We start from the raw sequence: 56,720 nt of genomic DNA on the forward strand, positions 1-56,720 counted from the left end.
ACGGCGGCATCGCGACCGAGGTGATCCCGGACGTCGCCGAGGCTTTCGCCGACTTCGACGTGCTCGGGGAACTCAGGACATACCCGGGTCCGACCTGGCTCATCAACGGCTCACGCGACCACTTCCGCCGCCACGAACGCCGCTTTCTCGACGCCTGCGCCGACGGCAGGCTGGTCAACGTCCCGAAGGCCGGGCACTACCTGCCGATGGTGCGCGGCGAGGAGTTCGCTCAGCTGGTGCTCGACGCGGCTCGCAGCCTGTCGATCTCGGGCACCCGATAAATCGGAGGTGTCCGGCGGAGCTTCCGGCTAAGGTGATCCGCATGTGTTCCGTCATCCACACTTGGCAGGCCATTCGCATCCGGCCGGCGCGCTGACCTGATGCCGCCCGTCGTCGGCGTCGAGGTCCACGTCCACTGTTCGCCAAAGGATGACAAGGATCTTGATCATGAGCGCACCTTCGCGCCCCTTTTTCGTTTTCGTTCACGGAGGCTCCAGTAACGCACGGGCCTGGGGTCCGCTGCAGAACGAACTGGCTCTGCTCGGATACCGTTCGCACGCCGTCGACCTGCCCGGCCACGGCGACCTCGCGGACAGCCCCGCCGCCTACTACCGGCAACCGCAGGACCTCGCGGCACTGGCGGCCGCTCCCTCCCCGCTGCGCGGAGTCACGTTGCAGGACAACGTGCGGCAGGTGGTGGACACCCTCCGGCGGCTCGACGGCCAAGGACCGCTCGTCCTGGTCGGCAACAGCCTCGGCGGGCTGACGATCAGCGCGGTCGCCAACGCCGCGCCGGAACTGCTCGATCGCGTCGTCTATCTCTCCGCCCTCTGTCTCAGCGACCCGGCCATGCTCACCGAACCGTGGGATGTGGTCGACGAGAACCTGCTGGACGCGCTGTCGGCGCGGATCGCCGTGCCGGAGGTGAACGAACCCGGGGTGGCCCGGTTGAACTGGCGCAGTGCCCACGGCGACCCGGCCTTGTTCGCCGAATTGAAGGCCGCCATCATGGCCGACTCCACCGACCACCAGTTCCGGTTGTTGCTCGACTCCCTGGATCCGGACGAGAGCTACGCGGTTCTCGAGCCGGGCGCGCTGGTTCAGGCGGACGGGTGGGGGCGTGTCCCGCACACCTACGTCCGGCTCGCCGAGGACCTCAGCATCACTCCGGCGGTGCAGGATTACATGATCCGCAAGGCCGACGAGCTGACTCCGCACAACCCCTTCGAGGTGCACACCCTGGCCTCGTCGCACGTCGGCTACTTCAGCCGGCCGGAGATCTTCGCCGAACTGCTGGTCGATCTGGTCTGAGAAAGCGCCCTCGCCGCCGGCGTCGGCGGCGGGGGCGCTCAGGCTCGCAGCCTGTCGATCTCCGCGGTCAGCTCGGAACGGAGCGAGCCGTGCTGAGGTCCCAGCGAAGAGGCCCAGTTGTCCACCGGATACAGCCAGACCGGCCGTCCGACCTTGTCGGCCGGTTCCCAGTCGTAACGCGGCCAGACGTGTGCGTGCAGGAACGGATCCGTGTTGCCGAGGATCTCCAGGTTCACCCTTCGGAAGCCGGAATCCCTTCGCGCGCAGACATTTTCGACGGCTTCGCCGAGCAACTCCATGTCCGCCAGGAACTCCAGCCTTCGTGGCCGCGGAAGATCGGTCAGCCTGCCGACAGCGGGGGAATCGGTCAGGAGGACGCAGTAACCGGGAGGAACTGCGTATCGCCGATCACCGCGAAGCCCGCGTTCAGCCGTCGCAGCACCGTCGGGTTCTCCCCGCGCAGCGCCGAACCGATCCGATCCGATCCCGCTTCCAGTCGCCGGTCATGCGGCCAAGCTAACCGACCGGCAGCAGCGAACCCTCCCCGTTGGACGGGAACTGAGCGGCCAGCCGGACCGGCGCCGCGTGGGGCGCGAGGACGATCGACGCGAACTGGGTCGACGTGTCTCCCGCGCGGCCCGTGTAGTTGGTATGCAGGTGCACGCTGACGTGCACATTCCGGTCGGCGGGGATTTCGAACATGACGGCGCCCCATGAGACCACGTACTGCCTGCCGTCGATGCTCGCGAGAGGCGCGAAGATCTGGGCATGGCGGACGAGCGGAATGTCGATGGTGAGCAGCCGCCGCGGGCCGTCGTGGTTGTCGACGTAGGCGATCACGCCGGGCTGTGCGGCCAGGTCGGTCATGCTCGGGGCTCCCTCAGAACTGGTAGTAGAGGAACGGGCTGAACGTGCCGGTCGCGATCAGGATGGCCGCGTACACCAGTCCCACGGTCATCACCCCGATCCGCAGCGCGGTGGCCGGACGGCTTCGCGACGACTCCAGCAGCGGCCCGGTCACCGGATGCGCCGGCAGGAACACGATCGCCAGCGCGCACAGCAGGATCAGCAGCCGCTGGTTGGTCACCGCGCTCTCGACGACGTCGGTGAGGCCCGTGAAGTCCGGCAGCACCATGTGCCCGATCATGCCGAGCGCGTGCGGCAGGTCCTTGGCGCGGAAGAACACCCAGCCGAAGACCACGAGCACGAGCGTCAGCGCGCGGCGGCCGATGCGGGCGGCCTGGGTCTTCGGGGTGACGTCGTAGCCGAAAGCGCGTTCCACGATCAGCAGCGCGCCGTGGTAGATGCCCCAGATCAGGAACGTCCACTGCGCGCCGTGCCAGAAGCCGGTCAGCACGAAGACGATGCACAGGTTCCGGTACGTATGCCCGGCGCCGGTGCGGTTGCCGCCCAGCGGGATGTAGACGTAGTCGCGGAACCAGCGCGACAGCGACATGTGCCAGCGCCGCCAGAACTCCGTGATGGTCACCGACGAATACGGTCTCGCGAAGTTCTCCGGGAGCCGGAAGCCGAGCATGCGGCCGAGCCCGATCGCCATGTCGGAGTACCCGGAGAAGTCGAAGAACAGCTGAAGCGTGTAGCCGATCGCGCCGAGCCAGGCGATCGCGAAGGTCATCTGATCCGGTGGCGTGTTGAAACAGGCGTCGACCATCGGGCTGAGCGAGTCCGCGATGATCGTCTTCTTGCACAGCCCGAGCGCGAAACGCGGGAAGCCGGCGGCGATGTCGTCGAGGCGGTGCGACCGCTGTTGCGGCAGCTGGTCGGCGATCTCGCGGTACCGCACGATCGGCCCGGCCACCAGCTGCGGGAACATCGCGATGTACGCGGCGAACGACACCGGGTTGCGCAGCGCGCGGCGTTCACCGCGGTAGATGTCCACCACATAGGAGATGTGGTGGAACGTGTAGAACGAGATGCCGATCGGGATCACGAGGTCGGCCACCGGGAAACCGCCGCCGAACCAGTGCGTCACGGCCGCGATCTGCTGCGTCGCGAAACCCGCGTACTTCCAGATCAGCAGCATGCCGACGTTGAGGCCGATGACCCCGAGCAGCAGCCGCTTACGCCGTTTGTTCTGCAGATCCCACGCGTTCGGCTCCAGCGCGGGCCCGGCCAGGAAGTTGACCACCATGCAGCCGATCAGCACCAGCGTGTACGGCCCGGCGCCGGTGGCGTAGAAGATCAGGCTGCCGACCGCGACGATGCCGTTCCGCCAGCTGCGCGGGCACAGCAGCACGGCGAGCAGGACCGCCGGCATGAAGTACCACAGGAACAGCGGTGAAATGAACGACATCGGTGCGGGGTCCCCCAGGGCGGTTACGCGTTATCCGCTGGTGACCTTAGCCTGAGCACCCCGCACCGTGTGACGAAGTGCGGGGTCAGACACGTCCCACGATACGACGGCGGCGCGCCACCTCGGCCAGCAGCACGCCGGCCGCGACCGACGCGTTGAGCGACTCGACACCGGCGGCCATCGGGATCGACACGGTCGCGTCACAGGTCTCGCGCACCAGCCGGGAAAGGCCGCGGCCTTCCGAACCGAGCACGATGACCAGCGGGTCCGAGGCGACGTCCAGCTCGTCGATGTCGACCGAGCCGTCCGCGTCGAGGCCGACGACCATCAGGCCGTCGTCCTTCCACGCCTTCAGCTGACGGGTCAGGTTGGTCGCGACGGCGATCGGCAGCTTGGCGGCGGTGCCGGCGGAGGTCCGCCACGCGACCGCGGTCATCCCCGCGCTGCGCCGCTCCGGCAGGAGGACGCCCTGCGCGCCGAACGCGGCGGCCGAGCGGATCACCGCGCCGAGGTTGCGCGGGTCGGTGACGCCGTCGAGCGCGACGAACAGCGGGGTCTGACCCGAGTCCTTCGCCACCGCCATCAGGTCACGCGGGTCGGCGTACACGAACGGCGGGACCTGCAGGCCGAGGCCCTGGTGCATGGCCCGGTTCGTCTTGCGGTCGAGTTCCTCGCGCGGGATCTCCAGGATCGAGATGCCCTTGTCGCCGGCGAGCCGGACGGCCTCGTTGACGCGGTCGTCGATCTCGATGTTGATCGCGACGTACAGCGCGGTGGCGGGCACGTCGGCGCGCAACGCCTCGACGACCGGGTTGCGGCCGGCGATCAGTTCCGGCTTGTCGGCCTTCTTCTGCCGGGCCTGCTCCTTGCGGTCACGCGCGTTCGACATGCGATACGCCTTGTGCCCCGGACGGTCCTCGGCCTTGGGCGTCGGGCCCTTGCCTTCGAGGCCCTTCCGGCGCTGGCCGCCGGAGCCGACGACCTGACCCTTCTTCGTGCCGGGCTTGCGAATAGCGCCCTGGCGCCGGGAGTTGCCTGCCATCAGTGAGAATCCTTGAGCTAGAGACCGAGTAAGTGTCAGACGTCCTTGACGGTCCACTGTGGACCGTTCGGGGTGTCTTCCACCACGATGCCCGCCTGCTGGAGGCGGTCACGCGCGGCGTCCGCACGGGCGAAGTCCTTCTCGGCGCGGGCCTGCTGCCGTTCGGCGAGCAACCCTTCCACGAGTTCGGACAGCGCCTGCCGGGTGGGCGTTTCGTTGCCGCCCGCCTCGGACCAGCGCGCGGAGAGCGGGTCGAGGCCGAGCACGTCGGTCATCGCGGGCACGGCGGCGGCGATTTCGAGTGCCTTGGAATTGTCGGCCGCGTCGAGTGCTGCGTTACCGTCGCGGACCGTGTTGTGCAGCACTGCGAAGGCCTGCGGAGTGGCCAGGTCGTCGTCGAGCGCGGCGGCGAAGTCCTTCGGGACCTCGCCGAGGTGGACCGCGCCGACGATGCCCGCGGTACGCCGGAGGAACTGCTCGATCCTCCGGTAGCCCTGAGCGGCTTCGGCGACGGCTCCGTCGGAGTACTCGACTGTCGACCGGTAGTGCGGCTGGACCAGGTAATACCGCAGTTCGGGCGCCCGGTAGTTCTCGAGCATCGCCGGGATCGAGACCGTGTTGCCCAGCGATTTGGCCATCTTCTCGCCGGACATGGTCACCCAGGCGTTGTGCAGCCAGAACCGCGCGAACGGGTCGCCTGCCGCGTTGGACTGGGCGCGTTCGTTCTCGTGGTGGGGGAAGACCAGGTCGATACCGCCGCCGTGGATGTCGAACTCGGGACCGAGGTAGGTCGTCGCCATCGCCGAGCACTCGAGGTGCCAGCCGGGGCGGCCTTCACCCCACGGCGTCGGCCACGACGGCTCACCCGGCTTCGCGCTCTTCCACAGCGTGAAGTCGCGCGGGTCGCGTTTGCCCTCGCCGAGGGTCTCGCCCTGCTGGACCTCGTCGAGCTTCTGGCCGGACAGGTCGCCGTAGCCGTCGAACGCCTTGACCGAGAAGTACACGTCGCCGCCCGAGGCGTAGGCGTGCCCGCCGTCGATCAGCCGCTGCATCAACTCGACCATCTGCGTGACGTGCCCGGTCGCCCGCGGTGAGATCGAAGCGGGCAGGCAGCCCAGCGACTCGTACGCCGATTCGAAGGCGCGCTCGTGCGTGGCCGCCCACTCCCACCAGGGACGATCCGCGTCCGCGGCCTTGGTGAGGATCTTGTCGTCGATGTCGGTGACGTTGCGGACCATCAGCACATCGAGTCCACTGTGGACGAGCCAGCGGCGCAGGACGTCGTAGTTCAGCGCGCCACGGATGTGGCCGATGTGGGGGATGCCCTGCACGGTGGCACCACACACGTACATGGACGCCGTTCCGCTACGGGCGGGGTGGAATTCCCGCACGCTCCGGGTCGCGGTGTCATAGAGGTGTAGTGCCACCCTAAAAGGGTACGGGGTCGGCGTGAGCGGTGTCGCAGTGACCGTATTACAGCAGGTTATGGGTGCGCATGACGCTGAGCAGGGCGTCCGGCCGCTCGGTCGTCGGCAGGGGCTCCACCAGCGCGAACGCGCAGCCGATCTCACGCGCGGCGCCGTCCGCCTCCTCGCTGTCGCCGACCATGAGCGTTTCCGCCGGGTCGACGCCGAGCCGCTCGACGGCCGTGCGGAAGATCTCCGGCTCCGGCTTCACCGCTCCGACCTCGAACGACAGGATGAACTCGTCGACGAACGAGTCCCAGCCGCGGCGGCTGAACGCCGGCCGGATGTCGAAGGCGATGTTGCTCAGCACCCCGAGCTTCACGCCCTTGCCGGAGACACCCTTGAGAACGGCTTCGGTGTCCGGGTACGGCGTCCACTGGCTGGGATCGATCAGCCGGGTGTAGAGCGCGACGGCCTGGTCGGCGTGCGGCACCCCGGACTGCTTGAGGACCTCGAGGTACACCTTCCGGTGCAGCACCGGGTCGCGGTCGCGGTGGTTCCAGGCGTGCAGATGCTCCTCGTCGAGATCGACGACCTGGCCGACCGGCGCGGTCATCCGGCGCATCAGCTCGGTCTGGGCCTCGATGTCGAGGTTTTCCCCCTCGTGATCGGTGAGGTCGGCGAGCCAGGTCTCGTCCTGTTCGAGGCGGAAGACCGTGCCGGAGAAGTCGAACAACACAGCGCGAAAGGTCACGAGCCCCACATTAGCCACGATCGTGGGGTGTTCGCCGCTCCCCGCGCGTGAGAGGAACGGTCCGTTCCTTGCAAATTTTGCAAGGAACGGACCGTTCATGGCGCGCTTCAGGCGGCGTTGCCGGTGATCCGGGTCGGCGTGATCCGGACCAGCACGCGGACGACGTCCGCCGGCTCCTCCGGGTAGTCCTTGCCGAGGTACTTGTGCGAGAGCTCGTTGATCAGCTCGCGCCCGCCTTCGTCGGTCATCTCCACGGTCCCGCGGATCTCGACGTAGTCGTACGGGTTCTCCTGGTCGAAGACCGAGACGGACACCCGCGGGTCCCTGGCCATGTTCCGCTCCTTGAGACGGCCGCGGACGGTCGCGAAGAGCACCGTGTCGCCGTCCCGCTTCGCCCACAGCACGGACGTCTGCGCGGAGCCGTCGGCGTTGATGGTCGCCAGCACCGGGAAGTTGTTGCCGTCGAGGAGTTTCTTGGTCGCGTCGTTGAAGGTCACACCCATGATCGCGAGCCTAAGCCACGTTCCCGGCGACCCTGTCCACCCGCAGGCGGACGATCACCCGCTCGACCTCCGGGCCCTCCGGCGGCGGGTCCTGGCCGAGGTACTTGTGGCTGAGCGCCTTCGGGAGCACCTTTTCGGGGTCCGGGGTGATCGTGACCGTGCCGCGCAGTTGCGTGTGCCGGTACGGGTTCTCGGCGTCGGTGATCGACACGCTCGCGCGAGGGTCGCGACGGAGGTTTCGCACCTTCAGCCTGTCTTCGGTGGCGCTGAAGACCAGATCGCCGTCGTCGAGGCCCACCCAGATGACCGAGGTCTGCGGGCCGCCGTCGGCGTCCAGCGTGGCCACGGTCGCGAAGTTCTTGCCGTCCACCAGTTCGCGGACCGGTTCGGGAAGTGTGACTGCCATGACAGCCCGAACCGGCTTCCGGCGGCGGCTATTCCTGCGAGGGCAGGAGCAGTGCCGTCGCGAACGCCGCGATGCCCTCGCCGCGTCCGGTCAGGCCGAGCCCGTCGGTCGTCGTCGCGGAGACGCTCACCGGCCCGCCGACGGCCTCGCTCAACACCTTCTGGGCCTCTTCGCGGCGCTTCCCGACGCGCGGCGCGTTGCCCACGATCTGGACGGTCGCGTTCCCGACGGTCCAGCCGCCCGCCTCGACCAGCCGCCGCGCCTCCGTGAGGAACTCGACACCGTGCTTGCCCGCCCACCGCGGATCGCCGGTGCCGAACACCGCGCCGAGATCACCGAGCCCGGCCGCGGACAGCAGCGCGTCGCACAACGCGTGCGCCGCGACGTCGCCGTCGGAATGTCCCGCGCAGCCGTCGACGCCGGGCCAGAGGAGCCCGGCGATCCAGCATTCACGGCCCGCCTCGACGGGGTGGACGTCGACGCCGTTCCCGATCCTCACAGGGTTTCCTTTTCTTCGCTGTTTGCGCGCGACCGCGATCGCGTCGCCAGGCCGCACGTTAGCGACTTACCTCGGGGAATGGGGGAAGGCGCCCCGCCGCCGCGATAGCGGGGCCTCGCGGCCGCCCGCGCGCTCTTCGGGCCGCTTCGGGTGCCGCGGCGCGAGCTCCTCACAGCACTTCCTCTTTCCCGGCCACCGCGATCGCTTCGGCCAGTTGCAGTTCGAACGCGTTGGTGACGCGCATCGCATCGGGATGCCCGGCGATGGTGTGCGCGCCGTCGAGAGACGGCTTGTCGACATAAGAGAGAAAAGTCTCACGGGTGAAGCCGAGCGGGGTTTGGGCCGTGCGCAGATATGCGCGGTCCTCGGTACCGGTGATCACCTTTGCCGCGTCGGTCACCTTCACGGTGTCCGCCATCGGAAGTACGGGAACCACGAAAGGCGAGCCCGCACGGACCGCGTCCGCGACGGCACGGACCGTGTCCGCGGGAGTGAACGCACGCAAAGCGTCGTGCACGAGAAAGACGGGGTTTCCGGCGATTTCGTTTTCGACGGTGTCGAAAACGTGCTTGAGCGACGAGCCGGGTACTATCCGGCAACGGTTCCCGAAGCCACTCAAAGCGGCCGAAAACAAATCAGCACACCGCTCGGGGGCCGCTACGACCACCAGATCGAGATCCGGCAGCGCGAGCAGCCCCCGCACAGTGTGCGTGAGTAACGCTTCACCATTGACCGGCGCGAGAGCGAGCTCCGCGTCGGAGGCATGGTGTCTGACGACAGTGACGAACACGATCGTGCTCATATGGACGATGCTCATATGTGCACGATCGTAGAGGTATCCCCCGCAGCCTCACCTGGCGTGGGACACCCGCCGGTTCAGACTGCCGCGGTTTCCAGAACTTCGTCGAGGAGGACTTCAGCCTTGTCCTCGTCGGTGCCCTCCGCGAGCGCCAGCTCGCTGACCAGAATTTGCCGCGCCTTCGCCAGCATGCGCTTCTCACCGGCTGAAAGTCCGCGGTCCTTCTCTCGCCGCCAGAGGTCGCGCACCACTTCGGCCACCTTGTTCACATCGCCGGAGGCGAGCTTCTCGAGGTTGGCCTTGTACCGACGAGACCAGTTCGTGGGCTCTTCGGTGTGCGGAGCACGCAGAACGTCGAAAACCTTGTCCAGTCCTTCTTGCCCGACGACATCACGAACACCGACGATCTCGGCGTTGTCAGCGGGCACGCGAACCGTAAGATCCCCTTGCGCGACTTTGAGGACGAGGTACTTCTTCTCCTCGCCCTTGATCACGCGGGTCTCGATGGCTTCGATGAGTGCGGCACCGTGGTGCGGGTAGACGACGGTCTCTCCGACCTTGAAAACCATGTGTCCTCTGCCCCTTTCGCTGAATTCATCTTAGCACGTGCCGACGAGGCCCACCTAGCGGCCCGCGATCGTCGTCGCAGGTCAGCGGCCTGATGGTGGTCCGCCCGGGGGTTGACAAACCCAATTCGCCCATGCTCACGCTGGTGAGAAGCGAACGATTTCCAAATCCTTTGTGGACGGTTGATCTTGGGCACGTCACCGCATTGGTGGCGTGTCAACACGCACCGGGTTCTCCGGTCGCGAAGGCGCCCGGCTAGTCTTCGCGGTGAAGAGGCCGTGAGATGGAAGGACTCCGACGTGAGGCTGCAGAATCGTCGCGTGTTCGGCGCAGGTGTGCTGGCGCTCGGCGCCGCGCTCGTGCTCGCCGGCTGCGGTGCTGGTCAGATCACCCAGACCGACTCGCAGCAGCCCGCGGTCAACGGGACGTACGCGCAGGCGAAGGACCTGGTGCTGCGGAACGCCGCGCTCCAGTTCCCCACCGAGGGGCAGGCGTACCCGGCCGGTGCCGCCGTGCCGCTGACGCTGACCATCGTGAACCAGGGCAAGCAGGACGACGAGCTCGTCTCGGTGTCCTCCGAGGCCGCCACGGGCGACGCCAAGATCAGCGGGGCCAAGGTCATCGTCTCGAGCCACGCGCTCGTGATCGGCCCGTCCGACGCGGTCGAGTCGACCAAGGAGGTCGCTCCGACGAGTGCCCCGTCCTCCGCGCCGGCTTCGTCCTCGGGCGCGCCGTCGTCTTCGGGCGCCCCGTCGTCGAGTGTCGCCGGGACGGTCACGCCGTCCGCGGGCCCGGAGGCGTCCAACGCGCCGGATCAGGTGGGCAAGGCCACGGTCGTGCTGCAGGGGCTGAAGCAGCCGGTGTGGGCGGGCCAGACGATCAAGGTCACCTTCGTCTTCAAGAACTCCGGCTCGATTACGCTTGACCTGCCGGTCGCGGCGCCGTCGCACCCGGGCAGCCGGGCGCCCGCGCCCGAGAAGGAAGCCAAGGGCGGCGGACACTAAGTCTCCGTAGCCAGCCGAAGGGGCCCTTCACCGCATCTCATGCGGTGAAGGGCCCCTTCGCTGCGTCACATGCGGTGAAAGTCCCCTTCAGCCCGTCGTTGCCCGGGTTTGTCGGTGGTGGCCGCTAGCCTCGCGGAGTGGTCAAGAAAGGCAGTACCTACCGCTGCGGCGAATGCGGGTACGAGGCGCCGAAGTGGGTCGGGCGCTGCCCGGAATGTCAGGCGTGGGGAACGCTCGAGGAGCGCGGCGACGCCCGTCCCGCGATAGCCAGGGTCGCGGCGGGCGCGCCCAGTGCCCCGGCGCGCCCGATCGGCGAGGTCGACGTCGAGACGGCGCGGGCCAAGCCCACCGGCGTCTCCGAACTGGACCGGGTGCTCGGCGGCGGATTCGTGCCGGGCGCGGTGATCCTGCTCGCCGGTGAGCCCGGGGTCGGCAAGTCGACCCTCCTGCTGGAGGTCGCCTATCAATGGGCGTCCACGGCGGGCCGCGCGCTGTACGTCACCGGTGAGGAGTCGGCGGGGCAGGTGCGCCTGCGCGCCGAGCGCACCGGCAACGTCCACGACGAGATGTTCCTCGCGGCCGAGAGTGATCTCTCCGCGATCCTCGGCCACGTCGACGCGGTCAAGCCGGGAGTGCTGATCGTCGACTCGGTCCAGACCATGGCCTCGCCGCAGGTGGAGGGCGCGCCGGGCGGGGTCACGCAGGTCCGCGCGGTCACCGCCGGGCTGGTCGCGCTCGCCAAGGAGCGCGGCCTGCCGATCGTGCTGGTCGGTCACGTCACGAAGGACGGTTCGGTCGCCGGGCCGCGCGTGCTGGAGCACCTGGTCGACGTCGTCCTGCAGTTCGAGGGCGACAAGCATTCGACGCTGCGGATGCTGCGCGGGATCAAGAACCGGTTCGGCGCCGCCGACGAGATCGGCTGCTTCGAACTGGTCGAAGAGGGCATCGTCGGCGTGCCCGACCCGTCGGGGTTGTTCCTCAGCCACACGGCGGAGCCGGTCGCGGGCACCGCGGTCACGGTGACCATGGAGGGCAAGCGGCCACTGCTCGGCGAGGTTCAGGCGCTGGTGTCGGCGACCCAGTCGCCGCAGCCGCGGCGCGCGGTGAGCGGTCTCGATTCGGCGCGTGTCGCGATGGTGCTGGCCGTGGTCGAGAAGCGGGCGAACATCAAGGTCGGCGACAAGGACGTCTACGTGGCGACGGTCGGCGGCATGAAGATCACCGAACCCGGCATCGACCTCGCGGTGGTGCTCGCCCTGATCTCCTCGGCGAGGGACACGCCGCTCTCGCCCAAACTCGTCGCGATGGGCGAGGTCGGGCTGTCGGGCGAGGTCCGGCGGGTGCCGAGCGTCGGGCGGCGGCTCGCGGAGGCCGCCCGGCTCGGCTTCACCTACGCGCTGGTGCCGCCGGATTCCGGCAAGATCCCGCCGGGGATCCGGGTGCTGGAGGTGCCGGACGTCGGAAGCGCGCTCAACGCCGCCAAACACGCGCGCTAGTGTCCTGCGCCGGAAATCCGTGCGCCTTATCGGCGGGTCCAGGTTTCTGCTGGGCGTGTGGCCGGAAGCGGCTTGTACTTGGTTGTACCTGCGCTTTCGGCCGCGCGTCCAGCGGGAAGCTGGGCCGTCGAAAAGGCCACGGCTTTCCGGCGCAGGACACTAGCCAGGCGCGGGGCCGCCGTCGTCGGTGATCACCACCGAGATCGTCGTGTCGAACAAGGTCAGCCCCGGCCAGCCCTCGTCCTGGCCGTTGGACCGGACGGCGCGGTTCCCGGTGACGGCCGCCGTGGCCCGGTCGACGACGAACGTGCGCGTCTGGTCCGGCAACGCGACCGTGAAGGACACCGCGGGCCGTCCGCCGGGACCGGCCACGCTTTCCACGGCGATGCCGGGCATCCTCGCGAGCGCTTTGCACAGTGCCACCCGCAGCGCGCCGAAGCCCTGGGAAGACCGGAGGACGTTGAAGGCCATCTCGAACATCTCGGGCGCCGAGTTCGGTTGCTCCGGTGAGCGGCCGTCCGGCCAGAGGCCGTCGCGACGGAGCCGCTCGGACAGCTTCGCCGGATCGGCGGGCAGTTCGGCTAGAAACTCCGGGGTGGGGTCGGTCCACCCGCTTTTCGACGGCAGCCGATCCCGGGGCGGGACGGGCGGCCGTGCCTCGGAGGTCTTCAACGGCGGAGGCACCGGTGACGTGGTGGTGGTCCGCGGCGGCTTCGCCTCGTCCACGGTGACGTGGGACGACGGGCCCGGAAGCGCTTCGCCGTAGGACATGGCCGTCTGGTAGTCACCCTTGACCCACCGGATCTCGCCGGTTCCGGTGAAGCGCGTCTTGCTCGGCTTCCGGCTGTGCGGCGGCAGCCATCGTTCGAGGATCTCGTGGGTTTGGTAGACGAGCCCGGTCTTGGTGACGTGCGTGGTCCAAGTGGATTCGGTGACGAGCCGGTACTGGTCGTCCCGGATCGGGAAGTCGTCGCCGTGGAGGGCTTCGAGCGCGTCTTCGCCCCGGGTGAGGGCGGAGTGGGCCGCGGGGTCCGGGCCGTCGTCGGCGGTGAGGACGTTCGTCGCCACGATCCCGCCGCCGGACACCAGCGCCGCGGCGGCCGCTGCCGCGATCCACCGCCACGAGCCCGGCCGCTTCTTCACCGGGGGCACGGTCACGGGGAGGAGTTCGTCCTCGACATCGCCGGCGGCCCGCAGGAGCGACGCCCTGGCGCGGGACAGTTCGTCCTGCCGGGTTTCCGGTTCCGCGTGGAGGCCGGCCAGCGCCTCGTCGAGTTCGGCCTCGGACCACACCTTCCTGATGCTACCGCCGTGCACTTTCGCCCTCCTCCTCGTGACTCGAGTTGTCCTTTGTGGACTCCGGTGCGTTGGCGCGCAGCCATCTCCGGATCCGGTGCAGCCGCGATCTCACCGTCCCGGCGGGAATCCCCAGCGCCTCGGCGACCTCGCCGGGTTCCAGCCCCGCCCAGGAGACCAGCAGCAGGGTGTCCCGGTCCGCGACGCTCAATTCGGCCAGCGCGCCCGCCAGCTGGGCCGCGCGGGACTGCGCGGCGACCCGCTCGGCGACCCGGCCGTCGTGCCCGGCCGAGACCGTCTGGCCGGCGGCCGCGAGCCGGGCCGTCGCGGTGAGCGCCCGGGTCTCCGTGCGGACGTGGTGCCGCAGCAGATTCGTCGCGATGCCGTACAGCCACGCCCGCGCCGTCCCGGCCTCCGGGCGGTACGTCTCCCGCCTCCGAAGCGCCACGAGGAACGTCTCGGCGACGAGGTCGTGCGCGGTCTCGGTGCCGACGCGGCGCGCGAGGTAGCGCTGCAGCGGGGCCGCGTGGGCGTCGAAGAGCATGCCGAAGACGGGCGCGGGGTCGGGACCACCGAGATCCGGCCTGTCCAGTCCACGCGTGCCGGCCTGCTCGTGATCGTCTTTCATCACCTGCACGATCGCTATTGCCCGATGGGCCCATGAGCGTTCATTCGTTCCTACTTTCGTCGTGGGCCGATCGGGGGCGGCGCAGGTGAGGCGGCAGACAAAAGCCTCGGCACGGGCGATCCTGTTCACTATTCACCGATCCGAAGTGAAACTGGGGAAGGATTACCATGCGCCGACTCAGGACCGCGGTCGTCGCCGCGCTCGCGGTGTCCGCACTGATCACCGCCCCGGCGGTGGCCGTCGCTCAAGGTGAGAACGTCGTAGCCGCGCCCGGCTTCGTGAATTCGATGGCGCCGCCCGCCAAGGTCGAAGGGGTCAGGGCGGCCGCGGAGCTCAACATCCAGTACCAGATCCAGGAGACCGGGTACTGGTGCGGCCCGGCCGCCACCCGCATCGCCATCTCGGCGAAGAACGGCAACCCGCCGAGCCAGCAGCAGCTCGCGAACGAGCTCCCGACCAGCACGAACGGCACCGACTGGATCGGGCAGGTCACCCGCGTCCTCAACAACCACGTCGCCGGTGGCTGGTACGAGACCAAGGAGATGCCGAACGACCCGCCGACCCAGGCGCAGCGCGACCTCCTGTGGCGCGACATCGTGCTGGACGTCGACAAGGGCTACGCGATCGTCGCGAACATCGTCGCCCCGGCGAACAACCACCCGCCGGGCTATCCGAACTACACGATCTACCACTACTTCACGATCATCGGCTACAACAGCGACAACATGACGGTGAAGATCGCCGACCCGGCCAACTTCGGCGGCAACCAGATCTACTGGCTCACCTTCAACCAGCTCGCCACCCTGATCCCGCCGAAGGGCTACTCGGCCTGACCCCTTCGCCATTCGGCATCTGCTCGCGGCATTTCGCGCCGCAAGCGGGTGCCGAATGGCCGGGTTGTACGAATCTTGTACGGGCGGGCTCGAAGCTGGTGATCATGCGCATCAAGACGCTCGGTCTGGTGGCCGCCTCGTTGCTGGCCCTCATCGCCGCACCGGCCCACGCCGCCGACGGCAACCCCCTTGAGAAGACCAACGGCTTCTACGTCGACCCGAACTCCAACCCCGCGGCCTGGGTGAAGAACAACCCGGGCAGCACCGCCGACAAGATCAAGGCCGCCATCTCCACGAAGGCGGGCGCGCGCTGGTTCGGCAACTGGAGCGGGAACATCAAGACGGCCGTCGACGGCTACACCTACGCCGCCGACGTCGCGGACAAGCTGCCGATCCTGGTCGCCTACAACATCCCCGGCCGCGACTGCGGCGGTCACTCCGGTGGCGGCGCGGGCAGCCCGGAGGCGTACCGCACCTGGATCTCGAACTTCGCCGACGGCATCGGCGGCAAGCCCGCGGTCGTCGTCATCGAGCCGGACGCGCTCGCGCAGGTCGACTGCCTGCCTGCCGGTGAGCGCCAGACCCGCCTCGACCTGCTCAAGTACGCCGCGGAGCAGTTCGCCGCGAAGGCCCCGAACACCTGGGCGTACATGGACGGCGGCAACTCGACCTGGATCCCGGCCGCGACCATGGCCGACCGGCTCAACGCCGTCGGCGTGAAGTCGATCCGCGGCCTCGCGATCAACGTGTCGAACTACAAGACCACCACCGACTCGGCGAACTACGGCAAGGCCGTCAGCGCGGCGCTGTCGAGCAAGTACGGCTACACCAAGCCGTTCGTGATCGACACGAGCCGCAACGGCAACGGCCCGCTGGGCTCCGAGTGGTGCAACCCGGCCGGGCGCAAGCTCGGGGCGACCTCGCAGACCGGCGGCGGCGCCGAGATGCTGCTGTGGGTCAAGGTGCCGGGTGACTCCGACGGCAAATGCGGCATCGCGCCGAACGTCGAAGCCGGTCAGTTCAGCCCCGATCTGGCCCTGCGCCTGATCAGCGGGACCTGACCGCTTCCTCAAGACCCGTCGCGCCGGCTGTTCGTCTGTGACTTTCGTTCTCCCGAGAAGGCGAAGGCCACGACCCCTTGGACAGCAGCCGGCGCGACGCCTCCAACTTCCCGTGAAGGCCCCCTTCCCTCGGCTCAGCCGAGGGAAGGGGGCCTTCACGCGCTCCCGGTAGTACGGTGCGAGGTGACCTGAGTCACAGTACCGACCGAGGAGGCGGCGTGGTGGAGTTCCAGCTGGGGATCGGCACCAGGAAGGGTCTTTTCCTCGCCCGCAGTGAGGACGGGGAGAGCTGGGAACTGTCCACACCGAAGTTCCCGATGGAGGCCGTGCGGGCCCTGGCGCTGACGCCGTCCAAGGTCTACGCCGCCGCGGTCAACGAACACTTCGGTCCCACGATCGCGACGTCCGGCGACTTCGGCGAGACCTGGTCCGAACCCGATCACGCCCCGGTGGCCTTCCCCGAGGACACGGAGACGGCGCTCGAAGGCATCTGGCAGATCGTCATCGCCGGTGACGTCGTCTACGCGGGTGTCGAACCGTCGGCGCTGTTCCGGTCCGAAGACGGCGGCGGGACCTTCGGGCTCGTCCGCGGCCTGTGGGACCACGAACACCGTCCACATTGGACTCCCGGCGGAGGCGGGCAGATGATCCACACGATCCTGCCGCATCCCGCGGATCCCGGCCGGATCACCGTCGCCATGTCGACGGGCGGGGTCTACCGCACCGAGGACGGCGGCAAGAGCTGGACGGCGGCCAACCGCGGGATCAGCGCGGGTTTCCTGCCCGGCGAAGAGCCCGAATTCGGGCAGTGCGTGCACAAGGTCGCGATGCATCCGTCGCGTCCCGAGCGGTTCTTCCTGCAGAACCACGGCGGTGTCTACCGCAGCGACGACGACGCGAAGACGTGGAAGTCCATCGCCGACGGGCTGCCGAACGACTTCGGGTTCGCGATGGTCGTCCATCCGTCCGAACCGGACACCGTCTACAACTTCCCTTTGGTGGCCGACGCACTCCGCTTCCCGCCGGAGGGACGCTGCCGCGTCTACCGCAGCGAGGACGCGGGCGAGACCTGGACAGGGCTCGGGAACGGCTTGCCGGACAAGGGTTTCTACGCGGGCGTCCTGCGGGACGGGATGTGCGTCGACGCGCGGGGCGGCGTCTACTTCGGCACCCGGTCCGGTGAAGTGTGGGCCAGCCCCGACGAAGGCGACACCTGGCATCAGGTGGCCGCGCATCTGCCGGACGTGCTGTGCGTGCGGGCTCAGGTGGTCTAGGTGGTCCGGGTCCTGCTGCCCGCGATGCTGCGGCCGCTCGCGGGCGACGAGGGTGCGCTGGAGGTCGTCGCCCCGACGCTCGACGCGGTCCTGGACTCGCTCGGCGTCGAGTATCCGGCGCTGGAACGCCGTCTGCGCGACGAAACCGGCGTGCTGCGGCGCTACGTGAACTTTTATGTGGACGGTGAGGAATGCCGCCGTCTCGACGGCGCCAAGACCTCCCTCGCCGACGCGAAGGAGGTCCAGATCATCCCGTCCGTCGCCGGGGGCTGAAGGGGACTTGCGCGCGGTGCCTGAGTTCCGGAGGCGACGCGTGCTTCGGTCCAGACCACGTCACCGAACGTCAGGAAAGGGTCGTTCAGGACGAAAAGTGTCCTGAACGACCCTTTCCTGACACTTGAGCGGGCTACCGGGAAAGCAGGTTCGCGCAGCGGATCAGCCCGATGTGCGAGTACGCCTGCGGGTGGTTGCCCAGCGAGCGTTCCGCGATCGGGTCGAACTGCTCGGGCAGCAGACCGGTCGGGCCCGCGGCGTCGACGATCTGCGTGAACAGTTCCTCGGCCTCGGTGCGCCGCCCGGTCAGCAGGTACGCCTCGATGAGCCAGGCCGCGCAGATGTGGAAGCCACCCTCGCCGCCGGGAAGGCCGTCGTCGCGGCGGTAACGGTACACAGTGGAGCCACTGCGCAGTTCCGCCTCGATCGCGGTCACCGTGGACTGGAAGCGCGGGTCGGTCGGGTCGATCAGCCCGGTCAGGCCGACGAACAGCGAAGCGGCGTCGAGGTCCGTTCCGTCGTAGGCGGTGGTGAAGGCCTGGACCTCTTCGTTCCAGCCCTTGTCCAGCACGTCCGCGGCGATCTCGTCACGCAGCGAAGGCCACGCGCCCGGCACCGCCCGGCCGTAGACCTCGCCCAGTTTGACCGCCCTGTCGATGGTCACCCAGCACATCACCCGCGAGTACACCCGGTGGCGCGGCACGTGCCGCTCCTCCCAGATGCCGTGGTCCGGCTCGTTCCAGCGCCGCGTGACGGCCTCGGCCATCGCGCGCACCATCTGCCAGTCCTCGTCGCGCAGTTCGCCGCGCGCCTCCGCCAGCGTCTGCACGAGTTCGACGACCGGGCCGAAAACGTCCAGCTGCACCTGGTGGTTCGCGAGGTTGCCGACGCGGACCGGCCGCGAACCGGCGTATCCCGGCAGCGATTCGATGACCGCTTCGGCACCGATCACGCTGCCCGCCAAGGTGTACAACGGGTGCAGCCGTTCCGGACCGGCCAATGTGGACAGCACGCCGTGCAGCCAGCGGAGGTAACCTTCCGCCTCGTCGGTCGAGCCGAGGTGGACCAATTCGCGCACGGTCATGGCCGCGTCGCGGATCCAGCAGTAGCGGTAGTCCCAGTTGCGGACGCCGCCGATCTCCTCCGGCAGCGAAGACGTCGCCGCCGCGAGCACACCGCCGGTGTCGGCGTTGACCAGGCCGCGCAAGGTCAGCGCCGAGCGGCCGACGAGGTCGGTCTGGACGCTGGGCAGTTTGAGCGTCTGCGCCCAGGTGCTCCAGTAGTCGCCCGCACGCGAGCGTCGCTCCACTTCGGACAGTTCGTGCGCGCCGAGATCCGAGGTGCCGCAACGGAGTTCGAGCACCACCGGGTTCTCCGGGGAGGGAGTGACGAGCGCCGTCGCGGTGTCGTTCATTCCATCGGAGGTGATCTCCCACTCCACGCCCGGCGAACGCAGCGCGAACGGTTCCGAGGTGCCCTGCACCAGGATCCCGTCCTCGTCGGCGACCAGCTTCACCGGTACGCCACCGAATTCGGGGCGCGGCGCGAAAACGATCTCCGCGGCCGCCTCGCCCGAGATCACCCGGACGAGATCCGTGCGGTGCGCGGGGCTCTCCGGCTCCAGGTAGTCGGTGACGAGCAGCCGCGACCAGCGGGTCTCGACCGTCATCGTGTTCGGCAGGTAACGCTGCCCGAGCGGCAGGCCGTTGCGGTGCGGCTTGATCGAGAAGTGACCGGCGCCGGCGCCGCCGAGCAGATCCGCGAAGATCGCGGGCGCGTCGGGGCCGGGGTGGCACAGCCAGGTCAGCCGGGCGTCCGGCGTGACGAGCGCGACCGAGCGTTCGTTGGCCAGCATGGAAAGCCGCTCGATCGGCGGGGCCTGCTCGCCGTAGAGCCAGTTGCGCCGCTCTTCGAGGAGGAAAGCGAGCGCCATCGCGACGTCGACGGTGTCCGGAACGCGGTACTGCGCGAGGCTTTCCCCGTCGCCGACCTTCACGCCGAGGTCCGGGCCGGAGATCCGGGCGAACGCCTTCTCGTCGGTGACGTCGTCGCCGAGGAAGATCGCCGCCGTCGCGCCGACCTGGTGACGCAGGGTGTCCAGCGCGCGGCCCTTGTCCGTCTGGACGACCGCGAGCTCGACGACCTCCTTGCCGTCGGTCGTCGACACGCCCTCCCACTTCGACGGTCCATTGTGGACGTCACGGAGGACCCGGCGGCCCGCCTCGTGCTCGGCGCGGCGGACGTGCACCGCGATGCTCGCGGGCTTGACCTCGAGCGAGACGCCCGGCACGTCGAGCACCAGGTTCTCCAGCTCGGCTTCAAGCCGCCTGTGGAGCTCGCGGGCCTTGTCGTCGAGCGCGTGGATGAAGCCGATGTCGAACTCGGATCCGTGGCTGCCGACCAGGTTCACCTCGGCCGGGAGACGGGACAGGGTGGCGAGATCGCGCAGCGCACGGCCGGAGATGACCGCGGTGGTCGTCTCGTGCAGGCCGGCCAGCGACCTGAGCGCGCCTACCGATTCGGGCAGCGGCCGGGCTTCGTCCGGATTGGCCGTGATCGGAGCGAGCGTGCCGTCGTAGTCGCAGGCGACCAGCAGCCGCGGCGTGCGCGCGACCTGGACAATCGCGCGCCTCAGCTCGGCGGGCAGTGCCTCGGCGGTCAACGATTTCTCCTCGGGAGCTAAGCGGGGTATGGGGGATCAGTCGGCCGGTTCGGCACCAAGCGCCTGGAGGAACGAGCGCGCCCAGCGGTCGACGTCATGCGTGAGGACCTGTCGACGCATGGCGCGCATACGGCGGCGTCCCTCTGCGGGGTCGAGCGTAATGGCAGTCTCCAAGGCGTTCTTCACCCCGTCCAGGTCATGTGGGTTGACCAGGAGTGCACTGGTCAGCTCCGCCGCGGCGCCGGCGAACTCCGAGAGCACGAGCGCGCCACCCAGTTCGTGGCGGCAGGCGACGTACTCCTTGCAGACGAGGTTCATCCCGTCACGCAGGGGAGTGACCACCATGACGTCGGCCGCGGAGAAGAACGCGGCCAGCTCCGTCCGGTTCACGGACTGATGCAGATAGTGCACGACCGGGTGACCCACGCGGGCGAATTCGCCGTTGATCCTGCCGACCATCTGCTCGATGTCGCCGCGCATCCGCTGGTAATGCTCGACGCGCTCGCGGCTCGGCGTGGCCAGCTGGACGAACGTGACGTCCTCCGGACGGACGCGGCCTTCGTGCAGCAACTCGTGCAATGCCTGCAACCGCAGGTCGATGCCCTTCGTGTAGTCGAGTCTGTCGACGCCGAGCAGGACCTTCTTCGGATTGCCCAAGTCGCGGCGCAGCTGGGCGGCGCGTTCGGCGACGCCCTTGGTCTTGGCGAGTTTGTCGAGGCCGATGGCGTCGATGGAGATCGGGAACGCGCCGACCCGCACGGTGCGGTCGCCGACCTGCATCAGGCCGGGACGGGTGCGGATGCCGACCGCGCCGCGGCTGGATTCGAGACCGGCCAGCTGCCGCGCCAGCCAGAGGAAGTTCTGCGCGCCACCCGGCCGGTGGAAGCCGACGAGGTCGGCCCCGACCAGGCCGCGGACGATCTCGGTCCGCCACGGCATCTGCATGAACAACTCGACCGGGGGGAACGGGATGTGCAGGAAGAAGCCGATCCGCAGGTCGGGGCGCAGTTCGCGGAGCATCGCCGGTACCAGCTGCAACTGGTAGTCCTGGATCCACACGGTCGCGCCCTCGGCGGCGACCTTCGCGCTCGCCTCGGCGAAGCGCCGGTTCACCCGGACGTAGGACTCCCACCAGCTCCGGTCGAACACCGGCCTGGCCACCACGTCGTGGTACAGCGGCCAGAGCGTCGCGTTGGAGAAGCCCTCGTAGTAGTCGCGGACGTCGTCCGAGGTCAGGGAGACCGGGTGGAGGACCAAGCCGTCGTCGTCGAACTCCTCGACCTCGACGTCGGGCACGCCGGGCCAGCCGACCCAGGCACCCTTGCGTGAGCGCAGGAACGGTTCGAGCGCCGACACCAGCCCGCCAGGGCTCGCCGTCCAGCGCCTGCTCCCGTCGGCGGTCCGTTCGAGGTCCACCGGGAGCCTGTTCGCCACCACCACGAAATCCGCGGAGGCCGTTCTGCTCGTCTCGGCAATCACTTCGTCCACCAGCCGCTCCCTCGATTCGCGGGTCGCTGCCCTAAGCGGAAACCCTATCGCGCGAGGAGGCCGCGGCCCGTCGGCGAGCGATCACTCCAAGCGTCGTTCGGCGGGTTCCATCGGACCCGCCATCCGCGGCCCGGCGAACTTGCGTTCGAGCCTGCCGAGCCCCGTCCGCACCGGTTGCGCGAGGTATTCGCCGAGTACCACGCCCGCTGCCAGGGCAAGCCCGATCGCGACCGCGGTCATCAGCGTCGAGATGTTCCCGCCGGGCTCGACGCCCAATTGGTATAGACCACGATAGGTGGAGAGACCGGGGAGGAGGGGCGTGATGCCGGACACAGCCACCACGAGCGGCGTCACCTTGAGCCGCCTGGCGAGCACGCCACCGCAGAACCCGACCAGCGTGGCGGCGACGGCGGACGAGCTGACGGCCTGGAAGTCGGTCAGCATCAAGGCGCCGTACACCGCGCCGCCGATGGCGCCGGCCGCACCCGCGACGATCATCGCGCGCAGCGTCGAATACGAGGCGAGCGCGAAGCAGGCCGACGCGCCGATGCTGCCGACGACGATGATCGGAAGTTGCTGCGGCGTCGAGGAGACGACCTCGGGCAGCGGCGTCAGCGACAGGCCGAGCAGTACCGCGATCTTCAGCGCGAGCACCACCCCCGCGATCAGCCCGGCACTCATCAACGCGGTTTCCATCGTGCGCCCGGCCGCCGTGACGTAATAGCCGGTGATGGCGTCCTGCACGGCGGAAACCGTGGAAAGACCGGACAGCAGCACGGTGACGGCCGCCGCGACGACCAGCGTGGGTTTGTCCGTGGTGAGCAGATCGCTGCTGACGATCGCCATCGCGGACAGGGTCGCGAACAGGCCGCCGATCACCTGCTGGAAGAAGAACGGCAGCGCGAAGCGGTTCAGCAGGCGGCCGAGCCGGTCGATGGCCGCGCTGATCACGAGCGCGACCAGCGCGACGTCGATGCTGCCGCCGAGGATCAGGGTGATGAACGCGGCCAGCCCGCCCCAGGCGGCCGTGGCCACCCAACGGGGGTACGGGTGCGGCGCGGTCGTGAACCGCTGGAGTTCCTGCTGCGCCTCTTCGGCGGCGATGTTCCCGCGGACGATCCGGCGGACCAGCGTCTCCGTCTGAGTGAGCCGCGTGTAGTCGAGGCTGCGCGAACGGACGACGCGCAGCGCCGTCACCGGTGCCATGTCGGTGCCGCGGTGGCAGGTCACCGTGATCGACGTGAAGATCACGTCGACCTCGCAGTGCGGGAGGCCGAGCGCGGAGGTCAGCGCGATGATCGTCGCGGTGACGTCGGAGGCGCCGGCGCCGCTCGACATCTGGACCTCGCCGATGCGCAGGGCGAGGTCCAGGACGAAGTTGACCGTCGAGTCGTCGGGCGGCTTCGGGCCCATCGCCTCGTCGCTCTCGACGGCGGGCTGCTCGGCCGTCGGGGCTTCGAGGATCTGCCAGGCGCGGCGGCGCAGCAGATTCGGCCGGTGCGAGCGGGCCTGGTGGATCGATCGCTCTCCGTCACGCTGGCGCGGGGCCTCCAGCAGCCATTCGCCACGTTCGGGTGTTTCGTCCTGGTTCTTTTCGGCACTGTGTCCGCTTTGTTCGCCGCGCTGGGCTCCCTTGGTGTGCTCGTTGATCTTCATGATCGATCCACCTCCTCACTCTCTTCGCCGGTACATTCCCGAGGAGCATCGGGGGCGGTGGCCCGACCGTTGCAGGAAACTCGAAGTGGCGTCCACCACGTCAGAGGAAGATCATCGTCACTCGGCCGGTTTACGGCACACTGCATGCCATGGCGTCCTCCGTGAGCAGGCGATCCGTCCTTCGCGCGGCCGGTTACACCGCGGCCGGGACAGCGGCGACATTCACCCTTTCGGGGGCATCTAGCGGGGCGGAGGCCCCGGTTTTCGCGCACGGCGTGGCCTCCGGCGACCCGATGCCCGATTCGGTGCTCCTCTGGACCCGGGTCACGCCCTCGGCCGAGGCGGTTCCGGGATCCGGAAAAGGGTCGCCGGTGGACGTCCGGTGGGAGGTGGCGAAGGACGCCGGATTCGCCGGCGTCGTCGCTCGCGGTCACCTCCGGACCGGGCCGGAACGTGATCACACGGTGAAGGTGACGGCGGAAGGACTGTGCGCGTCGACGGCGTACTGGTACCGCTTCACGGCTCAAGGGAAGGTCTCGCAGACCGGGCGGACGCGCACCGCGCCTTCGCACGATGAAGACGTCGCGAGCCTGCGATTCGGCGTCGTCTCGTGTGCGAACTGGGCTGTCGGTCACTTCGCCCCCTACGGCTATTTGGCCGAGCGCGACGACCTGGACGCCTTCATTCACCTGGGTGACTACCTCTACGAAGGGAATCCCAACCCTGCGGGTGATCTTCGGCCCTCGGTACCGCCCAACGAGTTGATCACCCTCGCGGACTACCGGCAACGCCACGCGATGTACAAGACCGACGAGCACCTCCGGCGGCTCCACGCCCGCCACCCGATGGTCGCGACCTGGGACGACCACGAGGCCGCCGACAACGCCTGGTCCGGCGGGTCGCCGTCACACGATCCGGCGACCGAGGGTGACTGGCGCGACCGGATGCGGGCCGCGCACCGGGCGTACTTCGAATGGATGCCCGTGCGGCATCGCGGCGACCGGCTGTACCGGCGGCTGAAGTTCGGGAGGCTGGCCGACCTCACCATGCTCGACCTGCGGACGTATCGGACCCGGCAGCCTGGGCCGGCTTCGGTGGAGGGCACCATCCTCGGCGCCGAACAGCGGCAGTGGTTCCTGGACGGCCTCGCGCGCGGGACCGCGTCCTGGAACCTGATCGGGAACTCGGTGATGGTCACGCCGATCAAGATCCCCGCGCTGCCGACCCGCGAACGGCTCGCGCTCGGCGACCTGCTCGACGGCCAGCCGACCACGGTCAACACCGACCAGTGGGACGGCTACACCGAAGATCGCCGCCGGGTCCTCGACACGATCGCCGCGCAGGGCCGGGGCAACACGGTGTTCCTGACCGGCGACGTCCACTCGTCGTGGGCGAACGACGTGCCGCGGGACGGGGCGAGCGTCGCGGTGGAGTTCGTCTGCCCGTCGGTCACCTCGGACAACATCGACGAGCAACTCGGCGTCCCGCCGCGGACCGGCTCGCTGAAGGTCGAGGCCGCGATCCGCGCGCTGAACCCGCACGTGCGCTTCGTGGAACTCGACTCGCACGGCCCCGGCATCCTCGAAGTGACACCGGACGCCGTCCGGATGAACTGGTACTACGTCACCGACCGCCGCGACCCGGCGACCGCCGTGACGTTCGCGCACGCCTTCCGGACCGTCGCCGGCGAACCCCGGGTGCGCCCTGCGAAGAGCTGAACGGGCGCCGATATACTGGCCTCGCCCGGGCTGCCCTGGGCAAGGCCGCTATAGCTCAGCTGGTAGAGCATCTGTCTTGTAAACAGAAGGTCAGGGGTTCGAGCCCCCTTGGCGGCTCAAGATCAAAATAGCTGTTGACCTGCTAATATAGCGTCTCACGTGAGCGTTGTTGGGCTCCGCTTGTCTCCGTTTTCACAGGCGTGCCGATTTCGGGCCGTTTCAGCCTGTGGTTGGGACCGCCGATGTGCTCCAGCGCCACGCCGTGTGCAGTACTTACCGGGCCGGGAGATCCGGGTTGTGGGTGAAGACCCGCCAGATGACTGTCCCAGCCGATCCGGCGATTGGGTGCCGGGGGCCGGTGACGAGGCGGGGAAGGCGTGCGAGCGCTACTTGTACAAGGTCTGGACGTTCGTGAAGGTGATGTCGTCTGTGGTGGTGTTGTCCGGGTTGAACCGGAAGACGACGTTGTCCGCGCCCCCGGCGCGCATCGTGAAGGTCGACGTGATCGTCACCGATCCGCCCGCAACGAGCTGCTCCGGTAGATCGGTGGAGCCGCCCTTCTGAATGGCCGAGTACGTCGCCTTGGCGTGGTTGCGCCCGTAGAGCAACTCCGCACGAACATTGCTCGTCGCCGTTGGGAAGACGAACGTCGCGTTGCCGGTATTGGTGATCTCGGTGGCTATTGTCACCAGGACGCTCGCGGTTGGGCCGGAGTCGTAGCCGTTCGAATCCACGGTCTCGGACTTCGCAGAGATGATCCTGACCTTCAAGCCGTTGGACAGGGTGGCGGCTTCGGCTGCCGGCGTCTCCGGCACGGAGGCGTTATCGACGCAAAAATCCGTGTGAGCACTGGCGAAATTCGGGTCAGCGCACTTCGCGGGGTCGAGGCCGGCCGCGTCCTGTCGGGCGTCCGGCGCGGCAGAGCCGTCGCACGCGGCCAGTACGAGGGCGCCGGCCACTACGAAGAGGCCGACCGAGAGTCTTTTGTTGGGCACAGCGGCCCAATGTACGTCACAGGGGACGCTTCGAGAGTCGTGCCCGAGCCAGGAGCAACGCAAGGAGTGGCGCCGGGTTGGTCAGCCGTCGCCTCTGCTGGTGACGACGGCTGGTTCCTCCTCCGCCTCAGTGTCCCGGCCTCGCCCGTACCGGAACTCATGTCACGTGATCATCGGGGAAGCGCTCATAGATGGTATGTCCGATTCAGGACCATTGGGGGTACCGGATACTTTACGGCGCACTACGGTCGGGTGTTGATAGATCTGGCACTGCTGAATCCCGTCCCATGCTGGACTCCCCTTTCATTGCAGGAGGCCGAAAAATCATGTGGATCCGACGTATGTCCATGATCGCCGCCGCCGTCTTCGCCGGGTCGCTCTTCGCCGGGCCCGCGGCAGTGGCCGAGTCGCCGGCCGGGCCGCCGATCGAAACCTTCATCATCGGCGGCAAGGTCGTCACCACTCCTTACTCGTTCTTCGCGTCGCTGCAACGCAATGGCCGTCATTTCTGCGGAGCGTCGCTGATCGCACCGCAATGGCTTGTCACGGCGAGGCACTGTGTCCAGGGCTCCACCGGTGGCGGTTTCTCCGCTCGGATAGGCGCGGTCCACACCGGCTCCGGCGGCGAGGTCATCACCGCGGCGAGCGCTACCCTCGGCGCGAACGACATCGCCGTGGTGAAGCTGTCGAGAGCGGCCACCGCCACGCCGATCAAGATCGCGGCCGCCAGCCCGGCCGTCGGCACCGTCAACAAGCTGATCGGTCACGGGCAGACCTGCGGTACGCCCGGTTGCGGTGGTGCGTCGCCACAGCTTCGCGAGGTGGACACCACCACCGTCTCGGACTCGAGGTGTACCGCCAATTTCAAGCCGGGCAAGGAGATCTGCTTCCAGGGTGCACCCGGAACCAGCGCCTGCTACGGCGACTCCGGCGGACCGTCCATTTTGGGCGGTGAGCTGACCGGCGCCACCAGTCGATCCGGTAACAACAGCAGCAACTGCCTCAACGGTCCCGGAATCTACAACAGCGTTCCCGGGTATCGGGCCTGGATCAACCAGGTCACCGGTGGTGCGGTGACCGCGTGGGAGGCGACGCTCTAGCTCCCCGAGGGCGCTGACCCGAGCGCGCCCGGCAGGTGACGCCACTTGCCGCGAACTTCTTCCTTAGCGTCGTGGTCCGGCCTGGTCTGTCAGGTGTTCGCTGGACTCCCAAGGCTCTCCCGAGCGGTTAGGTTCATGTCTGTCAACGGACGGGGCCCGGTAGCGACGGGATTCCGATGACGTCTGCCCATCGGAAGTCTTGTGTGCGAACACAATTCGCCTGTCCACAGCTTGAAGAGGGGATATCCATGTCCAAGATCGGGAGAATTCTGGTCTCGTCCGCGGCGTCCGCCGTGATGGCGGGAACGGCGATGTTCGGCCTGCTCGCCGCGCCCGCCCACGCCGCGGAAACGGCCGCGTCGAGCGAGATCGGCATCGCCTCCTCCGACGACGGTGCCTGCAAGACGAAGAAGACGGTCGGAAACGCGCGGAACAAGGGAGATGTCTTCCACTCCTACGCCAAGACCTCCGTGTTCAAGCACAACCACGTCGGCATCTACTACACGACGAAGACGATCGTCGAGGCGCCCGGCAAGGGTAGCAAGAGCCGGTCCGTCACGGCGTCCACGCTGAAAAAGTGCGGCCCCATCTACAAGATGTCCGTCAACGCCAAGCAGGCCAGCCGGGACAAGGCGGCCAACCACGCCTACAACAAGTTCCGCGGTCTGGCCTACGACACGGACTTCGCGAACAACAAGTACAACAACAACGGGAAGCTGAACTGCTCCGAGCTGGTGTGGAAGGCCTACAAGGATTCCGTCGACATCGACCTGGACAAGAACGGCGGGCTGGGCGTCTACCCCGACAACATCAAGGATGACGGCAGCACCGTGGTTTACCAGACCATCAAGTAACGACCTTCGATGAACGGTGCGGCCTGCCGAGTGCGGGTCGCACCGCCCACCGTCTGAGAGGATTCGGCCCGGTGCGCCTACCCCGACTCGTCGCGCTCGCCGCCTGCGCGCTTCTGGCCGTGACGGCCTGTACATCACCGGACGGCGGAGCAGAGGTGAACATCACCGATCCCGATGTGGTGAAGCTCGGCGAAACCGTCGTCGCGTTCTACCTCAGCCCGGACACCTCGGCCGACAACCCACCGGAAAAGCGGCAGCCTGCCTATCTCGTCCTGGTGCGGGCCGACGGAAGCAACCAGCTGATCGAGACCAGCGGCATGGCCGAGTCGCATATCGCGTGGTCGGAGACCGGGCTGTTCTTCAGCGACGACACCCGCGACTACATCCTCGGCAAGGACGGTCTGGCCCGCTTCGAGAACAAGAAGGCAGGGCATCAGCAGTCGGCTTTCGCTTTGCCCGGCGACAAGGGTTTCGTCTCGGTCTACAATGAAGGCTTCTCCGAATCCGGCTACACCAATCAGGTGGCCGTCACCACTTCGACCGGTTCCCGGCTCTACCGGGTCGAAGGAAACTACTTCATGAACGCGCTGTGCGGCGGTGTCCTCAATGGAATCGCCACCGACGGTGGAGCTCATTTCGCGGATTCGGCCAAGATCCCCGGCATGCGCTCGAAGGCCGATCCCGGTGCGCAGCCGGAGCTGCTTTCCCAGCTGTACCCGGCATCCGAGGGCCGGGAAAAGGTCCTCGCCTGGCGAGGAGCCTTCGACGCGGGAGACCACAACCGTCACGTGCCCTGTCACGACGGTGTCATCACGTTCCTTTCCGATTACACCGACGCCGACGGCAAGCCCCGGACCACCATCGTTTCGTGGAATACCGGCAACGGTCAGTACGCCGAACAGCCCATGGTCGACGCCGAGGGACGCCCCGTCACCGAGAAACTGGTCGACCCCGAGACGTTCTCCCAGAAGACTTACGACGCCAAAGCCGTGCGGGAAGGCCACCTCGAATGGCTCGCCGCCGACGGCCGGATCATGAGTACCGAAATCGCCTCCGGGGTCACCGCGCCTCGGTTCGACACCGGGTTCACCTCGGACAGCGATTCGTCCAGCCAGGCGATCTTCACGGACCGGTCGATCAACCTGATGCAGGAGACGTTCGACGGCGAGACCCCCGTCAAGATCAAGCGGTTCGATCGCGTCACCGGGAAGCTGATCACCGAGATCACCGTGCCCGGACTGGCGGAACGGTTCGGCATCCGGTTCAACCTGCGCGGTATGGCCGTTCCGCCTCTTTCCTGAGTCAGCCGCCCGCGGGTGGGGCAGCCATCAACACCACTCGGTCGAGCGCCGGATCGAACCCGAGGACCGGGTGGGCTTGGCTTCCGCCTTCCGGCGTCATGAGCACCGGCTTGCGCAGTTCCCGCCCGATCTCCGCGAGGAACCCGCAGAGGGTGTCGACGCCGGCCTGCCCCTGTAGTTCCCGCAGATCGATGTCGAAGTCGATCTCCTCGGCCGACGTGAGGCGGAAGATCGCGAGCATCCCCGGAACCGGCCAGGCCCTCAGCTCCGCCAGTTCGGCACCGACCGGGCGAGCGAGCGCGTCTTTTGCCAACGGCAGGGGCGACGCGGTGGCGCCTTGCTGCCAGTCCTCTGCAGAGGCGGCCGGGACGAACACGTCGGGGAGCGCCCCCATCAGATCCGGGTCGAAGAAACTTCTGACCTCGTCCCAGCGAAGATCTTGCATGCGGTGATGATGCCCCACCAAAGCCGCCGCTTCTTTTGTGCCATCAAGCGAGCAGCCTGCGTAATGCGGTCGGCGTGTGTCCCAGGTGTGCGCGCACGGTTCGGCACAGGTGGGCTTGGTCGGCGAAGCCGAGGTCGGCGGCGAGGACGGCGAGGCTGGTGTCGCCGTTCTCCAGCCGGTCCAGCGCGCGGGCTACGCGGACCCGGTTGCGGTAATGAGTCAGCGACACTCCCAGTTCCCGGGTGAAGGCCCGGCTCAACCGGTACGGCGAGACATCCAGCAGGGCGGCGAGCGGGATCAGGCCTGCCGCGGCGGGATGGCCGTCGCCGATCACGCCTCGGGCTTGGGCCACCAGCGCCTGGTCGCCGGCGCTTGCCCGGTCGACCGCCGGGATGGTCGTGGCCACGACCTGGTTGACGATCGTGGCCACCAGGCCGACCAAGCCCTCGGCCGCCGCATAGCCCGTGTCGGCGGCGCGGGTGGCGGCCAGTAGCCGTCGATGGGCGAGGTCGAGCGTGCCGTCCACGTACAGCGACGAGCGCTCCAGCACTGGCGCGTCTCCGGCCAGGGTGCGCCAGAGCGCGGGTTCCAGGCTGATCGAGGTGCACCGGTCACCGCCCGCGGGATGGGAGAAGTTTTCCTCCTCGCCGGGCATCCCGAGGTAGCCGACGGTGTGGTCGAGGTCCGTGCCGACACCGCGGACCCGGCGGCGGAATCCGCCGTGGCGCACGAGCACGAGCCGCACGTCTTCGCGCGGCTGCTCGACCGACCAGCCGCGATGGTCGTCCCGGCAGTCCACCGTCGCGACGGCGAACTCCGGACGGGTGGCGAGATCGGCGAAGGAGAGCACTCGCCGACGTTAGGTGAAGGGTCCGACAGTTTCCGCAAGGATCTTCAAGACCCGCGGATCGGTTCGGGGCAGGCTTGAAAGCATCCGGCAGGGAAAATAAGGGAGAGAACGGACATGGCGTCCATCAGCAAGGAAATCGTGATCGAGTCCGGTGCCGACGACGTGTGGGAGGTGATCGGCGACTTCGCCGCGGGTCCCTCGCGGATGGCACCGGGGTTCGCGCCGGACACCAAGGCGGAGAACGACCACCGGGTCGTCACCTTCGCCGACGGCACGGTGGTCCGGGAAAGGCGGGTCACCGTCGATCACGACACACGCCGGATCGTCTACTCGGTCGTCGGCGGCAGCGTTCGACCGGAGCACGACAACGCCTCCATGCAGGTCTTCGCCGACGGCGAGCGGCGGTGCCGGTTGGTGTGGACGCGCGACGTGCTCCCCGACGAGCTGGCCGCGCCGATGGCCGAGGCGATGTCTCGCGGTCTGGATGCCGTCAAGCGGACCCTTGACGGCGCCCACGATCAGCGGACGTGATCTCGGCCGGCCGGTAAGGTCGACGTCCTCAGGGGGGAGTCGGCGATGGTCGTGGTGCGGTGGCCCGCTCGTTCTTTTGTCGTTGATCGGCGCGAATGAAGCGTGTTCCGGGCATCCGTCGTCGGCGAGCGGTTACCTGGAACAGGCGCTGGATCTTTTGGAGCAGCGGGCATTGGACCGCGGCCGGGTCGATTGGCCCAAGGTACGGACCAAGGCTCATGCGATGGCGCACGGCGCCCGAACCCCCGCGCAGACCTATCCGGCCATCAACCGGGCGATCGCCGCACTGGGCAACTCCCACACCGCCCTGATCCCGGCCGGTGCCGTTCCGGCGCCCTCTGTCGCCCGGATCGCCGTGCCCCAAGGCCGGTTGATCGAGGGGCGGTACGCGCTGCTGACCATCCCGGCGTTTCAGTCGGACGAGGCCGGCACCGTTCGTTACGTGGCGGCGGGGCGGGACGCGGTGCGCGGCCTCGACACGGCGGCACCATGTGGCTGGCTGATCGACCTCCAAGGCAATACCGGCGGCGACATGTGGCCGATGCTCACGGTCCTCGGTGACGGTCGAATCGGCGCCTTCACCGCGCCAGGCCAGGACGCGCTCCCGTGGGAGGCCCGCGGCGCCGACATCCTGCTGAGTGGACGCGTCTTGGGCACCAATCCCGATCGGCTGAACCGGACCTCACCGCCGGTGGCCGTCTTGACCGATTCCTCCACGGCCGGCTCCGGGGAGGCGGTGGCCATCGCGTTCCGGGGCCTGGACCGAGCACGCGGTTTCGGTGAGGACACGATGGGCTTCTCCACCTCCAACGAAACCCTCGTGCTGGCCGATGGTGCGTACCTGCTCATCACCACCGCGGTCATGGCCGATCGCGGGGGACAAATCTACGGGCACAAGGTCACACCGGATTCCCGCGTTTCTTCCGGCGCCGGGGGCACGATCGCCGCCGCCACCGAATGGCTTTCCCGCCGGCCCGGCTGCGACTGAACGCCGGCCGGATCACGGCACGTTTCGAACGATCGTTTCCCTATGACAAAGCGGATAACGGCCGGTCGGCCGCGATTGACAACTTGAAGACCGGTCGGTCTTCATCTCTTGAAAGTCCGCGGTCGATCCGTTCCCCTTGGGCACCTGCCCGGTCCCGACTCACCGTGGAGCTGCCGTATGCCCGTTCCCTTTCGCCGTGGCCTGATCGCCACCGTCGCCGCGACGCTGGTCGCGGTGGCGCTCAACGCGCCGTCGGCCGTCGCCGACACGACTTCGGTCTACAGCCCGGTTTCGCCGTTGCCCGCGGGGCAGAACGGCGACGTGCTCAAGTCGCAGCCCTCGAACTACAACGGCGCGAAAGCCACCCGCGTCCAGTATCTGTCGCGGGACAACAAGAACAAGCAGGTCGCGGTCAGCGGCACGGTCCTGGTGCCGAACACCGCGTGGAGCGGGCAGGGGGAACGGCCGATCGTGGCCTACGCGCCGTTCACCTTCGGCATGGGCCCGCAGTGCGCGCCCTCGAAAACGCTGGCAGGCGAGGGCTCGCAGGACATGGTGTCCGGTTTCCAGGGCAGTTTCGTCAACGCGTTGCTCGGCGCCGGGTTCGCGGTGGCGCAGACCGACTACATCGGACCGTGGGTCGAAGGCAGTGGTGAGCATCCGTACGTGAACCGGTTGTCCGAAGCGCACACCGTGCTGGACGTGATCCGCGCGGCGCAGCGGCTGCCGGAAAGCGGTTTGCCCGCCGGCGGCCCGGTGGGCATCGCCGGTTATTCCGAGGGCGGAAGCGCCGCCGCGGCCGCGGCCGAACTCGCCGCCACCTACGCGCCCGAGCTGAACGTCAAGGGTGTCTACTCCGGCGCGCCGCCCGCCGACAAGGCCGCGCTGGCCAAATCGCTGGACGGCGGCATGTACGTCGGGTTCCTCGGCTACGCGCTGATCGGCATCAACCAGGCCTATCCCGAAGCCAGGTTGATGGATCTGGCCAACCCGGCGGGCGCGCAACTGTTCATGGAGGCCCGGCAGACCTGCACGATGGACTCGGTCTTCAAGTTCATGGGCAAGCAGACGAGTTCGCTGACCAAGAGCGGCCAGCCGGTCTCTTCGTTCCTTTCCCAGCCGCCGTTCGACGCGATCGTCGCGGAGAACAGGATCGGGACCGTCAAGCCGGCCATGCCGATCATGGTCGAGCAGAGCCCGATGGACGACGTCATCCCCGCCGCCGTCGGCAAGCAGATGGCGAAGGACTGGTGCGGCAAGGGCGCCAACGTCCAGTGGAAGGACCTCGCGACCCTCACTCCGTTCTTCTCCCACGCCCTGGGCATGATGGCCGCTCCCGGCGACGCCACCGCGTGGCTCAAGAGCGTGTTCAACGGACAGGCGGGCAACGGGAACTGCGGCCGCTTCTGATCCGAAGTCCTTGACATGCACCCGCGCGGCTGCCTAATCTAAACAGGCAGCCGCGCGGCTGCATATCAGGGAGAGCGGCATGGACGAGGTCTTCAAGGCGCTGGCGGACGCCAGCCGTCGCCGGCTGCTCGACGACCTGAACGCGCGCAACGGGCAGACCCTGCGCGAGCTGTGCGCGGGACTGGACATGGCGCGGCAGTCGGTCAGCAAGCATCTGGCCGTGCTGGAAGCGGCCAACCTGGTGACCACGGTCCGCCGCGGCCGCGAGAAGTTGCACTACGTGAACGCGGAGCCGATCAACGCGATCGCCGAACGCTGGATCGACCGGTACCACCAGGGGCGGGTCGACGCGCTCGCCGACCTCAAGAAGGCATTGGAGCAGCAACCCATGAGCACCGACGAATTCGTGTACACCAGCTACATCAAGACGACGCCGGAGCGGCTTTGGCAGGCGCTCACCGATCCGGCCTTCACCAAGCAGTACTGGGGCTGTGAGTTCACTTCGGACTGGAAGCCCGGGTCGACGATGGCCTGGGACCAGCTCGGCGTGAAGCTGGAAGACCCCGAACAGGTCATCCTCGAATCCGACCCGTACCGGCGGCTGTCCTACACGTGGCACACCTTCACCCCGGAGTTCGCCAAGTCGGTCGGCCTCGACGACGACGTGTCGGCGAAACTCCAGGCCGAGTCGCGGTCGAAGGTCACGTTCGACCTCGAACCCGTCGGCGACACGGTGAAGCTGACCGTCGTGCACGACGGTTTCGACCAGGGCAGCACCGCGCTGGAGATGGTCAAGGGCGGCTGGCCGTCGATCCTGTCGAGCCTCAAGACGCTGCTCGAGACCGGTGAGCCGCTGCCCGAACCCGCGTAACCCGTTCGACGGAACCGCCGTGATCGGGCACGATGCGCACCGTGCCCCTGGAGATCGCCTGCGACGAGTCCGGGTCCGAGGGTGAGAAGCTGATCGGCGGGCAGACCGACGTCTTCGCGCACGCCGGGGTCCGGCTGAGTCCCGAAGAGGCCGCGGACTGCCTGGCCGAACTGCGGCGCAGGATCCGCTCGCCCGCGCTCGAGTACAAGGCCAACCACCTCCTCCGCACGAAGCACCGGCGGGTCCTCGAATGGTTCCTCGGCCCGCGCGGCCCGGTCCACGGGCGTGCGCACGTGTACCTCGTGGACAAGAAACTGCTGCTGGCGAACGAACTCCGCGCACTCGCCGGCCCGGAGGTCCGGCCGGACGACGAACTCCTCGCCGCGTTCAACGACGTGCTGCGGACCAGGAACCGCCGGGATCCGGCGACGGGGTCGTTCTTCGCGATGGTCGGGGACACCGCGGAACTGCGGGCGAAGGTCGCCGAGGCGCGTGACGCCAAGTCCCTCGATCCGCTGGTGCCCGCGATCCTCCGCGCCGTCGAGTACTGGAGCGCGGGCGGGGAGCGGGTCTTCCTCGTCCACGACGAACAACCGTCGCTCAAGGGTGAACGGCTCGCCCGGATCGAGTCGACCCCGGGTTCGGCCGGGGTGCGGTTCGTGGATTCGCGGACCGATCCGCGGGTGCAGGCCGCCGATTTCCTGGTCGGCGTCGCCCGCCGGATCGCCGAGGACGAATTGAACGGGAACGGTGACCGGGTATTGAGCGGATTGCTCGCGCCGTATGTCGATTCGGCGTCCATCTGGGACTGATTCACTCCATGGCACACCGAATCCCTCGGGTGGCCGTTGCCCGGAACCATCGCGGGCTGGAAACGTCGGGGCATATCCGACACCCGCGGGAGGCAGTCGCCGATGCAGGCTTTCACCTTGCCCGAGTTCTACGTGCCGCATCCGGCCAGGATGAATCCGCACCTCGAAGCGGCGCGAACGCACAGTATGGCCTGGGCCGGGCAAATGGGCATGCTCGATTCACCAGCCCCGTCCGGTGACGTCGTCTGGACCGAGCAGGCGCTGGCGAAAATGGATTACGCACTGCTCTGCGCGCACACCCATCCGGACTGTGACGGGCCGTCCCTCGATCTGGTCACGGACTGGTACGTCTGGGTGTTCTTCTTCGACGACGATTTCCTCGCGCAATTCAAGTACACCCGGAACACCGAGGGTGCGAAAGCGTATTTGGACCGGCTGGAACTGTTCATGACCGGACCGGGGGAAACCTCTCCGGAACCGGAAAACCCCGCCGAAGCCGGGCTCAAGGACCTTTGGGCGCGTACCATTCCCTCGATGTCGGAAGCCTGGCGGCGGCGTTTCGTCACCAGCACGCACAACCTCATGGTCGAATCGCTCTGGGAACTGGACAACATCGACCGCGGCCGGATCGCGAACCCCATCGAGTACATCCAGATGCGCCGTCGCGTCGGCGGGGCGCCATGGTCGGCGAACCTGATCGAATACGCCGTCGGCGCCGAAGTGCCGGACAGGATCGCGGCGACCAGGCCGATGGAGGTCCTGCGCGACACCTTCGCCGACGCCGTCCACCTTCGCAACGATCTCTTTTCCTACCAACGAGAAGTACGCGAAGAGGGGGAGAACTCCAACGCCGTCCTCGTCTTCGAGAAGTTCCTCGACTGTCCGACCCAGGAGGCCGCCGAACTCACCAACGACCTGCTGACCTCGCGGCTGCAGCAGTTCGAGAACACCGCGCTCGTCGAAGTGCCCGCGCTGCTGGCCGAACGCGACGTCTCGCTGACCGAACAGATCGGGGCCGGCCTGTACGTCAAAGGCCTGCAGGACTGGCAGTCCGGCGGTCACGAATGGCACGCGCGGTCGAGCCGGTACATGAACGAGGGCCCGGTGTCCGGCGCCAACGGGCCGAGCGGGCCCGGCACCGGATCGCCGCGGCTCTCGCCGGGCAGGCTGGGGCTGGTCCAGCGGGTGCGGCAGCAGGCGCCCCCGCCGTTCGCGAAGGTGGGGCATCTGCCGCTGCCGGAATTCCGCATGCCGTACCCCGTGCGCACCAGCCCGCACCTCGCCGCCGCCCGCGAATACGCGCCGGGCTGGGCACGGGAGATGGGGATGTTCGAGGAAGGCGGGATCTGGGACGAGCGCCGGATGCGCGGCATCGACCTGCCGCACTGCGCCGCGATGATCCACGCGGACTCCGATCTCGACCAGCTCAAGCTGTCGTCGGACTGGCTGACCTGGGGCACCTACGGCGACGACTACTTCCCGGTCGTCTTCGGGATGAGAAGGGACCCTGTCGCCGCGAAACTGTGCAATGACCGCCTTTCCCTCTTCATGCCGCTCGACGGCGAGCCGGTGCCGAAGCCGTCGAACCCGGTCGAGCGCGGCCTCGAAGACCTGTGGAACCGCACCGCCGGGCCGCTGACCCCGCCCGCGCGGGCCGAGTTCCGGCGGGCGATCGAGAGGATGACCGCGAGCTGGGTCTGGGAGGTGGCGAACCAGGCGCAGAACCGCGTCCCCGACCCGGTCGACTACGTGGAGATGCGGCGGCGGACGTTCGGTTCGGATCTGACGAAGAGCCTCGCCCGGCTCCGGCTCGGCGACGTCGTACCGCCGGAGATCTACCAGAACCGGGTGCTGTTCGAACTCGACACCGCCGCCCAGGACTACGCGGCCTTCGCCAACGACCTCTTCTCCTATCAGAAGGAGATCGAATACGAGGGCGAGGTGCACAACCTCGTCTACGTCGTCGAGCGTTTCCTGGAGGTCGACCGGATCGAGGCCCGCGACATCGCGGCCCGGCTGATGAACGCGCGGATAGACCAGTTCGAGCAGCTCGCCGACGAGGACCTGCCGCGGATGTGCGACGACCTCGGGCTCGACGACGACGTCCGCGCGGTGCTGACCAGGTACGCGGACAACATGAAGGACTGGATGGCCGGAATCCTGGAATGGCACCGGAAATGCGTGCGGTACACGCCGGAGGAGCTGAAGCGCCTCAGCACCCCCGAGCCGCCGAAGTTCTCGCTCGAGCCGAGCGGGATCGGCATGTCGGCCTGGCGGATCGGGAGCGGGGCGCGCTGAGAGGTCCGGCTTCGGCTGATCGCGGGACCTTGGCGACGTGCGCTTCTGGCCCCGGTAGCCCCACCAGTGACAACGATGGCGCGCGAGGGTCTTCCCCAGGTACATGAAGGACTCCTTCCTGTACCTGGGCGCAAGGATGGGGTCCTTCATGTACTGCGGGAAGGAGGCCTTCACGCGCTGTCGCTGTAGTGCCGAGGCTCAAGGTGGCGCTCCTGCCCGTCCGCAGCCTCGGCACGGGCCGAGCTCAGCCCGGCATGCCGTGAGGGGCTCCTTCCCTACCCTCAGAGTAGGGAAGGAGCCCCTCACGGACCTGCGATCCCGGCCCGCCACCCGCCGTAGGTACCTAAACACGGGTTCGCTCTACCCGAATCGCCACTCACGACCCCATTGCGAAACCGCGCGAACTACCCAAACCGGGCGCGTTCAGTTCAGAACGCGGTCAGGATGATCCGCGCGGTACGCGGGTCGCCGTCGTGCACCAGCGACTCGAAGTGCCCGACGTCGTCGAAGGCGAATCCGTACGCCTTCCCGTCGACCATCTGCTCGTGCACGATCCGCGAGTAGTGGTCGGTCACGGGCTGCTTGTAGAACTGGCCCGCGTCGTAGGTCGGCTGCGTGTGCAGGGAGCCGAGGGTCGAGCGGTGCAGTGCCGCGCACAGTGTCCGCGCGATCGGGCCGACGACCTGGTCGTTCGGCGCGTGCAGCCGTCCGTCGCAGTTGAAGACGTCGCGGGTGCTCGGTTTGCTGAACGACGCCACCGTCGCGCCCGAGGTGTCGGTGAAGCGCAGGACGTCGTCCCCGCCGGTCCGGCCGGTGAACTTCTTGCCGGGTTCGGCCTCGAACGGGACCACGGTCAGCGGGGTCGATTTGTAGGTGTTCCAGGCGCTCGTGACGTATCCGTCGAGGTAGTTCGCGCCGAATTTGCCGGTGTCGAGCCCCTTGCCCGGCGCGAGGACCCGCAGCCGGTTGTACACCAGGTTCGAGAAACCGGACTGTCCTTGGACGGCGTTGAAGATGGCCTCGCGGCCGCCCGCCTTGAGGCGTCCGGCCTCCTTGTTCGTGCCTGCCCCGTTGGTGAGTCCGACGGCGTGCGGCACGCTGAACATGTCGACCTGCGAGCTGTTGATGAACAGCCCGCCGTTGTCGTAGGTGAATTCGCTCCAGTCGAACAGGATGTCGCGGTTCGGGTCGCCGTCGGCCCACGGCGCCGGCTGTACCAGCCCGTCCGGGGTCAGGAAGAACTTGATCTTCTGCCCGAACGACATGTAGACGCGGCCCGAGAGCATCCGCGGGATCCGCAGCGTGGTCGAGCCGCCGTTGCCGGGGCCCGCGATCGCGACGTCCGGCGCGGGGCTCGGCGGATTCGCCCCGGCCGGCCACGGGGTGAAGGCGCCGGCGGCGTTGACGTAGCCGAGTTTGCCGGTGTTGAGGTTCGTGCCGAGCACGTAGAGGTGAACCGCGTCGGAGCGGTTCGAATTGTTGGTGACGGTCAACGGCAGCGGATCGGGGCCCGCGGCGGCCGCGGTGGGCGCCGAAAGCGCCGAAACCCCGGTGACCAGGGGCAGGGCGACCGCCAACGCGGTCAAGACGCGCCGGATCTTCTTGCGGATGCGCACAGTTCACTCCTCGGCGGAATCCCGCCGCGGAACGCGAACGTGCCGCGGCGGTGCTTGCGGATGTCGGCCGGGGGCGCGTTCCCGGCCTGGGTGTGACCTTGGCGAGGCGTCTCAGCACGGGAAGTTACGGCGCCGGGCCGGGAGTTGTCCAGACCACTGGTGGGAATCTGTCCGGTTTCGCGCAGAGGTGGACAAAGGGTCGCGGACCTTCGTCGATTGAGGTGGCCGGTCCTCTCGACTACCGTTGTCCGCGTTCCGTCCTGGACCTCGGCGGCCGGGTTTTCTCATCCGTGGGAGCGGGACATGAACGACGATTTTCCGATGCGAGGAACCGGCGGCGGTGAGACGTGGATTTCCCCCGCCTGCTGGGACGGCCTCGCCAGGGCGGCGGCGGACGGCGGGCCGCACGCGATGGACGACCTCATGGCCGCAGTCAACGCGTGGGCGCGGAAGTACGCCGAGATCCGCCTCGGCGGCCGTGACCTGACCTATCTCGAACCGGCCGACGTGGCGCAGGAGATCTGCCTCGCGGTCTTCGTCGCGGTTCCCGGGCACGGCCTGCGCGGCGGCTCCTTCCTGTTCCTCCTGCGCGCCATCGCGGCGAACAAGGTCGCCGACGCGTTCCGGAAGGCGTCGCGGAGCAAACAGGTGCTGACCGGTGAACTCCCCGAACGTCCGGCGGTGGCCGCCGACGAACCGGAGCAGCGTGCCCTGCGGACCGACCTCGGCGTCCGGCTCGGCAGGCTCATGCGGATACTGCCCGTCTCCCACCGGGAAGTGCTGGGGATGCGGGTGATCGGTGAACTGACGTCGAACGAGACCGCCGCGGCGCTCGGTACGACGTCGTCACGCGTGCGGGTGACCAAACATCGGGCGATCAGCAGGCTGCGCGCCTGCGCTCAGCGCCGGGACGCCTTGAGCTGAATACGGACCAGTAGCCGGAGAATGAGATTCCCCCGTTTGGCCCGGGTTTCGAGAATGCGAACGCACATTGCCCCTCCAGAGCTCGCCGATGAGCGCCGTTCGCCGGGGGCCGGGACGAGCGGTCTCGCGTTCCACCCTAGGGGCGGACCGGGGGACCGAAACCGGCTGAACGGACGATTGCCGCCGTCCTGGTCGTCCGTTCGTCTCTTCGGACCACCGCGTTGGTGCCGGAGACGAGGTGGCGGGCGCGGCAAAAGGACGAAAACGTGGGAGAATCGGCATGGCGCCGACGAGTGGTCCGCGCTGTTCGCCCCGGCCCCGGCGGGTTCGTCCGACACCGGACAATGCCGGGAGGCGCCATGGGGTTTCGACGGCGTGATCGCGCGGCGCTGGTCTGGGCGAAGATGAGTTTTCTCGCTTCGGAAACAGATTCGGCGGTTTCCGTGGAACACGCCTGCGTAGTTTGCGGAAACGTCCTCGAAGCTGCCGGTGTCGGGCTGACCCTCGCCGTCGGCGGGGGAGTCGCCGAGCCTTTCTTCGCCACCGACGAACGCAGCCGCGAATTGGAAGATCTGCAGTTCACCTTGGGCGAAGGCCCGGCATGGGAGGTGGTGCGCGGCGGTATGCTCCTCGTCGTAACCGATGTGACCAGTTCGGAGACGTCACTCCGATGGCCGATGTTCGCGCCGGAAGCGATCGACAGAGGCGTGAAATCGATCATCGCGGTGCCGATCCGGACGGGTGCGACCAAATTGGGTGTCGTCGACTGTTATCGCGAACTCGCCGGGTTCCCGTCGAGGGAAGGACAGGCGGAGGCACTCGTTTGCGCCGACGCGGTGATCGCCCTCGCCGTCGCCGATGTCGGTACCGGCGGCACCGGTGGGCCCGGTATGGCCGAAGTGATCGATCGCGAATTCACCGGACACCACGACCGGGTGCATCAGGCCGCGGGAATGGTGTCGGCCCAGCTCGGCATCGGGCCGGTGGACGCGCTCGCCCGCTTGCGTGCCCACGCCTACGCCGATGACCGGGATCTCGACGAGGTCGCCATGGACGTGATGCGGCGCCGGATCACCTTCCGGTCCGAGTCATGACGGACGCGTGCCTAAGGAGATATCAGAAACGATGACCCACCTCGCGGCAGGCTTGCGGGAAACCTTCGTGCAGTTGGCGGACACCCTTGTCGACGATTTCGATCTCATCGAGTTCCTCGACCTGCTCGCGCTCAGATGTGTCGAACTGCTCGGCGTCTGTACCGCCGGACTGCTGCTCGCCGACGCGCACGGCACGCTCACCATGGTGGCCGCGTCCGACGAACAGACCCGCACACTCGAACTGTTCCAATTGCGGAATTCCGAGGGACCGTCCTTGGACTGCTACCGGCACGCCGAGCCGGTGGTCTGCCCGGATCTGACGCGCGCGGGCGAAAGCTGGCCGAAGTTCTCCCGTGCGGCGGAAGACGCGGAATTCCGCTCCGTGTACGCGTTGCCGATGCGCCGCCGCGACGAAGTGATCGGCGCGCTGAACCTGTTCGGCACCCGCCCCGCTTCGCTGGACGACGCCGGATTGAGGCTGGGGCAGGCGCTCGCGGACATCGCCACGATCGGCATCCTGCACCACCGGCTGTTGCAGCGGCAGGAAACCATCACCGCGCAGCTGCAAACGGCGTTGAACAGCCGGGTGATCATCGAACAGGCGAAAGGGGTGCTCGCCGAACGGCTGCGGGTTTCGGTCGACGACGCGTTCGGCGTATTGCGCGCCTACGCGCGGAGCAACAATCGCAAGATCCATTCCGTGGCGACCGGGATCATCGACCGCACAGTGGAAATCCCGCACTGAACGATACCGTTTCGGCGCTTGTCCGCCCGCCGGTGATACCTAGACTGGATGGGTGTTCTCCCTGGAACAGCTGGTGAGTTTCGTCGCGGTGGCCGAGGAACTTCACTACGGCCGGGCGGCGGAGCGGCTCTCGATGACCCAGCCGCCGTTGAGCAGGCGGATCCAGTTGCTGGAACGCGAACTGGGGGTCGAGCTTTTCGACCGTACGCACCGCATGGTCCGGCTGACACCCGCCGGACGGGTTTTTCTCGCCGAGGCAAGGAAAATACTGCGTTCGGCGCAGGAGGCGACGCTGTATGCCCGCCGCGCGAAGAAAGGTGAGGTCGGCGTCGTCACGCTCGGTTTCACCGCCACCGCCGCCTATTCGTATCTCGACCGCGTCATCGCCGCGGCGAACGCCGAGGTGCCCGGCGTCGATCTCGTGCTGCGGGAAATGGTGACGGCAGCACAGGTGGAGGAATTACTGGCGGGCGGGCTCGATCTCGGCATGGTCCGGCCGCCGGTCACCGGTGCCGACGTCGTGACCCTGCCGCTGTGGCGGGAGCCGCTGCTGGCCGCGCTGCCGTCCGCGCATCCGTTGGCGCGGCGCAAGAAGAATCCCGACGTCCGCGACTTCGACGGCGAGCCGTTCATCATGTATTCGCCGTCGGAGGGCCGGTACTTCCACGATCTGCTCGTGGCGGTGTTCCGTGCCGCCAGGGTGGTGCCGGACTACACCCAATACCCCTGTCAGGTGCATACGGTGCTCGCGCTGGTGAAGGCGGCCCTCGGCGTCGCGCTGGTGCCCGCCGCGGCCGCCGCGCTGCGGTTCGAGGGCGTCGTGCTCCGCCCTGTGGGCGGCGTCGAGGGCCGTCCGGTGGAGCTCGAACTGATGTGGCGGCGGGGCAACGACAATCCGGCGCTGGGCGCACTGCTCGCCGTCATCGGGAATCCGGCTCGGCGAGGGCCGTGAAGGACTCCTTGAGGGACTCTGGGCCCACGAGTTCAAGTGCCCCCAATGTGGCATTGGGGACGCTCAGCGCCTCCAATGTCACATTGGGGGCACCTACCTGGGGGCACCGGCGTGGGAGAGTATCGGCCTGGCGGTCAGCGGGCGGGCCAGGCGTCGCCCCATTCGGCGTCGCGGGCCTCGCGATAGGCGTCGCCGTGCCGTTTGGTGACGATCGTTTCGGTGAGCCCGGTTTCGGCGCACAGGGTCAGGCTGACCATGCCCTTGCGTTTGGCCGGATGGCGCAGGATCCGGCCTTCGGCTCGTTCCGGCGCCGTGCGTGAGGCGACGACGTAGGAGAACTTCTCGTCTTCGAAACCGAGCGTCCCGGACTTGAGCTGGCGGTGCAGGCCGGTGCGCGGCAGGCGCGCGGAGAAATGGCACCAGTCCTTGCCGCGCGGGATCGGGCACGCGCCCTCGTGCGGGCAGGGCGCGACGAGGGAAAGCCCGAGTTCGACGAGCTGATCCCGCGCTTCGACGATCCGTTCGTAGCCCGCGGGCGTGCCGGGTTCGATCAGCACCAGCATCCCGGCCTTCGCCGACAGCCAGCGGACGGTGTCGGCCCGGCGGGCTTCGGGCAGCTCACCGAGCACGTAGGAGAGGGTCACCAGGTCGGCGTCCGGCGCGGGTGCGACCGGGTCGATCAGGCCGCGCTGCCAGGTCGAGCCGCGGACGGCCTTGCCCCCGGCGTTCCCCGCGAGCCGCCGTCCCAGCGCGATCGCGCCGGGGACCTGTTCGACGACGGTGCTCGCCTCCAGCGACGGCCACACGTCGGCTGCCGCCCAGATCGCCGCACCGGTCCCGCCGCCGACGTCGATCTGCGTGCGCGGAGCGAACCCGGGAGCGCGGAGGGCGGCTTCGGCGAGAACGGCGTGTACGGCCGCGTACGTGGCCGGCATCCGGTAGCCCGCGTACGCCGCGATGTCCACCTCGGACGAGAGGATGGGCGCGCTCGCCGGGCTGTTCTCGCGGTAGCGCGTGCTGAGCCGCTCGACGGACTGCGTCAGCCTGGTCTGCGGGTACTTGCCCAACTCTGCGTCGAGGGCTGAGCTGAGGTCTGGGGGGAGAGCGGCCACGACGGGTCAGGATAGATCCAGTCGCGCGGAGCGCGTCCTTCAAGGGTGGGTGGTGGGGATGAGGTGGCACCATGTGCTGTTGACCTGCGGTTTTCCGGCTGCTCGAATACTCGCGGAAAAAAGTTCGGGGACCGTGTCGAAACCAGGGGTGCCCGATCGACGCGTTGATGTGGCAGGGGACGAGCCCCGCCGGGAACGGAGACTCAGATGCGGTTCATGGTGATTGTCAAGAGCGACGAGAAGACCGACGTGGCCGGTGCTCAGCCGAGTGCCGAGGAGTTGCAGGAGATGGGGAAGTTCAACGAGGAGCTGGTGAAGGCGGGCGTCATGCTCGCGGGTGAAGGACTGCTCCCCAGCGCCGAGGGCGTCCGCATCCAGTACTCCGGCACCACCGAGGCCAGGGTCGTCGACGGGCCTTTCGCCGAGAGCAAGGAACTCATCGCGGGTTTCTGGATCCTGCAGGTCAAGGACAAGGCCGAGGTCATCGAATGGATGAAGCGCGCGCCGTTCCGCGAGGGCGAGATCGAGATCCGGCGGGTCGCCGAGATGGAGGACTTCGACAACGCCACGCCCGAGATCGTCGAGCACGAGCAGAAGCTGCGTGAGCAGGCCGAGGCGAAGTAGGCCGCGACCGCCTGGATCGCGAAGCCCATCGAACAGACTCACCGGACACGGCCAGGGTTGCGGTCGTCACGCCGACGATGTTGATTGGTCGGCGTGACGGCAACAGCAGACCCCCGGTCGGCGATCGACGCGGTGTGGCGGATCGAGTCGGCCCGCCTCATCGCCGGCCTCGCGCGGATGACGCGCGACGTCGGCCTCGCGGAGGAACTCGCGCAGGACGCGCTGGTCGCCGCGCTCGAACAGTGGCCGGAGTCGGGCGTCCCGAGGAATCCGGGCGCCTGGCTCATGACCACGGCCAAACGCCGGGCCGTCGACACCTTCCGGCGCAACGAGCGGTACGAACGGAAGCTCGGCGAGATCGGCCGCGAGCAGGAGTTCGAGGAGGAACCCGACTTCACCGCGGGCCTCGACGACCACATCGAGGACGATCTGCTGCGGCTGGTGTTCACCGCCTGCCACCCGGTGCTTTCGACCGAGGCCAGGGTGGCGCTGACGCTGAAGATGATCGGCGGGCTCCAGACGCACGAGATCGCGCGGGCGTTCCTCGCCAAGGAGACCGCCATCGCGCAGCGCATCGTCCGCGCGAAGAAGACGCTCGGTGACGCCAAGGTGCCGTTCGAGGTGCCGGAGGGCGCTGATCGCGTCGCGCGCCTGGAGTCGGTGCTCGAAGTGATCTACCTGATCTTCAACGAGGGCTACTCCGCGACGGCGGGCGAGGACTGGATGCGGCCGGCGCTGTGCGAGGAGGCGCTGCGGCTCGGCCGGATCCTGGCCGGGCTGATGCCGAAGGAACCCGAGGTGCACGGGCTCGTTTCGCTGATGGAGATCCAGGCGTCGCGGTCGGCCGCGCGCGTCGGGCCGAACGGCGAACCCGTGCTGCTGCTGGATCAGGACCGGACGAAATGGAACCGGCTCCTGATCGGCCGCGGCCTCGCCGCGCTGGACCTCGCCGAGTCGCTCGCGGACGGCGCTTTCGGGGTCTACGCCGCGCAGGCTGCCATCGCCGCCTGCCACGCGCGGGCGCGGACGGGCGAGGAGACCGACTGGGCGCGCATCGCGATCTTGTACGAAGGGCTCGGGAAGCTGAACCCGTCACCGGTGATCGAACTGAACCGCGCGGTGGCGCTGTCGATGGCCGTCGGACCCGAAGCGGGCCTCGAGGTGGTCGACAAGCTGACGTCGGAGCCCGCGCTGAAGTCGTACCACTTGCTGCCGAGCGTGCGCGGCGACTTCCTGGCGAAGCTCGGCCGTCTGGACGAGGCCCGCGCCGAGTTCGAGCGCGCGGCGGAGATGACCGGGAACGACCGTGAGCGCACCCTCCTGCTGAACCGCGCGGCCGAGTGCACTCCTCGCGTTTAGTCCTCTGAATGCGGTAGTGCGTGGTGCGAACCAGCGCGTTCAGAGGACGAAACGCGTCAGGCGGGGGTGGGGCGCAGCGCGGTCAAGGCCCGGTGCTGGCCAAGCCGGACGGCCTGGACGGTGCAGCCGAGCGCCAGCGCGGTGTCTTCGGCGGAAAGCCCGACGAGCGACCGCAGCACCATGATCTCGCGCTGCTGGCCCGGCAGGCCCGAAAGCGGGTTCGGCAGTTCGGCGGTGCTCCGGTGGAAGCCGTCGACGAGGCCGCGCGTGACGTCGTAGGCGAACGTGAGGTGCGCGGCCGCCCCGGCCGCTCCGGCGAGGATTTCGCGGCAGCTGTCCTTCGCGATCGCGTCGGCGATGTCGTAGGTGCCGGAACGACGTCCGATCCGCGCCCGGCAGTAGCGCACGACCAGGACGCGGACGACGTCGACCAGCTTCGAGGCTGTCTCCGTCCGCCCGCCGGCCTCCAGCGGCCGCCGCGAACCGTGTCCTTGCATCGGCTCCCTCTCCCACCTTTCAGATGAGCACGGCGGAGGGGGAGGGAGGTACGGTCTTTTTGCCGACACGGGCCGGTTCAGGCCTCGATGAAGACGATCCGCTCGGGCTCGGTCGTCAGGTTCACGGTCTGCCGCTTCACGGTCACCAAGGTCTCGAATTCCGTGGCGTGCCCGTCCGGGACGGTGAACAGGCGGTCGTTGCGGGAATCGAGGAAGTCGGAGAAGCCGGTGAGCGAGACCCCACCGCTTTCGTCGAGCGCGAGATAGTCGACGAGCCTGCGGAACAGTTTCGGCAGGATCACCAGTTCGTCGGCCAGCTGCCGTCGTGACGAGAGCTTGAACCCGGAGTTCGTGACGTCCTGCGGCCACAGCCCGCGCCCATCCGTGCGGGCCTTGACCGCGGCTTCCGCCAAGGCGTCACGGAGATCGGGGTAGAGCAGTGAATAGAACGTCGGGTAGACGAGGCCGGCCGCCACCTGCCGGTAGTTCGCGGAGTTCTTCAGCGTTTTGACGTCGAGATGGACCTTGGAAAGGTCCGCGGACCTTCCCGGCCGTTGTCCTGGAAAGGCGAACGCCACCGCTCGTCCGTATTTGTCGGCGAATCGCGTCAGTATGTGACCCGGCACCTTGATCGGGGTCGCCGAAGTGACCCTTCCCCGTTCATCGCGTTCGACCGTTTTGAAGCCGAGGACCTTCAGCAGGTTCGCCGCGGCGGCGTCGGCGAATTCCGCGGGCTGATGCCACATCCCGCCGGTTCCCCTGGCCTGGTAATGCGTTTCGAGCGCGTCGATCGCGTCGAGCCGCAACTGCATCCCGCCCCGCGAATTGAGCCGGACCTTCAGGCCCGCCTTCTTCGTCGCCTGGGGATCGTCGGGATAGAACCGCACCGAATCGCCGTCCGGTGAGGCTCCGACAAGCTGGAACGTACCTTTGATCAGCGTCATGGGCATGAGGACAACGGTAGTTCCCATTCCGGTGAACGAACCTGGTGTTCATCCATCCAGCCCAATGGCCGGTAAAGATCGGGTGACCATTGTGGACATTCCCGTGTTCCCGTTCACGACGGGATCATGAACTCCAGCACGGTCGCCTGCAGCAGCGCGATGACCCCGACCACGGCGGTCAGCGCGACCGACCACAGGAACGTCTGCCGCAGCAGCGCGCCTTCCTTCCCGGACTGCCCGATCGCGGTGGCGCCGATGGACAGGTTCTGTGGCGAGATCATCTTGCCCATCACGCCGCCGGAGGTGTTCGTGGCACCGGCGAGGATCGGGTCGACGTGCAGTTGCTGCGCGGAAATCACCTGCATCGGCCCGAAGAGACTGTTCGTCGACGCGTCCGATCCGGTGAGGAAGACGCCCAGCCAGCCGATGTAGGCGGAGAACAACGGGAACAGCACCCCGGTGGTCGCCAGCGCGAGACCGAGGGTCTGCGTCGCACCCGAGTAGTTCATGACGAACGCGATCGCGAGGATCATGAAGATCGTCGCCAGCGCCCACCGCATCTGGTGCAGTGTCCGGCGGTAGGTGGCCAGCAGCAGCCCCGGTTTCGCGCCCATCGCGAAGCCTGCCACGATCGCCGCGATCAGGGCCACGGTTCCTGGCGAGTAAAGGAAATCGACGGTCAACGTCGCCGCGTACGGGGTGTCCTTCGGCGTGATCGGCGCGTGCTGGACGACCTCCTTGTGCAGCCCCGGCCATGCGAACACCCAGTCGGCCTTGTGCAGCAGCTTCGTCAGGTCCAGCCATTCGGGCAGGTTCTTGAAGATCGTGCCGATCCGGGAAAGGAAGATCGCCGCGATCAGGACGATGTACGGCGCCCACGCGTGCAGCGCGCCTCGCCCGGCTTTCGCCGCGCCGAGACTCGCCCCGGCCTTCACCGGCTCTTCGCCGTCGAAACGCCAAACCGCCGACGGCTGCCAGAAGCGTGTCAGTATCCACAGCGAGGCCATCGCGGCGAGCGCGGCGACGACGTCGACGAGGCTCGGGCTGATGAAGTTCGAGGTGACGAACTGCATGACCGCGAACGAAAGGCCCGCGGTGAGCACGGCGGGCCAGACCTCGATCATCCGTTTCCAGCCCGCGAGGACCACGATCAGGAATCCGGGGATGATCAGCGCCAGAAAGGGCAGCTGGCGCCCGACCATCGACGAGAACAGTTCCGTCGCCTGTTCCTGTTTCATGTCGAGGATCGGCGCGGTCAGCCTGCCGAGCACGATCAGCGGATTGCCGAGGCCACCGAACGCGACCGGCGCGGTGTTCGCCAGTAACGCGAGCACGACCGCCTTCACCGGCGGGAAACCGAGTGCGGCCATCATCGCCGCGGTGATCGCGATCGGCGAGCCGCCGCCCGCGATCCCCTCCAGCAGCCCGCCGAACCCGAACGCGATCAGCAACGCCTGGAGGCGGCGGTCCTCACTGAATCCGGCGAGGACCGCCTTGATGTCGTCGAATCGTCCGGTCGCGATGGTGACGTTGTGGAAGTACACGGCGTGGAACGCGATCCAGGCCACCGACCACACCCCGAACACGAGGCCCATGGCCGCGGAATCGAAGGCGAGCCCGGCGGGCATGCGGTACAGCAGTACCGCGACCAGCAGCGCGGTGATCAGCGCCAGCGCCGCCGAGAGCCGCGCCGATCGGCGCAGGACTCCCAGCGTCACCAGCAGCACGACGATCGGCAACGCCGCCAGCGCCGCGGACAGCCACAGCCCGCCCGCCGGCTGGTAGTCCTGGACCCAGCCCACCTCAGCCCCTTTGCGCGCGGACGTAACCCAGCCGGAGTGAAAGCGCGGCGGCGGTCCCGGCCACCGTCGCGCCCAGTTCGTCGGTGCGGCGGAGCACCCGGCCCGCCGGGCCCGCGATGCTGATCGCGGCGATCGGCCGTCCGGTGTGGTCGCGGACGGCGGCGGCCACGCAACCGACGTCCGGTTCGTTTTCGACGTCGTCCACGGCCCAGCCGCGGCGGCTCGTCCTCGCCAGGTCGTCGAGCAGCCGGACCGGATCGTTGATCGTCTTGAGCGTGAGACTGTCGAGTTTCATCCGGCGGATGCGTTCGACGCGGTCCTGTTCGGGCAGTGCCGCCAGCCACGCCTTGCCCAGCGACGTCGCGTGCTGCGGACGGCGGGTGCCGAGACGGCAGGCGAGGGTGACGGCGTTGGCGCTGCGTTCGGTGGCGACGTAGACCATCGTGTCGTTGTCCGGGACGGCGAGGTACGTCGTCTCGCCGCTCCGCTCGGCGAGCGACGCGAGATAGCGCGGCGCGCAGCGGTGGAGATCGGTCGCCGCCATCGCGCGGGCGCCGAGTTCGACCAGCCGGGTGCCGAGCCGCACGCGGCCGGTGGCGCGATCGGCTTCGAGGTATTCGAGGTTCTTGAGGGTGCCGACGATGCGGTACGCCGCGCTCCGGGAGAGACCCAGAGCTCGTGCGATCGCGTTGGTGGAAATCTCCTGGTTCTTGCCGACGTGCTCGAGAACCGCTAGTCCGCGCTCGAGTGTGCCACTGGAATCCAGGCCTCGTGGTGTGCCCACTTCGCCCCTCCGTTGGACCGGGGTACCGATGATCGGCACCTGTTTCCGCTAAGCGGGTTCGGACGTTAACAGCTCGGCCCGACGTTGGGAAGGTTTCTTAACAAAGTGGCTACCGGACAAGTTTTCCCTGTTCGGGGCGGTTCGGTCAAGATCACCGGTTCGGCCCAATCCGTTCGGCGGGTTCCGATTCGGCGTATGACTTCAGGGGTCATTTTTCTGTTCACGGACATGAAAGAACCCTCGCCGGAAAATCGCGGCGAGGGTTCGGCCCGGAGTACGTTTCTAACGCACCGACAGATTCGCGACCGCTCGGACGACGGCCGTGCAGCGGTCTTCGACATAGGCCAGACCGCCTTCTTCGGCGATCCGACGGGACTCGGCGGAGACGATGCCCTGTTGCAGCCAGAGCGCCTTGGCGCCGATCGCGACGGCCTGTTCGGCGATCGGCGGGGTGTCTTCGGCCGGGCGGAAGACGTCGACCAGGTCGACCGGCTCCGGGATGTCGGTGAGGGAGCGGTAGACCTTTTCGCCCAGCAGCTCGTCGGCCGAAGGGTGGACGGGGATGATCCGGAACCCGTGTGCCTGCAGTACGGCGGCGACCCCGTGCGAGGCCTTGGCCGGATCACGGCTCAGCCCCACGACGGCGATCGTGTTCGATCCGGCGAGGATCTCGGTGGCGCGATCGGTCATACCCGGTTCAACGACGGCGGGCGGCCGTGAATTCCTGCTGAGGTACGGAGGCGTTCCAGTACCGGCGATTTCACGTGACTGACCGGACGACACGCGTGATCAGGCGGACGACACGCGTGATCAGGCGGACGACACGCCCTGCGGCCGAGGTCCGCCTCGAGTCGTCCGCGTGATCACGCGTGTCGTCCATCCGAACACGTGTGTCGTCCGCCTGATCACGTGAAACGGTCAGGACATACCTGAGCCACGGCGGGCGGCCGTGAATTCCTAGAGTTTCCAGAGCCGCAGGCCGCGCACCCGGTACACCGGCCAGACGACGTGCCAGGCGCGGCGCCGCAGGAACACCGTCGAACAGGTCAGGACGCTGCGCGCGGACGTCGTCGCGACGTCGTGGCGGTCCGGCCAGCTCTCGCCGTGCCGCCCGGCGGCGATCCGGAAGACGTTGACCAGGCCGCGGCCCTGCAGATCGAACTTCGCGCCGGTGTCGCCGGAATCGGGGGTCAAGGAAGCGATCTCCTGGCCGAACGCGGCCGCGGGCGCCGGTCCCGCGTCGGCGGGGAGGTCACCGATGGTCGAGGAGACGGCCTTGCCGTAGAGACGGCGGGTGTAGCGCTGGAGTAGCAGCCGCTCCCACAGTGGCAGGACACGGCGGTGCTTGAGCAGCGCCGAACACTCCGCGTGCCCGATGGCGAAGATGTCGGTCAGCTCGTCGTAGGCGTTGTGCGCGGTGGGCTCGTTGAGGTGCACCCGCACCTCGTAACGGATGCGCGCGGTGAGCTCGTCGAGCTCTTCGCGGCGGTCGATCCTGGCCTTCGCCCGTGAGAGCTTCCAATCGGACATGGGAGCAGGCTAGGTGATGATCGGGGTCGTGCGAGACCCTTTCGGCCTAATCTGTTCGTACCGGCCAGTGGAACGGCCGTCTTGTGCGGGCACTGGTGACGCGGGAGAGTCCGACTGTCGGAAGGAGCCCATGGACGCCAGCACGCTGCAGGAGGCCGCGGCCGCGCTGCTCAGCGCGTACGAGACCGGCAAGCCGATCGCGCCCCTCATCGAGACGTATCCCGCCGCGACCTTGGAGGACGCGTACCGCATCCAGCAGCGGCTCGTCCACCATTGGGCCGAACGCGGCGACGGTGTGCGCGGGCACAAGGTCGGCCTCGCGTCCGCCGCCATGCAGCGGCAGATGGGCGTCGACCAGCCCGACTACGGCCATCTGACCGGTTCGATGTTCCACCTCGAACATCAGCCGATCCCGATCGGCGGGTTCCTGCAGCCGAAGATCGAACCGGAGATCGCGTTCGTGCTCGGCTCGCGGCTGTGCGGCCCAGGGGTCACGGTGGCGGACGCGCTGCGGGCGGTGGACTTCGTCGTCCCGGCGCTGGAGATCGTCGATTCCCGCATCCAGGACTGGAAGATCAGCATCGTCGACACCATCGCGGACAACGCGTCCTCCGGTGGGGTCGTCCTCGGCAGCAGGCCGACCGCGATCGGCGACGTCGACCTGCGGCTGGTGGGCTGTGTCCTGCACCAGAACGGTGAGGTCGCGGCCACCGGTGCCGGCGGCGCGGTGCTCGGCTCGCCGGTGAACGCGCTGGTGTGGCTCGCGAACACGATCGGGCCGCTCGGCGTCGCGCTGGAACCGGGGCACGTCGTGCTGCCGGGCTCGATGACACGCGCGATCCCGGTGAGCCCCGGCGACACCGTGGTCGCGACGATGGCGGGGCTCGGCAGTGTCACCGCGAAGTTCTCCGGGGAGGAGCGGCCGTGAGCCTTGACGTGCGGGAGGCGGCGGAAGCGCTGCTGTCCGGGGAAGAACGCGAGCCGCTGACGGATTCGTGGCCCGCTTTGGACGTCGAAACCGCGTACGCGATCCAGGACGAGGCGCTCCGGCTCAGGCTGGAACGCGGCGAGACGCTCATCGGGGTCAAGCTGGGCTTGACCTCGCAGGCGATGCGACAGCGGATGGGGATCGACACGCCGTTGCTCGCCTGGCTGACCGACGCCATGGTCCTGCCCGCCGGTGTCCCGGTGCCCTCGCTGATCCACCCGCGTGCGGAGCCCGAGCTGGTTTTCGTGCTGGGTGAACGACTTTCGGGCCCCGGCGTGACCGCGGCGACCGCGATGACGGCGGTGAGCCGGGTCCACGGCGGCATCGAGATCGTCGACAGCCGCTACCGTGACTATCGGGGAAAGCTGCCGGACGCCGTGGCGGACAACGGTTTCTCCGCGTACTTCACGCTGGGCCCGGTCGGCGTCGATCCGTCCACAGTGGACCTTTCGCTGGAGGCGGCGCTTCTGGAGGTCGACGGCGCCATCGTCGACACCGCCACCGGTGCGGCCGTGCAGGGCCATCCGGCGGAAGCACTGGCGCTGGCGGCCAACACCCTCGGCGCCCGTGGGCTCGCGCTGGAGCCCGGCTGGATCGTGCTCACCGGCGGGATGACCGACGCCGTCGACCTTCGCCCGGGTTCACGGGTGGCGGCGCACTTCTCGCATCTGGGCTCGATCACGCTCGCCGGGTCTTGACGTCGGCGCGGTCGGCCGTGCGGACCAGTCCGCGCGTCAACCGCGGCCAGATCGCCCGCGGCAGGTCGTGCCCCATCCCCGGCACGATGTCCACTTCGGACTCCCGCAGCGCGCGGGCCGTCGCCCGGCCGCCGGAAACGTGCACGAGCGGATCCTTCGAACCGTGCACGACGAGCGCGGGCATGTCGAGTTTCCGCAACGCGCGGAAGCGATCCCGGCTCGAAACGACGGCAGCCAGCTGCCGCGCCGTCCCGCCGGGATTCACGCCGCGATCGAACGACCGCTCCGCGCGCTCACGCATCCGCGCCTCGTCGAACGGGTAACCGGGCGAGCCGATGACGCGGAAGGTGCGCACCAAGGACTCGACGTACTGCGCACGATCACGCGGAGGCGCCGAAAGCAGCATCGCCATCGCCTTGGCGCTCGGCCGCCCGACGAACCGGTTGCCGGTGGTCGACATGATCGAGGTCAGCGAACGCACCCGCGACGGATACTCGATGGCCAGGGTCTGCGCGACCATCCCGCCCATCGACGCGCCCACGACATGTGCGCTCTCGACGCCGAGTTTCGTCAGCAGTCCGGCGGCGTCGCCCGCCATGTCCGCCAGGGAGTACGGCGCCGTGCGCAGGGCGTACGCGAGCGGCAGGCTCGCCCGCCCGGTCATCCGGCTGGACCGGCCGGCGTCCCGGTTGTCGTAGCGGATGACGAAGAACCCCTCGGCCGCGAGGTTCTCGCAGAGCTCGTCGTCCCACCAGATCATCTGCGAGGCCAGGCCCATGATCATCAGCAACGGCCTGCCGTCCGGCGAACCGAACGTCTCGTGGCACAGCTCGACGCCGTTCACTTCGGCGATCATCTCCGGCATCAGCACAGTGTGACCGGCGGCGGCGAAAACGGCTACGCGTCTTCGATGTGAACAGCCTGACTCTCCGGCCCGGCTGCTCGCTGCGTGCCTTCGTCTTCGGCGATCTCTTCCGGCTCGGTGTCGCCCGGCTCGCCGCCGTCGGGCCTGCTGAGCTGGACGGCCTCCTCGGACGCGTCGGCGGGGCTGGGGCCGTCGGCTGCTTCGCGGTCTTCCTGGTCGGACATGCTTCCTCCGCTGGATCGGGGCTTTCTCACCGACCGGTTACCCGCTCACTCGCCGCGATACGCACGGGCCTGGATTTCGTAAAGCTCGTGGTAGAGACCTCCTTCTTCGATGAGTTCGGCGTGCGTGCCCTGCTCGATCAGCCGTCCTTTCTCCAGCACCAGGATCCGGTCCGCGGAACGGATGTTGGCCAGCCGGTGGGTGACCAGGATGGTCGTGCGCCTGCCCGCCCCGGACACGCTCGCGTGCCGCAGACCGGCGAAGACCCGCGCCTCGGCCTTCGCGTCGAGCGCGGCCGTCGGCTCGTCGGCGACCAGGACGGCGGCGTCGCGGTAGATCCCGCGGGCGATGCCCATCCGCTGCCACTGCCCGCCCGAGAGGTCCTGCCCGTCGTTGAACTTCTTGGACAGCACCGTTCTCTCCTTGGCGGGCAAGGATTCGATCACTTCGTCGGCGCCGGAAGAGATGATCGCGTCGTGCCACGCGGCGCGTTCCGGGTCCTCCCGGCCGAGCCTGCCGACGGTCACGTTGTGCTCCGCCGTCATCGGCCATTCGGCGGGATCCTGCGCGATCACGGCGATGTTGGCGTGCACCGACTCGTGATCGGCGTCCGCGAGATCGACGTCGTCCCAGCACACTTTCCCTTCCGAGGGCGGATACAGCCCGGTGAGCAGCTTGCCCAACGTGGTCTTGCCCGAACCGTTCTCGCCGACGAGGGCGATCACCTCGCCGCGCCGGATGGTCAGCGAAACCTCGCGCAGCGCGGGATTTTCCTGGCCCGGATAGGTGAAACCGACGTTCTCCAGCCGGATCTCCGCCGGATCGGATGGAGCGGCGACCCCGTCCTTCGCCGGACCGCGTTTCTCGGATTCCACGAGCAGCCGCTGGAAGAAGGCGATGTAGAACGACTCTTCGTACAGGGAATTCACCGCGTGCATCGTGATGGACAGCGAATTCGACGCCGACCGCATGGCGAGCGCGGCCGTTCCGGCGAGGGCGAGCTCCATCTGCCCGGTGTAGAGGAGGAGGCCGAGCACCAGATACGCGATGGCGGTGCCCACCCCGGCCGCCGCGCGCCCGGTCAGCCGGACCAGGTTGCTGCGATGCGCGAGCCGGACCTCTTCGCGCATCAGGCTTTCGGTGATCCGCCGGTACTCGTGGAGCAACGGCTCCTGCAAGGTGAGGGCGTGCCGTTCGAGGGCGAAGGTGCGCCAGGTGGCCACCTCCTCGACGATGTCCTTCCGGATGTTCCGGCCGACGGTGTCGAGATAATGCCGGTAGTTCAGCCGCGCGACCTTCGCCGCCGCCCAGCCGTCGGCCACCGCGGCGAGCAGCAGCACCGGCGCGAGCCACGGGTTGAGGAGACCGGCCGCCACCAGCGCGGCGACCAGCGAGATCAGCGCCGACGTCAGATCCGCGACCCAGCGCAGGCTCATCTCGATCGAGCGGACGCCGTACCGCGCGCCCTGCCTGGCCAGCTCCCGGAAATCGGCGTCCTCGAAGGCCAGCAACCGGACCCGGACCATCGCGGCGGTGACCTCGTCGCCCGCCGAAGTCACGACCCGCGGCCGGAGCGCCCCCTCGACCGCGGCCACCGCGGTGTCGAGCAGGGCGCGCAACGCGTACGTGCCGACGACGACCAGCAGCGCGGGCAGCGATTCCAGCACCCTGTCCGGCGTCGGCCCGTTCTCCAGCAGCGCGATGAACACGTTCGCGGTGGCGAGCAGGCCGAACGCCGTGACACAGCCCGAAAGGAGGTGGACGACGCCGGCGAGCAGGGTCAGCCGCGGCGACGTCCGCCAGGCCAGCCGCAGCACGATGGCCACCGCGGACGGGAGCGTGCGGATGGCCTTGACCATCCCCGCTTCGGCCACGGTCTCGTCGACCGTGGCCCATTCGGGCATCTTCAGGTTCTCGACCCCGATCAGGGGCACGGTCGCTTCGGGCACTCGTCCTTGTCTACGCGCACCCACCGACAATTCCGACCGCCGAGAGGCCGCCGTCGACGATCGCTCGCGGTAGCAAGGGTCCTTGCTCCCTCAGGTGACCGTGTGGGTTTTGGGACATCTGACGTCCCAAAATCCACACGGTCGGCAAGGGGCGCTACGCGGGGTGAGGGGTGTGTGGGAATAGGGACGCTCGATGTCCCTATTCCCACACACCTTCCCGATGCCGGTCCGGTCATGCCACGGTGGTCGCCTGCGGTAGCAAAGGTCCCTTGCTCCCGATGCCGGCCCGCTCACCCCCATCGCACGGGACGAAAGTCCCCTTCACCCACCCCGACCCGTGAGCTACGCTCTCTCGCTAGAGCGATCTATCAAATCGCAAGGGGGCAAAAATGGAAGCTCTTCAGAACCGGGGACTCACCGCGTTGCGGCTGATCCTGGCCTTCACGCTGCTGTCCACCACGTTGCACTACGCGCACAACGTGATCAGGGCGGCGGACTATCCGCAGGTCGAGGGGATCTCGGTGGGGCTCGCCGCCACCTTGGTCGTCGTCGCCTACGTTCTCTTCACGA

Annotated in this window: 57 protein-coding genes and 1 tRNA gene (2 of these 58 cut by a window edge); 28 read left to right on the top strand and 30 right to left on the bottom strand. The window is 68.2% G+C overall.

Annotation, left to right across the window (positions count from 1 at the left end; genetic code table 11):
• On the top strand, positions 1-281 hold the 3' end of the coding sequence (locus tag DMH03_RS07900; protein ID WP_125791252.1) for an alpha/beta fold hydrolase. The gene continues 418 nt to the left of window position 1, outside the view; the window shows 281 of its 699 coding nt (coding positions 419-699); its start codon lies off the left edge, out of view; it ends in the stop codon at positions 279-281.
• A gap of 166 nt (positions 282-447) precedes the next feature.
• Entirely contained in the window at positions 448-1,311 is an 864-nt protein-coding gene (locus tag DMH03_RS07905; RefSeq protein WP_125791253.1) for an alpha/beta hydrolase, read from the top strand.
• A gap of 38 nt (positions 1,312-1,349) precedes the next feature.
• On the opposite strand, the gene DMH03_RS42285 is transcribed toward DMH03_RS07905, so the two are convergent.
• The 11 genes from DMH03_RS42285 to DMH03_RS07960 form a co-directional block, all read right to left on the bottom strand.
• Positions 1,350-1,610 carry a hypothetical protein gene (locus DMH03_RS42285; protein ID WP_199748708.1) on the bottom strand — a complete coding sequence of 87 codons (261 nt, stop codon included), beginning with the start codon at positions 1,608-1,610 and terminating at the stop codon, positions 1,350-1,352.
• Between the two features lie 217 nt (positions 1,611-1,827).
• Entirely contained in the window at positions 1,828-2,178 is a 351-nt protein-coding gene (locus DMH03_RS07915; RefSeq protein WP_125791254.1) for a hypothetical protein, read from the bottom strand.
• Between the two features lie 13 nt (positions 2,179-2,191).
• Positions 2,192-3,625: an MBOAT family protein gene (locus DMH03_RS07920; RefSeq protein WP_125791255.1), complete on the bottom strand. Its 1,434-nt coding sequence runs from the start codon at positions 3,623-3,625 to the stop codon at positions 2,192-2,194.
• Positions 3,626-3,710: 85 nt separating this feature from the next.
• Positions 3,711-4,667, bottom strand: a complete 957-nt coding sequence (gene rlmB / locus DMH03_RS07925; RefSeq protein ID WP_125791256.1) for a 23S rRNA (guanosine(2251)-2'-O)-methyltransferase RlmB — start codon at positions 4,665-4,667, stop codon at positions 3,711-3,713.
• Positions 4,668-4,702: 35 nt separating this feature from the next.
• Positions 4,703-6,094, bottom strand: coding sequence for a cysteine--tRNA ligase (gene cysS / locus DMH03_RS07930; RefSeq protein WP_125791257.1), 1,392 nt, complete (start codon positions 6,092-6,094; stop codon positions 4,703-4,705).
• Positions 6,095-6,140: 46 nt separating this feature from the next.
• Positions 6,141-6,827 (bottom strand): HAD family hydrolase, encoded by a 687-nt coding sequence (locus DMH03_RS07935; RefSeq protein ID WP_125791258.1) that lies wholly within the window; start codon positions 6,825-6,827, stop codon positions 6,141-6,143.
• A 107-nt stretch (positions 6,828-6,934) separates the two neighbouring features.
• The gene (locus DMH03_RS07940; RefSeq protein ID WP_125791259.1) at positions 6,935-7,330 is read right to left on the bottom strand and encodes a PPOX class F420-dependent oxidoreductase; all 396 of its coding nucleotides are present in this window, start codon (positions 7,328-7,330) and stop codon (positions 6,935-6,937) included.
• Between the two features lie 10 nt (positions 7,331-7,340).
• Positions 7,341-7,736, bottom strand: coding sequence for a PPOX class F420-dependent oxidoreductase (locus DMH03_RS07945; protein WP_125791260.1), 396 nt, complete (start codon positions 7,734-7,736; stop codon positions 7,341-7,343).
• A 28-nt stretch (positions 7,737-7,764) separates the two neighbouring features.
• A complete protein-coding gene (ispF, locus tag DMH03_RS07950) occupies positions 7,765-8,235 on the bottom strand; it encodes a 2-C-methyl-D-erythritol 2,4-cyclodiphosphate synthase (RefSeq protein ID WP_125791261.1) in 471 nt (156 codons plus the stop codon).
• A gap of 169 nt (positions 8,236-8,404) precedes the next feature.
• Positions 8,405-9,037 (bottom strand): 2-C-methyl-D-erythritol 4-phosphate cytidylyltransferase, encoded by a 633-nt coding sequence (locus DMH03_RS07955; RefSeq protein ID WP_125791262.1) that lies wholly within the window; start codon positions 9,035-9,037, stop codon positions 8,405-8,407.
• Positions 9,038-9,111: 74 nt separating this feature from the next.
• Positions 9,112-9,603, bottom strand: coding sequence for a CarD family transcriptional regulator (locus tag DMH03_RS07960; RefSeq protein ID WP_005165253.1), 492 nt, complete (start codon positions 9,601-9,603; stop codon positions 9,112-9,114).
• Positions 9,604-9,900: 297 nt separating this feature from the next.
• Here DMH03_RS07960 and DMH03_RS07965 point away from each other — a divergent pair, with 297 nt between their 5' ends.
• Both DMH03_RS07965 and radA read left to right on the top strand, forming a co-directional pair.
• Positions 9,901-10,605, top strand: a complete 705-nt coding sequence (locus tag DMH03_RS07965) for a hypothetical protein (RefSeq protein ID WP_125791263.1) — start codon at positions 9,901-9,903, stop codon at positions 10,603-10,605.
• A 137-nt stretch (positions 10,606-10,742) separates the two neighbouring features.
• Positions 10,743-12,101 carry a DNA repair protein RadA gene (gene radA / locus DMH03_RS07970; protein ID WP_125791264.1) on the top strand — a complete coding sequence of 453 codons (1,359 nt, stop codon included), beginning with the start codon at positions 10,743-10,745 and terminating at the stop codon, positions 12,099-12,101.
• Positions 12,102-12,260: 159 nt separating this feature from the next.
• Here radA and DMH03_RS07975 read toward each other — a convergent pair whose 3' ends face one another.
• Entirely contained in the window at positions 12,261-13,418 is a 1,158-nt protein-coding gene (locus DMH03_RS07975; RefSeq protein ID WP_125791265.1) for a CU044_5270 family protein, read from the bottom strand.
• A complete protein-coding gene (locus DMH03_RS07980) occupies positions 13,405-14,034 on the bottom strand; it encodes an RNA polymerase sigma factor (RefSeq protein WP_199748710.1) in 630 nt (209 codons plus the stop codon). The genes DMH03_RS07975 and DMH03_RS07980 overlap by 14 nt, the downstream gene beginning before the upstream one ends.
• A gap of 158 nt (positions 14,035-14,192) precedes the next feature.
• Here DMH03_RS07980 and DMH03_RS07985 point away from each other — a divergent pair, with 158 nt between their 5' ends.
• The 4 genes from DMH03_RS07985 (at position 14,193) to DMH03_RS08000 (ending at position 17,466) form a co-directional block, all read left to right on the top strand.
• Entirely contained in the window at positions 14,193-14,858 is a 666-nt protein-coding gene (locus DMH03_RS07985) for a C39 family peptidase (protein ID WP_125791267.1), read from the top strand.
• Positions 14,859-14,962: 104 nt separating this feature from the next.
• Complete coding sequence (locus DMH03_RS07990) at positions 14,963-15,919, top strand: glycoside hydrolase family 6 protein (protein WP_125791268.1); 957 nt, start codon at positions 14,963-14,965, stop codon at positions 15,917-15,919.
• Positions 15,920-16,137: 218 nt separating this feature from the next.
• On the top strand, positions 16,138-17,193 hold the full coding sequence (locus DMH03_RS07995; protein ID WP_233611317.1) for a sialidase family protein: 1,056 nt from the start codon (positions 16,138-16,140) through the stop codon (positions 17,191-17,193).
• On the top strand, positions 17,194-17,466 hold the full coding sequence (locus DMH03_RS08000; protein WP_125791269.1) for a MoaD/ThiS family protein: 273 nt from the start codon (positions 17,194-17,196) through the stop codon (positions 17,464-17,466).
• A gap of 133 nt (positions 17,467-17,599) precedes the next feature.
• On the opposite strand, the gene otsB is transcribed toward DMH03_RS08000, so the two are convergent.
• The 3 genes from otsB to DMH03_RS08015 all read right to left on the bottom strand — a co-directional run bounded on the left by otsB (position 17,600) and on the right by DMH03_RS08015 (position 23,272).
• Positions 17,600-20,128, bottom strand: coding sequence for a trehalose-phosphatase (otsB, locus tag DMH03_RS08005; protein ID WP_125791270.1), 2,529 nt, complete (start codon positions 20,126-20,128; stop codon positions 17,600-17,602).
• Positions 20,129-20,164: 36 nt separating this feature from the next.
• Positions 20,165-21,616 (bottom strand): trehalose-6-phosphate synthase, encoded by a 1,452-nt coding sequence (locus tag DMH03_RS08010; RefSeq protein WP_125786100.1) that lies wholly within the window; start codon positions 21,614-21,616, stop codon positions 20,165-20,167.
• Between the two features lie 81 nt (positions 21,617-21,697).
• Complete coding sequence (locus tag DMH03_RS08015) at positions 21,698-23,272, bottom strand: threonine/serine exporter ThrE family protein (protein ID WP_125791271.1); 1,575 nt, start codon at positions 23,270-23,272, stop codon at positions 21,698-21,700.
• Between the two features lie 149 nt (positions 23,273-23,421).
• Between DMH03_RS08015 and DMH03_RS08020 the strand changes: the two genes are divergently transcribed.
• Complete coding sequence (locus DMH03_RS08020; RefSeq protein ID WP_255431232.1) at positions 23,422-24,990, top strand: alkaline phosphatase; 1,569 nt, start codon at positions 23,422-23,424, stop codon at positions 24,988-24,990.
• Positions 24,991-25,034: 44 nt separating this feature from the next.
• Positions 25,035-25,107, top strand: a tRNA-Thr gene (locus DMH03_RS08025).
• 269 nt (positions 25,108-25,376) lie between these two features.
• On the opposite strand, the gene DMH03_RS08030 is transcribed toward DMH03_RS08025, so the two are convergent.
• Positions 25,377-25,985 carry a hypothetical protein gene (locus DMH03_RS08030; protein WP_125791272.1) on the bottom strand — a complete coding sequence of 203 codons (609 nt, stop codon included), beginning with the start codon at positions 25,983-25,985 and terminating at the stop codon, positions 25,377-25,379.
• Positions 25,986-26,311: 326 nt separating this feature from the next.
• On the opposite strand from DMH03_RS08030, the gene DMH03_RS08035 reads away from it, so the two are divergent.
• The 3 genes from DMH03_RS08035 (at position 26,312) to DMH03_RS08045 (ending at position 29,240) form a co-directional block, all read left to right on the top strand.
• On the top strand, positions 26,312-27,085 hold the full coding sequence (locus DMH03_RS08035; protein WP_233611322.1) for a trypsin-like serine protease: 774 nt from the start codon (positions 26,312-26,314) through the stop codon (positions 27,083-27,085).
• 248 nt (positions 27,086-27,333) lie between these two features.
• Positions 27,334-27,939 (top strand): YiiX/YebB-like N1pC/P60 family cysteine hydrolase, encoded by a 606-nt coding sequence (locus DMH03_RS08040; RefSeq protein WP_158633065.1) that lies wholly within the window; start codon positions 27,334-27,336, stop codon positions 27,937-27,939.
• A 71-nt stretch (positions 27,940-28,010) separates the two neighbouring features.
• A complete protein-coding gene (locus DMH03_RS08045) occupies positions 28,011-29,240 on the top strand; it encodes a hypothetical protein (protein WP_125791274.1) in 1,230 nt (409 codons plus the stop codon).
• Between the two features lies 1 nt (position 29,241).
• On the opposite strand, the gene DMH03_RS08050 is transcribed toward DMH03_RS08045, so the two are convergent.
• Positions 29,242-29,685, bottom strand: coding sequence for a hypothetical protein (locus tag DMH03_RS08050; protein ID WP_125791275.1), 444 nt, complete (start codon positions 29,683-29,685; stop codon positions 29,242-29,244).
• Between the two features lie 43 nt (positions 29,686-29,728).
• Positions 29,729-30,535 carry a helix-turn-helix domain-containing protein gene (locus DMH03_RS08055; RefSeq protein ID WP_125791276.1) on the bottom strand — a complete coding sequence of 269 codons (807 nt, stop codon included), beginning with the start codon at positions 30,533-30,535 and terminating at the stop codon, positions 29,729-29,731.
• 114 nt (positions 30,536-30,649) lie between these two features.
• On the opposite strand from DMH03_RS08055, the gene DMH03_RS08060 reads away from it, so the two are divergent.
• From DMH03_RS08060 to DMH03_RS08085, 6 genes are all read left to right on the top strand, one after another.
• Positions 30,650-31,066, top strand: coding sequence for an SRPBCC family protein (locus DMH03_RS08060; protein WP_125791277.1), 417 nt, complete (start codon positions 30,650-30,652; stop codon positions 31,064-31,066).
• Positions 31,067-31,148: 82 nt separating this feature from the next.
• On the top strand, positions 31,149-32,054 hold the full coding sequence (locus DMH03_RS08065; protein WP_158633066.1) for a S41 family peptidase: 906 nt from the start codon (positions 31,149-31,151) through the stop codon (positions 32,052-32,054).
• 177 nt (positions 32,055-32,231) lie between these two features.
• A complete protein-coding gene (locus DMH03_RS08070) occupies positions 32,232-33,464 on the top strand; it encodes a lipase family protein (protein WP_125791279.1) in 1,233 nt (410 codons plus the stop codon).
• A 79-nt stretch (positions 33,465-33,543) separates the two neighbouring features.
• Positions 33,544-34,335, top strand: coding sequence for a metalloregulator ArsR/SmtB family transcription factor (locus tag DMH03_RS08075; protein WP_125791280.1), 792 nt, complete (start codon positions 33,544-33,546; stop codon positions 34,333-34,335).
• Positions 34,336-34,367: 32 nt separating this feature from the next.
• On the top strand, positions 34,368-35,147 hold the full coding sequence (locus tag DMH03_RS08080) for a DUF3800 domain-containing protein (protein ID WP_125791281.1): 780 nt from the start codon (positions 34,368-34,370) through the stop codon (positions 35,145-35,147).
• Positions 35,148-35,249: 102 nt separating this feature from the next.
• The gene (locus DMH03_RS08085; RefSeq protein WP_125791282.1) at positions 35,250-37,445 is read left to right on the top strand and encodes a germacradienol/geosmin synthase; all 2,196 of its coding nucleotides are present in this window, start codon (positions 35,250-35,252) and stop codon (positions 37,443-37,445) included.
• Between the two features lie 428 nt (positions 37,446-37,873).
• On the opposite strand, the gene DMH03_RS08090 is transcribed toward DMH03_RS08085, so the two are convergent.
• Positions 37,874-39,061, bottom strand: a complete 1,188-nt coding sequence (locus tag DMH03_RS08090; RefSeq protein WP_125791283.1) for a beta-1,3-glucanase family protein — start codon at positions 39,059-39,061, stop codon at positions 37,874-37,876.
• Between the two features lie 303 nt (positions 39,062-39,364).
• On the opposite strand from DMH03_RS08090, the gene DMH03_RS08095 reads away from it, so the two are divergent.
• The 4 genes from DMH03_RS08095 to DMH03_RS08110 all read left to right on the top strand — a co-directional run bounded on the left by DMH03_RS08095 (position 39,365) and on the right by DMH03_RS08110 (position 42,776).
• Positions 39,365-39,985, top strand: coding sequence for a sigma-70 family RNA polymerase sigma factor (locus DMH03_RS08095; protein WP_125791284.1), 621 nt, complete (start codon positions 39,365-39,367; stop codon positions 39,983-39,985).
• A gap of 359 nt (positions 39,986-40,344) precedes the next feature.
• A complete protein-coding gene (locus DMH03_RS08100; protein ID WP_125791285.1) occupies positions 40,345-41,079 on the top strand; it encodes a GAF and ANTAR domain-containing protein in 735 nt (244 codons plus the stop codon).
• A gap of 31 nt (positions 41,080-41,110) precedes the next feature.
• The gene (locus tag DMH03_RS08105) at positions 41,111-41,824 is read left to right on the top strand and encodes a GAF and ANTAR domain-containing protein (protein WP_125791286.1); all 714 of its coding nucleotides are present in this window, start codon (positions 41,111-41,113) and stop codon (positions 41,822-41,824) included.
• 52 nt (positions 41,825-41,876) lie between these two features.
• Positions 41,877-42,776 (top strand): LysR family transcriptional regulator, encoded by a 900-nt coding sequence (locus DMH03_RS08110; RefSeq protein ID WP_125791287.1) that lies wholly within the window; start codon positions 41,877-41,879, stop codon positions 42,774-42,776.
• Between the two features lie 134 nt (positions 42,777-42,910).
• Here the strand turns inward: DMH03_RS08110 and DMH03_RS08115 are convergent, their stop codons facing one another.
• The gene (locus DMH03_RS08115) at positions 42,911-43,888 is read right to left on the bottom strand and encodes a small ribosomal subunit Rsm22 family protein (protein WP_125791288.1); all 978 of its coding nucleotides are present in this window, start codon (positions 43,886-43,888) and stop codon (positions 42,911-42,913) included.
• 207 nt (positions 43,889-44,095) lie between these two features.
• Between DMH03_RS08115 and DMH03_RS08120 the strand changes: the two genes are divergently transcribed.
• Both DMH03_RS08120 and DMH03_RS08125 read left to right on the top strand, forming a co-directional pair.
• Positions 44,096-44,512, top strand: coding sequence for a YciI family protein (locus DMH03_RS08120; protein ID WP_125791289.1), 417 nt, complete (start codon positions 44,096-44,098; stop codon positions 44,510-44,512).
• Between the two features lie 84 nt (positions 44,513-44,596).
• Positions 44,597-45,871, top strand: a complete 1,275-nt coding sequence (locus tag DMH03_RS08125) for an RNA polymerase sigma factor (protein WP_125791290.1) — start codon at positions 44,597-44,599, stop codon at positions 45,869-45,871.
• 56 nt (positions 45,872-45,927) lie between these two features.
• Here the strand turns inward: DMH03_RS08125 and DMH03_RS08130 are convergent, their stop codons facing one another.
• From DMH03_RS08130 to DMH03_RS08155, 6 genes are all read right to left on the bottom strand, one after another.
• Entirely contained in the window at positions 45,928-46,368 is a 441-nt protein-coding gene (locus tag DMH03_RS08130; RefSeq protein WP_125791291.1) for a sigma factor-like helix-turn-helix DNA-binding protein, read from the bottom strand.
• Positions 46,369-46,445: 77 nt separating this feature from the next.
• Entirely contained in the window at positions 46,446-47,318 is an 873-nt protein-coding gene (locus DMH03_RS08135) for a nuclease (protein WP_125791292.1), read from the bottom strand.
• A gap of 107 nt (positions 47,319-47,425) precedes the next feature.
• Positions 47,426-49,114: an L-lactate permease gene (locus DMH03_RS08140; protein ID WP_125791293.1), complete on the bottom strand. Its 1,689-nt coding sequence runs from the start codon at positions 49,112-49,114 to the stop codon at positions 47,426-47,428.
• Position 49,115: 1 nt separating this feature from the next.
• Positions 49,116-49,898: an IclR family transcriptional regulator gene (locus DMH03_RS08145; RefSeq protein ID WP_125791294.1), complete on the bottom strand. Its 783-nt coding sequence runs from the start codon at positions 49,896-49,898 to the stop codon at positions 49,116-49,118.
• A 282-nt stretch (positions 49,899-50,180) separates the two neighbouring features.
• The gene (locus DMH03_RS08150) at positions 50,181-50,588 is read right to left on the bottom strand and encodes a CoA-binding protein (protein WP_125791295.1); all 408 of its coding nucleotides are present in this window, start codon (positions 50,586-50,588) and stop codon (positions 50,181-50,183) included.
• Positions 50,589-50,855: 267 nt separating this feature from the next.
• Complete coding sequence (locus tag DMH03_RS08155) at positions 50,856-51,428, bottom strand: hypothetical protein (RefSeq protein ID WP_125791296.1); 573 nt, start codon at positions 51,426-51,428, stop codon at positions 50,856-50,858.
• Between the two features lie 130 nt (positions 51,429-51,558).
• Between DMH03_RS08155 and DMH03_RS08160 the strand changes: the two genes are divergently transcribed.
• Positions 51,559-52,356: a 2-keto-4-pentenoate hydratase gene (locus tag DMH03_RS08160; protein ID WP_125791297.1), complete on the top strand. Its 798-nt coding sequence runs from the start codon at positions 51,559-51,561 to the stop codon at positions 52,354-52,356.
• Positions 52,353-53,114, top strand: a complete 762-nt coding sequence (locus DMH03_RS08165) for a 2-keto-4-pentenoate hydratase (RefSeq protein WP_199748712.1) — start codon at positions 52,353-52,355, stop codon at positions 53,112-53,114. The genes DMH03_RS08160 and DMH03_RS08165 overlap by 4 nt, the downstream gene beginning before the upstream one ends.
• Here DMH03_RS08165 and DMH03_RS08170 read toward each other — a convergent pair.
• From DMH03_RS08170 to DMH03_RS08180, 3 genes are read right to left on the bottom strand one after another with little or no spacing between them, the layout of a single operon-like run.
• The gene (locus DMH03_RS08170) at positions 53,095-53,979 is read right to left on the bottom strand and encodes an alpha/beta fold hydrolase (RefSeq protein ID WP_125791298.1); all 885 of its coding nucleotides are present in this window, start codon (positions 53,977-53,979) and stop codon (positions 53,095-53,097) included. The two genes, DMH03_RS08165 and DMH03_RS08170, sit on opposite strands and share 20 nt — an antisense overlap.
• A 32-nt stretch (positions 53,980-54,011) precedes the next feature.
• Positions 54,012-54,203 (bottom strand): hypothetical protein, encoded by a 192-nt coding sequence (locus tag DMH03_RS08175; protein ID WP_125791299.1) that lies wholly within the window; start codon positions 54,201-54,203, stop codon positions 54,012-54,014.
• A gap of 45 nt (positions 54,204-54,248) precedes the next feature.
• Entirely contained in the window at positions 54,249-56,150 is a 1,902-nt protein-coding gene (locus tag DMH03_RS08180; protein WP_199748714.1) for an ABC transporter ATP-binding protein, read from the bottom strand.
• 389 nt (positions 56,151-56,539) lie between these two features.
• Here DMH03_RS08180 and DMH03_RS08185 point away from each other — a divergent pair, with 389 nt between their 5' ends.
• Positions 56,540-56,720 carry the 5' portion of a hypothetical protein gene (locus DMH03_RS08185; protein WP_125791300.1) on the top strand. 239 nt of this gene lie beyond the right edge of the window, so the window shows 181 of its 420 coding nt (coding positions 1-181); its start codon is at positions 56,540-56,542; its stop codon lies off the right edge, out of view.

It is taken from the genome of Amycolatopsis sp. WAC 01376 (genome assembly GCF_003947415.1).
Classification (GTDB): Bacteria; Actinomycetota; Actinomycetes; order Mycobacteriales; family Pseudonocardiaceae; genus Amycolatopsis.

Excerpts from the sequence above, each read along its gene's own strand:
- DMH03_RS08160 (WP_125791297.1), top strand. The coding sequence starts at position 51,559 with ATGGACGCCAGCACGCTGCAGGAGGCCGCGGCCGCGCTGCTCAGCGCG.
- rlmB (WP_125791256.1), bottom strand. The coding sequence starts at position 4,667 with ATGGCAGGCAACTCCCGGCGCCAGGGCGCTATTCGCAAGCCCGGCACG.
- DMH03_RS08150 (WP_125791295.1), bottom strand. The coding sequence starts at position 50,588 with ATGACCGATCGCGCCACCGAGATCCTCGCCGGATCGAACACGATCGCC.
- DMH03_RS07920 (WP_125791255.1), bottom strand. The coding sequence starts at position 3,625 with ATGTCGTTCATTTCACCGCTGTTCCTGTGGTACTTCATGCCGGCGGTC.
- DMH03_RS08050 (WP_125791275.1), bottom strand. The coding sequence starts at position 29,685 with ATGCAAGATCTTCGCTGGGACGAGGTCAGAAGTTTCTTCGACCCGGAT.
- DMH03_RS07985 (WP_125791267.1), top strand. The coding sequence starts at position 14,193 with ATGCGCCGACTCAGGACCGCGGTCGTCGCCGCGCTCGCGGTGTCCGCA.
- DMH03_RS08075 (WP_125791280.1), top strand. The coding sequence starts at position 33,544 with ATGGACGAGGTCTTCAAGGCGCTGGCGGACGCCAGCCGTCGCCGGCTG.
- DMH03_RS08105 (WP_125791286.1), top strand. The coding sequence starts at position 41,111 with ATGACCCACCTCGCGGCAGGCTTGCGGGAAACCTTCGTGCAGTTGGCG.
- DMH03_RS08155 (WP_125791296.1), bottom strand. The coding sequence starts at position 51,428 with ATGTCCGATTGGAAGCTCTCACGGGCGAAGGCCAGGATCGACCGCCGC.
- DMH03_RS08015 (WP_125791271.1), bottom strand. The coding sequence starts at position 23,272 with ATGAAGATCAACGAGCACACCAAGGGAGCCCAGCGCGGCGAACAAAGC.
- DMH03_RS08120 (WP_125791289.1), top strand. The coding sequence starts at position 44,096 with ATGCGGTTCATGGTGATTGTCAAGAGCGACGAGAAGACCGACGTGGCC.
- DMH03_RS08070 (WP_125791279.1), top strand. The coding sequence starts at position 32,232 with ATGCCCGTTCCCTTTCGCCGTGGCCTGATCGCCACCGTCGCCGCGACG.
- DMH03_RS07990 (WP_125791268.1), top strand. The coding sequence starts at position 14,963 with ATGCGCATCAAGACGCTCGGTCTGGTGGCCGCCTCGTTGCTGGCCCTC.
- DMH03_RS08095 (WP_125791284.1), top strand. The coding sequence starts at position 39,365 with ATGAACGACGATTTTCCGATGCGAGGAACCGGCGGCGGTGAGACGTGG.
- DMH03_RS07945 (WP_125791260.1), bottom strand. The coding sequence starts at position 7,736 with ATGGCAGTCACACTTCCCGAACCGGTCCGCGAACTGGTGGACGGCAAG.
- DMH03_RS08040 (WP_158633065.1), top strand. The coding sequence starts at position 27,334 with ATGTCCAAGATCGGGAGAATTCTGGTCTCGTCCGCGGCGTCCGCCGTG.
- DMH03_RS08060 (WP_125791277.1), top strand. The coding sequence starts at position 30,650 with ATGGCGTCCATCAGCAAGGAAATCGTGATCGAGTCCGGTGCCGACGAC.
- DMH03_RS08175 (WP_125791299.1), bottom strand. The coding sequence starts at position 54,203 with ATGTCCGACCAGGAAGACCGCGAAGCAGCCGACGGCCCCAGCCCCGCC.
- DMH03_RS07915 (WP_125791254.1), bottom strand. The coding sequence starts at position 2,178 with ATGACCGACCTGGCCGCACAGCCCGGCGTGATCGCCTACGTCGACAAC.
- DMH03_RS42285 (WP_199748708.1), bottom strand. The coding sequence starts at position 1,610 with ATGGAGTTGCTCGGCGAAGCCGTCGAAAATGTCTGCGCGCGAAGGGAT.
- DMH03_RS08035 (WP_233611322.1), top strand. The coding sequence starts at position 26,312 with ATGTGGATCCGACGTATGTCCATGATCGCCGCCGCCGTCTTCGCCGGG.
- DMH03_RS08080 (WP_125791281.1), top strand. The coding sequence starts at position 34,368 with ATGCGCACCGTGCCCCTGGAGATCGCCTGCGACGAGTCCGGGTCCGAG.
- DMH03_RS08170 (WP_125791298.1), bottom strand. The coding sequence starts at position 53,979 with ATGCCGGAGATGATCGCCGAAGTGAACGGCGTCGAGCTGTGCCACGAG.
- DMH03_RS08135 (WP_125791292.1), bottom strand. The coding sequence starts at position 47,318 with ATGCCCATGACGCTGATCAAAGGTACGTTCCAGCTTGTCGGAGCCTCA.
- DMH03_RS08130 (WP_125791291.1), bottom strand. The coding sequence starts at position 46,368 with ATGCAAGGACACGGTTCGCGGCGGCCGCTGGAGGCCGGCGGGCGGACG.
- DMH03_RS07905 (WP_125791253.1), top strand. The coding sequence starts at position 448 with ATGAGCGCACCTTCGCGCCCCTTTTTCGTTTTCGTTCACGGAGGCTCC.
- DMH03_RS07960 (WP_005165253.1), bottom strand. The coding sequence starts at position 9,603 with ATGGTTTTCAAGGTCGGAGAGACCGTCGTCTACCCGCACCACGGTGCC.
- DMH03_RS07955 (WP_125791262.1), bottom strand. The coding sequence starts at position 9,037 with ATGAGCACGATCGTGTTCGTCACTGTCGTCAGACACCATGCCTCCGAC.
- DMH03_RS07940 (WP_125791259.1), bottom strand. The coding sequence starts at position 7,330 with ATGGGTGTGACCTTCAACGACGCGACCAAGAAACTCCTCGACGGCAAC.
- DMH03_RS08085 (WP_125791282.1), top strand. The coding sequence starts at position 35,250 with ATGCAGGCTTTCACCTTGCCCGAGTTCTACGTGCCGCATCCGGCCAGG.
- DMH03_RS08100 (WP_125791285.1), top strand. The coding sequence starts at position 40,345 with ATGGGGTTTCGACGGCGTGATCGCGCGGCGCTGGTCTGGGCGAAGATG.
- DMH03_RS08020 (WP_255431232.1), top strand. The coding sequence starts at position 23,422 with ATGGCGTCCTCCGTGAGCAGGCGATCCGTCCTTCGCGCGGCCGGTTAC.